Genomic DNA, 56074 nt, shown 5'->3' with positions numbered 1-56074 from the left:
CGCTTCGTCCTGCGGCGCACCCTGGGCACGGTGGATGCCTCCATCTCCATGGCCTCCGGGCCCTGGAGGATGGGGGTTTGCCGCTATCAGGACACCGAACTGGAATGGTTCAACCTCCTCTCCCTGAGCCCGGTGGCAAAGCACCGCTTCACCCGCAGCTCCCTCGAGCTGCAGGGGAGGCGCGCCCCCACCGAGGCCGAGCGCACCAAGGTGCAGGCGGACGTCGTGATCGTCGAGCTGCTCTACCTGGGCGAGAGCGTCCGATTCGCAATGGACTTCAGCGCCTACGCGGGCCTCGCCGCGTGGCTCGAGGCCGGCCCCGTGGTGGGCGTCGGCACGTGGCGCTGAACGGGCCGCCATGGACGCGATCCTCGAACTCCGGGTCGTCGACGGGCCACTCGCCGTCGCGTGCTGGGTCCTCGCCGTCGCCGGGGCCCTGTACCTCCTCTGGGCGGACCTCGCCCCCCGGCCGCGCTGGCGCGGCCTGGCATTCCTCGCGGGTGCGGCCGTCCTGGCCCCCGCAATCACCCTGCTGGTCCACTGGATCCTCGTGGACGTGGCCAGCGTCTTCCCCGAAGACCTCCCGTCCGAGGTGCTCCTCGACGTGGGCATCGGCGTCTTCGGGATCCTGCTCGCCGTCCTCTGCATCGTCCGGCTCGGCCGGGCCAGGCGCCGATGGGGCCGGCGCATCGCCGCAGTGGGCTCCGCACTCGCCGTCGTCTTCCTCGCGGGACAGCAGATCAACGCGTACTTCGGCCTCAACCTGACCGTGGGTGACCTCACGGGCTCGAGCCTGAGTCGGATCATCCCCCTGGAGCCAGCCCTCGAGCGCGGGGGAGCGACGGCGGTGCCGCTCAGCGGGTGGAGGCCTCCCGGGGACCTGCCCAGCACTGGGGAGCTGCGCAAGGTCCAGATACCCAACCCCGCCTCCGGTTTCGCGGCGCGGGACGCCTACGTGTACTTCCCGCCGGCCTACTCCGCGGCCGTGCGCCCCGAGCTGCCGGTCCTGGTCCTCATGGCGGGCCAGCCCGGAGGTCCTGCCGACTGGCTCAGCGGCGGCCAGCTCAGGGGCCGCATGGACCGCTTCGCCCGGGAGCACGATGGCGTCGCGCCCGTGGTCGTGGTGGTCGATCCCATCGGGAACCCCTCCTTCAACACGCTCTGCATGGACACGAAGATCGCCAAGGCCGAGACCTATCTCGTGCAGGATGTCGCGCCGTGGATCAAGGAACACCTGAGCGTCTCGACGGATCCCTCCCGCTGGGCCGCCGGCGGGTTCTCCTTCGGTGCCACGTGCTCCGTGCAGCTGCTGGCCAAGCACCCGGAGCTCTTCGGCTCCGCGCTCGCCTTCGCCGCCGAGAAGGAGCCGGCGCTCGCGAAGGAGCGGAGCAAGACGATCGACACGGCGTTCGACGGCGACACCGCGGCGTTCGAGGCCCAGCTGCCCGCGCACTTCTTCGCCCAGGGAGGCCACGAGGGCCAGTTCCTGTTCCTCGCGGCAGGAACGCGCGATCCTGACTTCATCGCGCAGGCGCACGTGATCGCCGACCAGGCGCGCGGCGGGGGCACTGAGGTCCATGAGGAGATCGTGCAGGGTGAGGGCCATTCGTGGGAGATGATCGCCAAGGCCATGCCGGTCGGGCTCGAGATGCTCGCCGGGCGGTGGGGGTTCCCGTGAGCTTCCTGCAGCCTCTGGGCAGCGCTGCGCGGGGCGCCCTGCGGGGCGCTCGGCGCGTTCCGTTCACCCTCGGCGTCGTCGCTGCACTCTGGGTGGCCGGCGCCGCCACCGGCAGCATCCTGTCCGGGCCGAGTCCCTCGGTGCTCGACGTCGTCGGCGGCGACGTCGGCTCGCTGCGCTCAGGCCAGTGGTGGGGCGCCCTCACATCCATCTTCTTCGTCACGAACCCGTTGGCCTATGTTGCGGCAACGGTGGTGGTCGCGGTCCTGGTCCCCGTAGCGGAAATCGCCTACGGCTCGATCCGGGCTGCCGTCCTCTTCTTCGTCGGCGACTTCGCGGCCGTGACCGTCTTCTTCATCGTGACCCAGATGGCCCGTCTGGGCGGGGACGGGTGGCTCGGGTCCATGGTCGAGGACCCCGTGCTCGGGCCGTACCCGGCGGCCCTGTTCACGGCCATGGTGGCGAGCCCGACGCTCGGAGTGCTCTGGCGCCGCCGGCTGCGCGCGGGGGTCCTCGGGATCTCGGGCATGCTCACCCTGTACGTCGGCCACTCGGAGACGGTCCTCGGGCTCATCGGTGCGCTGCTGGGGCTCGCCGCCTCGTGGTGGACGGTCAGGCGCCACGAGCCCCACCCCGTCCTGCCCAGCCCCCGCGAGCGGAGGAACCTGCTCGCGCTCCTCGTCGCCCTCGCGGCCGTGGGCCCCGTGCTCACAGCGCTCTCGCTGAGCCCCTCGGGCCCCCTCGCGCTCGTGCGCGACATGGTCCTGAACCCGCTGCCGGTCCTCAGCCAGCTGCAGGAGGACTGCGGTGGCTCGATCACCGGCTCCTGCCTGCAGTCGGCCCAGCCCCTCGCGCTCTCGCCGGAGGGCTACATCACGGCCCTCGTGCCTCCGGCGATCCTGCTCGTCTGCGCCCTCGGCCTCCGCCGCGGCCGCACCGTGGCGCTGCAGGTCGCGCTGGCCGTGCAGCTCGCCGTGGCCGTCCTCGCGGTCGGCTACGTGGCGCTCTTCCTCCGCATCCCCTTCTCACCGCAGCGCAACCGCTACAGCGTCCTCGCGTCCGGGGCCGTCCACCTCCTCCCGAGCGTGCTCACGGCCCTCGCGCTCGTCGTCGTGCTCTGGCTCAACCGGGAACTGTTCCCCGTGCAGACGGCCCGGGGCATGCGACGGCGCCTCGCCGCCGTCGGACTTGCCCTCGCGGGCGGGCTCGTGGTCGCCTACACGGTGCTCTGGGTGCGGGGCGGGGGCCTCGAGCGGCGGGAAGGACTGTGGGGACTGGCATCGGAGGTCGTCAGGCAGTACATCCCCGCCCCGATCCCGCGTTACTACCTCACGGTCTTCCGCACGCGGGACCCGGCCGAGCTGTGGCTGTTCACCTACAGCGGCCTCATCCTGTGGCTTGCGGCGTTGATGCTCGTCGCGGTCGCGATCCTGCGCGGCCGGCAGACCCTCGGGACCCGGGATGACAGCCTCGAGCTCGCCCGCAGCCTCGTGCGGAGGGGCGGCGGGTCGCTGTCCTGGATGACGCTGTGGCCGCCGAACCGATTCTGGTTCGACAGCCACGCCACGGCAGGGCTCGCGTTCCAGCAGCACGGCGGAGTCGCCCTCTCAGTCGCCGGGCCCATCGGTGCCCCGGGCAGGGGGCCCGCGGCCGTGGAGGAGTTCATCGCGTACTGCTCCAAGCATGCGCTCGTCCCGTGCTTCTACTCCCTCACCTCGGAACTGTGGCCCTTCCTGAGGTCGCGCGGCTTCCAGCGCGTCGAGGTCGCCCAGGAGACCAGGCTCCGCGTGGGCGAGTTGAGCTTCAAGGGCAAGGAGTGGCAGAACGTGCGCACCGCCGTCAACCGGGCCAGCAAGCTCGGGGTCCACGCCGCGTGGACGCGCTACCACGCGCTGACGCCGTCCCAGCGTGTCCAGCTGAGCATCCTCTCTGAGGACTGGTCAGCCCAGAAGTCGCTGCCGGACATGGGCTTCACGCTCGGCGGGATCGACGAGCTCGACGACCCGGAGGTCCTCATGTGCCTCGCCCAGGACGAGGAGGGCCGCCTGCACGGGGTCACGAGCTGGCTGCCCGTGTTCGAGAACGGCCGCGTGGTGGGGTGGACGCTCGACTTCATGCGGCGCAGTCCCGACGGCTTCCCCGGGGTCATGGAGTTCCTCATCGCCTCCGCGGTCAATCGGCTGCGCGCCGAGGTCGAGTGGATCTCCCTGTCGGGATCCCCGCTCGCGGCCGACCCTTCGGGGGAACGGGCGGAGGTCGAGTCCCGGGACGAACTGCTCTCGACCCTGCTCGACGCCGTCGGGCAGGCGCTCGAACCGGTCTACGGGTTCCGGTCGCTCGCGAAGTTCAAGTCGCGCTTCCAGCCGGAGTACCACGCCCTCTACATGTACTACCTCGACCCGCTCCAGCTGCCGGCGATCGGCCGCGCTCTCGCGCAGGCGTATCTTCCGGGCCTCACGATGCGGCACCGCATGAGGCTCCTGCGCCAGATCGTCGGATAATCCGCACCCGCGGTGATTATTTACTTTTCCGTCAAGAACGCGTGACTGCATTTCCCCGAGTCCCCGGGAGCGCAAAAAGGGGGAGGGGCCCCGGTCTGACCGGAGCCCCTCCCTGGCCTTCACGGCCGGTTGCGCGTGCTGCTCAGAGAGCGGTCACGCCCGTGGCCTGGGGGCCCTTTGCGCCCTGGCCGATTTCGAACTCGACCCGCTGGTTCTCCTCGAGCGTGCGGAAGCCGCTCGACTTGATCTCCGAGTAGTGGACGAACACGTCCGATTCGGCGTCATCCGGGGTGATGAAGCCGAAGCCCTTCTCGGCGTTGAACCACTTGACGGTTCCCTGTGCCATTCCTGCGTTCTCCTGTGGATCTGCAACGAGACGCCGCCACTTGTGTGCCGGCCGGGTTACTCCGCGGGAGGACCCGGAGGGCCGGGAACTCCACGCTCGCAACGGTCTTGCGAGCATGCATTGCATGAAAAACACTGCTACCTACATCAAGACTGCTCCTAGCCAACCACGCCGCCGATGCACGGTCAACGGCACCCGCCCATTTCGGGATCAACAGTCTGGATAAATGATGGAAAACGTCGTGCTAACGCGAGTAGTCGGCTGCAGGGGCGGGCAGGAGTTCCCCGCCGCGCACCACCGAGACGAGATTGAGCGCACCGTCCGTCGCCACGAAATCGGCCCTGAGCCCGCGGCGCAGGCTGCCGAATTCATCCGCACGGCCGAGCACCGCGGCGGGGACCGCCGTCGCGGAGAGGACTGCCTCCTCGAGGGGCACTCCGGCCGAGGCGGCCCGGCAGACCACCTCGAGGAGCGTCGCGGTCCCGCCGGCGATCGCGCCCGAGGAGTCGAGGGTGGCGATGGCGCCCGCGACCGTCACCGGTGAGGTCCCCAGCGTATAGTGGCCGTCCGTCAGCCCGGCCGCGGCCATCGAGTCCGTCACGAGCGCGATGTTGGCAGCCCCGACGAGTGCGTACACGGTCCGTACCATCGCCGGGTCGAGGTGGACGGCGTCCCCCACCAGCTCGACGACGGCACCGCCCGCCGCCGCGGCCCTCAGGGATGCCGCGACAGGCCCGGGCGAGCGATGATGCAGCGGCGGCATGGCGTTGAAGAGGTGGGTGACCGTCGGAACGCCCTCCGCGCCGTCGTACCCGGCCGCACTCAGCCCGTCCCGGGCCTGCTCGAGCGAGGCGTCCGCCGTGGCGTCGTCGCAGTCGGTGTGCCCCAGGGAGGGAGTCACCCCGTGTGTCGTGAGGAGGTCCACGAGGTCGGCGGCCCCGGGCAGCTCGGGCGCGTAGGTCATCGTCGCGAGCGCGCCCGAGGCCGCCTCGATGAGCTCCATCGCGAGATCGGTGTCCGGGTCGAGGAGGTGGGCCGGATCCTGCGCGCCGCACTGCGCGGGGGAGAGGAAGGGGCCCTCGAGGTGGATCCCGGCCACGAGGTCCTCCGCGTCGAGCTGTGCGAACACGTCGATCCCCCGCAGCAGGTCGTCGCGCGGGGCAGCGACGAGGCTGGCGAGCGGCATCGTCGTGCCGCTGCGGTGGAGGTATCCGACGCCGCGGCGCGCAGACTCCTCGTCGGCGCTGGGGAAGTCGACTCCTGCCGCGCCATGGCAGTGGAGGTCGACAAGGCCCGGCAGGAGGACGGCGTCGGGCGGAAGCTCCAGGACGGTGCCGCCGAAGGCCACCGCGTCGAAGTCCGCGGCAGGCCCGGCGTACTCGATCCGGTCGTCCTCGACGGCGACCACGGCGTCGTCGATCGAGGATCCGTCGCTTACGATCCGGCCATGGGCGATGAGCCGCGACGTGCCGGGTTCGCCAGGGCCTGGGATATCGGTGGGGCTCATGCCATGCATCTTAGGCGAGCCCGGCAGCCTTGGGCCCGCCTCCGGCGCCCTGCGGGGTCAGAAGAGGCGTGACTCCACGTCGTCGACCCCGCGCATCGCGTCGTAGTCCAGGGTCACGCAGTCGATCCCCCGGTCCTGCGCGAGCGTTCGGGCCTGGGGCTTGATCTGCTGGGCCGCGAAGATGCCCCGCACCGGGGCGAGGAGCGGGTCGCGGTTGAGGAGCTCCAGGTAGCGCGTGAGCTGCTCGACGCCGTCGATGTCGCCGCGGCGCTTGAGCTCGACGGCGACCGTGGCGCCGGAGGCGTCGCGGGCGAGGATGTCCACGGGGCCGATCGCGGTGAAGTACTCCCGGCGGATCAGGGTGAAGCCTTCCCCGAGCGTCTCGATCTGCTCCGCGAGCAGGCGCTGGAGGTCGGACTCGACGCCGTCCTTGATGAGGCCGGGGTCCAGCCCGAGCTCGTGGCTCGAGTCATGCACGACCTCGTGGATGTTGACGATGAGGCGGTCGTCGGTCTTCGCCGACTGGACCGTCCACTGCTCGAGCACCCCCTCCTCGAGCTCGGCCTCGGCCGGGGAGGCCACCCGGAGCGTGGCCGGAGGGCTCATCCAGTTGAGGGGCTTGTACGACCCGCCGTCGGAGTGCACGAGCACCGAGCCGTCGGCCTTGACCACGAGGAGACGGGTCGCCAGCGGAAGGTGGGCCTTGAGGCGGCCCACATAGTCGACGGAGCACTGGGCAATGACGAGACGCACCCGAGAACTCTACCGTGGCGAGGTCTGGGGCGGACGGCGACCCCGCGGGGGCACGGCAGAATGGAGCCATGCCGCGCTCCAACCGACCCCGTCGCCGTCCCGCTGTCCCACGGAGCGCCAAGGCTGCCGAGGAATCCCGTGAGGACCGCGACGACTTCGACCCCGAGCGCGTGCTGGCCGGATTCGCCCGCCTCGAGTCGGCGCCCGACGGCGACTGGCGCGTCAGGCAGGTGACCACGCGCAACGCCGCCAAGGAGTACACGTGCCCTGGCTGCTCCCGCACCATCCCGCCCGGGGTGGCGCACCTTGTCGTGTGGGCCGACGACCACCTCTTCGGAGAGGCGGCAGGGATCGCGGAGCGGCGCCACTGGCACACCCACTGCTGGCGCACCAGGACGTTCAGGTACCGCTGACGCCAGCGATACGCTTAGGCCCCATGAGCTTCGACCCTTCCTCGTACGCGTTCACCAGCACCGCAGGCCCCGAGCCGATCCGCGCGAACACGGTCCTGCCCGCGCGGCGGGAGAACATCGAGCTGCGGACCGACGATGGGCTGACGCTCGTGGGGGAGCTCGCCCTGCCCGCCGACCGGGACCCGCTCGCCACGCTCGTCACGCTCCACCCGCTTCCGACCCACGGCGGGTTCATGGACTCCCACGTCTACCGCAAGGCGTCCTTCCGCCTGCCCGCGCTCGCGGGCATCGCCGTCCTCCGCTTCAACACCCGCGGGACGTCGAGCCCCCGGGGGACCAGCGGGGGCCAGTTCGACGAGGGTGTCGGCGAGCGCGCCGACGTCGAGGCAGCGGTGCGGTTCGCCGTCGAGCGCGGGCTGCCGCGCCGGTGGCTCGTGGGGTGGTCGTTCGGCACCGAGCTCGCGCTCAAGTACGGCGCCGTGCCGCCGGTCGTGGACGAGATCGACGGCGCCGTCCTCCTCTCGCCGCCGCTGCACCGGGCGGGCGAGAAGGACCTGGACGCGTGGGCCGCCTCGGGCAAGCCGCTGACGGTCCTCGTCCCCGAGTTCGACGACTACCTCCGGCCCGCCGAGGCCGCCGAGCGCTTCGCACGCGTGCCGCAGGCCCGGCTCGTCGGCGTCGACGGCGGCAAGCACCTCTGGGTAGGGGAGAAGTACGTCCACCGGGTGCTCAGCGAGATCGTCGCGGACGTGCTGGGCGCGGCCGCGCCCTCGGGCCCGGCCGGGCTGCCGGGGGAGTGGGACGGGGAGCTCGCCGCGGCCCCCTAGTGCTGGTCCTGCCGCTTGATGAAGACTTCCCGGATGAGCAGCATCACGGCCGCTGCTGTCGGGATCGCGATGAGCGCACCCAGCACGCCCAAAAGGCTGCCGCCGGCGATGACGGAGATGACCGCCACGGGCCCGGGAACCGCGACGGCCTTCTGCATGATGCGCGGGGAGATGAAGTAGGCCTCGAACTGCAGGTAGGCGAAGTAGGCAATCGCGAGGATGACGGCCGTCTGCCACCCGGACGTGAGGGCCACGACCGAGATGAGGACGCCGGCCACGACCCCTCCCACGAGCGGGATGAACGCGAGGAAGCCCACGACGAAGGCGAGGAGGGCGGCGAACGGGACCCGGAGGATGGTCATGACCACGAAGGCGTAGGTCGCGTTCAGGCCGGCCACGCACACCTGGCCGATCACGTAGTTGCCCACTGAGCGTGTGATCTCCTCGCTCAGCGCCTCGACCCGCGTCCGGCGGGAGCGCGGCGCGAGCCGGTACCCCCACGTCTTCATCGCGGGCAGCGCCGAGAGGAAGTACAGGCTGAGAACCACCACGACGAGCACCCCGAAGAGCGAGTTCGCCACGGTGGTGCCGAAGCCGAGCACGCCGCCGAAGACGTTCGTGATCGCCTCCGAGTTCTGGCCGAGCTTCGTCAGCTCCTCGGTGACGCGGTTCTTGATGCCGAACTGCTCGTCGATGCTCTTGTAGAAGTCTGAGGCCAGGAAGTCCGCGATCCAGCCCGGCACGTTGTTCACGAGCTGGGTGATCTGGTCCACCATGGTCGGGATGAGCGTCCCCACGAACGCGCCGAGGACCGCGAAGAGAGCCAGGATCGTGCCTGCGATGCCGACCGCGCGGGGGACCCGCCGGGCCTCGAGCCAACGGACCACCGGGTCGAGGCCGAGCGCGATGAAGAGCGCGGCGAGGATCCACAGCAGCAGCTGCGTGGTGTGCTGCGCGATGTAGTAGATGGCCAGCGCCGCGCCGACGCCCACTGTGCCCATGAACCCCATGTACAGCGGGTGGCGCGAGGACATGCGGGGACCCGGGTGGCCGAACGGGGTCTCGTCGTCCTCGGCCGCGGGGGGCTCGGCCTCCTGCAGCGGGGGCATCTCGAAGCGCACGCGCGGCTGCGCTCCCGGAATGGGGGTCTTGAGACGGTCGGCCACTCCGTGGACGAAGGCGCCGAGACGGTGGTGGGACCGGCCGGCCGCCTCACCGAGAACTGGCGTCGCGAGCGGGGGGTTCTCGCCCGTGGACTCCGGTTCGATGGGCTGGGCCCCGCGGTTCTCTGGCACTCGACTCGCCTTCTGCTCTTCTCTCGCCGTCTGGTCGCGGGACAGCAGTGCCGGCCCCGGTCCAGTCCACCCCGACGATGCCCCTGCCCCGGCACCCTGCGCCCCGCGCAAACCCTACCAGCAGGGCCGATCTGACTGGATTGTCACGATTTGGTTACCATTGAGAGGTCTAATTCCCCGACGTGAGGTGTTTTCCGTGCGACTTAAGACCGCAGCTGCACTCCTGCTGCTCGGCCTTGTAGCCCTCGTGGCTGGCATCGGCCAGCTATCGTGGTGGGCTCCCAATGACCGTGTGACGGCAACGATTCCCGCCGACACCCAGGATGCCCCCCTCACGGTGATCGACAACCGGCTGGGCGACCTCCGCGGGGGAGAGGCAACCTTGACGATCCGCTCCGAGGGCAGCTTCGTCCTCGCAACGGGCCGTCCCGACGACGTTGCCGGCTGGGTGGGCCCGGCTGCCCACAACACGATCGCGGGCGCCTCCGATGACGGGAAGGTCCTCACGGTCCAGCACGCCGACGGCGAGGCCTCGTCGCCGAACCCGGCCGGTGCCGACGTCTTCGCCTCGACGCAGAACGCCAGCGGCGAGTACGAGTACCACTGGGACGTCCCGGACAACGGCGAGTGGCAGCTCATGCTCGCCACCGACGGCAGCGCTCCCGCGCCCCGCGACATCTCCATCACGTGGCCGAGCCACGCGACCACCCCGTGGGCCGTCCCGCTCATCGTGATCGGCGCCCTGCTGGTCGTCGCGGCCGGCGTCCTCGCCTTCCTGCATACCCGTCAGGCGGGATCGCACGGCGGCCCGGCTGGCTCGGCGACCGGGCCCTGGCCACGACGCCGCACGACGGGGTCCACCGCCACGGCAGCCATCCCGCGCACGCCGGGGAAGGCTAAGCGGATGGCCGACGGCGCCACGCGCCGCCCGGGGGCCGTCCGGCTGGGAGCCGGGCTCGCCGTGGTCGTCCTCGGGCTCAGCGCCGCCCCCGCCGCCCAGGCGACCACCGCGCCCTCGCCGAGCACCGCGCAGGCGCCCTCGGCAGGCCGCGTGCTCCTCGACGACCAGCTCACCCGCATCCTCGAGCAGACCGCCAACGCGGTCCAGGCCGGGGACGACGCGAAGGACGCCGGCAAGCTCAGCCTGCGCGTGGGCGGCAGCGCTCTGCTGGCCCGCACCCAGAACTACAAGGTGAGGGCCGCCGTCGCGAGCGCGCCCGCCCTCTCGCCGGTCCGCGCGGCCGACCTGCGCACGAGCGTCATCACCACCCAGCGCGAGTGGCCGCGCACCGTCATGGCGGTCACGCAGGGCGAGGGGAACACCACGCCCCAGCTGCTCACCCTGCGCCAGGAGTCTGCCCGGAGCAACTACAAGCTCATCGAGGCCGCGCCGCTCCTGCCCGGTGCCACCTTCCCCGCCACGCCGCGTTCCGGTGCCGAGCAGGTGCCGCTGGACAGCAAGGCCGGGCTCGCCTACACCCCGGCCGAGGCCATCGCGGGCGTCGCGGACCGCCTCACCTACCCGGACAGCGTCTGGGCGGACCGCGTGCCCGAGAACGCCTACATCAAGGACACGATCGGCTACCAGGGCGACATCGTGAAGAACGGCCCGAACGGAAACTTCACCGCCAAGCACACCCTCGTGGGCAACGAGGCCGCGGCCTTCCGCACGGCCGACGGCGGCGCCGTCATCCTCGCGCCCCTGGACTTCGTGTTCGAGGGCACCCCGAAGGCGGCGGGGGACAAGCTCACCCTCGCCGACGACGCCGCCGCGCTCGCCGGGGGCAAGGAGACCACCGCCGGGATATCGCTGACGTTCCGGGAGTCCCTCGTGATCGTCGTGCCCGCCGACGGCGGGGCCAAGGAGGTCACGCTCATCGGGGCGACCCGCAACCTGACGGGTGCCGTGCTGAAGTAGGCGAGCACGCCATTGTGGGGGGCGGGACCGCTGTGTGCGGGCCCGCCCCTCACACTATGGTGGAGCCATGAGTGTTCCCGGTTCCCGCCCTCCCCAGCCGCAGCTGAACCTCCGCGGCGCCGTCGACCTCTCGGCCCTCAAGGCACGCGCGACGGCGACCCCTCCCGCCTCCTCGTCGCACCCCGCCGCCGCGGCGGGGGCGGACGCGGGAGCGCCGGGGCCGTCCGGCGCGATCGAGGTCGACGAGCGCACCTTCGGAGACCTCGTCCAGCGCTCCGCGACCGTGCCCGTCGTCGTGCTCCTCTGGGCGTCGTACTCGCCCGAGTCGCTCACGGCGCGTGACGACCTGGCTGCGATCGTGGACAGCTACGGCGGCCGCCTGGTCTACGCGACGGCGGACGTCGAGGCGTTCCCCCAGCTCGCCCAGGCCTTCCAGGCCCAGGCGGTGCCGACCGCCGTCGCGATCCTCAAGGGCCAGCCGATCCCCCTCTTCCAGGGCGCCGCCGCGGAACCCCAGGCGCGTGCGCTCTTCGACGAGCTGCTGCGCGTCGCCGAGGCGAACGGCGTGACCGGCACGGCCGACGGCGTCCCCGCCGAGGCGTCCCCCGAGCCGCAGCTCCCGCCGCTGCACCAGGAGGCGTTCGACGCGATCGACCGCGGCGACTTCGCCGCCGCCGAGGCCGCCTACCGCAAGGCCCTCGCCGAGCAGCCCGCCGACCGCGAGGCCAAGGCCGGCCTCGCCCAGGTCCAGCTCATGGCGCGCGTCGCCGAGGTCGACCAGCCTGCCGCGGAGCGTGCGCGTGCCGCTGCCGCCGAGTCGCCCGACGACCTCCAGGCGCAGCTGGCCGTCGCCGACCTCGACCTCACGGGAGGCCACGTCGAGGACGCCTTCTCCCGGCTCGTGGGCTTCATCGCCCGCAGCGCGGGCGAAGACAGGGAAGCCGCCCGCGTCCGGCTTCTCGAGCTCTTCGAGGTCGTCGGCACCGGGGACCCGCGGGTCGGTGCTGCGCGCCAGCAGCTCGCCCGCGCCCTGTTCTGACCGCCGTGCCCCACTCAGAGGCGGAGGGAGTACCCGTGGCCGGGGGCCCTCCCTCGGCGGCGCCCGCGCCCCCTGCCGGGGCCCCTCCTGCGCTGGCACTGCGCGGCCTCGTCAAGGCGTTCGACGGGAAGCTGGCCGTGGACGGGGTGAGCCTCGACGTCCCGGTCGGCTCGTTCTACGGGCTGGTGGGCCCCAATGGCGCGGGCAAGACCACCACGCTCTCGATGGCCACCGGGCTCCTGCGGCCCGACGCCGGGACGGCGTACGTGCTGGGCACCGACGTCTGGAAGGAGCCGATCACCGCGAAGCGCCTCATGGGCGTCCTCCCGGACGGGGTGCGCCTCTTCGACAGGCTCTCCGGCGAGCAGCTCATCCTCTACTCGGGGCTCCTCCACGGACTCGACCGCCCGACCGCCTCCGCGCGGGCCCGCGACCTGCTCGCCGCGTTCGGGCTCGCCGACGCCGCATCCACCCTCGTCGTGGACTACTCGGCCGGCATGACGAAGAAGGTGGCCCTCGCCGCGGCCCTCGTGCATGCCCCGCGGCTGCTGGTCCTGGATGAGCCGTTCGAGTCCGTGGACCCGATCTCGGCCGCGAACATCCGCTCGATCCTCACCGACTTCACGGCGGGCGGGGGGACCGTCATCGTCTCGAGCCACGTCATGGACCTCGTCCAGCGCATGTGCGACCACGTCGCCGTCGTCGCCGCCGGCCGGATCCTGGCCGCGGGGACCGTCGACGAGGTCCGCGCGGGGGAATCTCTCGAGGAGCGCTTCGTCCAGCTCGTCGGCGGCCCGGGGAAGTCAGAGGGCCTGACGTGGTTGCACACCTGATCAGGCTCAAGCTCGCGCTCCTGCGCAACGGACTCCGCCGCAGTCCCCTGCAGCTCATCGGCCTCATCCTGGGCGCCCTCTACGGACTCGGCGCCGTCGCCCTCGGGATCGCAGGGCTGGGCGTCCTAAGGCTTGCCGAGGTTCCCGTGGCCGAGACCCTCGTAGTCCTCGGAGGGTCGGTGCTCGTGCTCGGCTGGGCCCTCGCGCCCATCCTCGTCGCGGGCGTGGACCTCACGCTCGATCCGGCGCGCTTCGCGCTGTTCCCGATTCCACGGCGCCAGCTCCTCCTCGGGCAGGGCCTGGCCGGGCTGATTGGCGTGCCCGGGCTGTGCACGGTGCTGCTGCTCTCGGCGACGGCGCTGACCTGGGCCCGCGGGTGGGCGCCGCTCGTGACTGCGCTGGTCTGCGCCGTCCTGGCGCTCGGCCTGTGCGTCGCCGTGAGCCGGCTCGCCGCGGCGCTCGCCTCCGAGCTCGCGGCCTCGCGGCGGTTCCGCGACGTGAGCAGTGTGCTCCTGCTCATCCCGCTCGTCCTCCTCGGCCCGATCATCGCGCTCGCCGCGCAGTCCCTCGACGCCGTCGGCGCGTCCGGTCTCGTCGCCGCCGGCGAGGTGCTGGGCTGGACGCCGCTCGGCGCGGCGTTCTCGGCACCGGCCGCCGCGGCCCAGGGCAACGGCCTCGAGGCCCTCGCCAAGATCGGCGTCGCCGCGGCGGCGCTCGCACTCGCTGCGTGGGGCTGGTCGGCGGCGCTGGCCCGTGCCCTCCTCCACCCCACCGGTGCAAGCCGCCGGCGTGCGGGGAACCGCCACCGGGGCGCAGGGCTCTTCGGCCTCCTGCCCGCCACACCGGCCGGGGCAGTGGCCGCCCGGTGCCTTGTCTACTGGCTGCGGGACCCGCGCTACGGCTCGGGCCTCGTGGTGGTGCCGCTGCTGCCGGTGGTGCTCTACATGGCCTCCGCGGGCGGCGGGGGCGATCCATTGGCCGGCCCCTTCGCGGTGAGCGGGCCGATCGTCGGCTTCGTGCTCGCGTGGAGCATCAGCGCGGACGTCTCCTATGACTCGACCGCGTTCGCGCTGCATCTCGCCGCGGGGGTCCGGGGCCGCGACGACCGCCTCGGCCGGGCGCTCGCGCTCCTGGCCTTCGGGCTGCCCGTGACCCTCGTGGCCACCGCCGTGCCGTGCGTGGTGGCGGGCCAGTGGGCGGCGTTCCCCGCCCTTCTGGGGCTCGCGCTCGGGTCCCTCCTGAGCGGCGTCGGGCTCTCCTCGGTGGTGTCGGCGAGGTACACGGTGGCGGTCCCCCTCCCGGGCGAGAGCCCCTTCAAGAAGCCCTCGGGGAACGTGGCCCAGACGATGCTGGTCCAGACGGGCGGGCTCCTGGTGCTCGGTGCCCTGATCTCACCCGAGATCGCCCTCGCGCTCCTGTGGGCCGGGACGGGGCAGGCCCACTGGGGATGGCTCGGGCTCGCTGCCGGCGCAGTCCTCGGCCCGGCCCTGGCCGCCGGCGGGGTCGTGCTCGGCGGCCGCTGGCTGGATGCGCGCGGCCCCGAGACGTACGCCTCCCTCACGCGCGCCCGCTGACGGCCCGGCCGGCGCCCTAGCGGGTCACGGCCCTAGCGGGTCGCGCCCGGGCTGGATATCCTCGGCGGGGGCGCGCGACCCGCGCCGAGAGGCCCCCGAGGGAGCGCCCGCATGGAAGTGGTCATCGTCAAGGACGCCCGCGAGGCGGGGCGGCTCGCCGCCTCGGCAGTCACGTCGCTGCTCGCCCGCACGCCGGACGCGGTCCTCGGTCTCGCGACCGGGTCCTCGCCGCTCCCGCTGTACGACGAGCTGGCCCGCGAGAGCACCGAGGAGGGACTCGACCTCTCGCGGGCCACCGCATTCGCCCTCGACGAGTACGTGGGCCTTCCGCGCGGCCATCCCGCGTCCTACGAGAGCGTGATCCGGCGCGAGTTCTCCGAGCGCGTCACGATCGACCCGGCCCGCGTCCACAGCCCCGACGGCCTGGCGGGCGACCTCGTGGCCTCGTGCGCCGCGTACGAGGACGCGATCCGCGACGCGGGCGGGATCGACCTGCAGATCCTCGGGCTCGGCGCCGACGGCCACATCGGCTTCAACGAGCCCGGCTCCTCGCTGGCCTCGCGCACCCGCATCAAGACCCTCACGGAGCAGACCCGGCGCGACAACGCACGCTTCTTCTCCTCGCTGTCCGAGGTGCCCCACCACGTCGTGACCCAGGGCGTGGGGACCATCATGGATGCCCGGCACGTGGTCCTCCTCGCCGCGGGAGCCGCGAAGGCACAGGCCGTCCACGGCCTCGTGGAAGGGCCGGTCACGGCGATGTGCGTCGGCTCCGTGCTCCAGTTCCACCCGCACACCACCGTGATCGTCGACGAGGCTGCCGCGTCGGCGCTGCTGCTCGCCGACTACTACCGTCAGGCCTACGACGGCAAGCCGGACTGGCAGGGCCTCTGACCGGCCGCCCCACCCCGGGCGCGACTACCATGAATCCATGACCACGATGCCTCCGGACCCCTTCACCTCACAGCCCGGCGACCCGTACGGCGCCGACCCGCGTGACCCCGCCCGCGGCGGATCCACCGCCACGATCGAGCGGGAGGAAGTGCGCGAGGAGCTCGAGCCGGGCGACCGCGAACGCTTCTCGCACTACGTGCGCAAGGAGAAGATCATGGAGTCCGCGCTCACCGGCGAACCCGTGATCGCACTGTGCGGCAAGGTGTGGACCCCCGGACGCGACCCCAAGAAGTTCCCCGTGTGCCCAACCTGCAAGGAGATCTACGAGGGCCTGCGTTCCGGCGGAGACGACGACAAGGCGTGACCCGGGGACGGGGATCCCCGGCGGGTGACGACGCCGACGACGGTGCCGGCGGACTCCTTTCCCCGCCGTACCGTGCGCTCGTCGTCGGGCTCCTCGCGATCGTCACGTGCGGTGCGTTCGAGGCGATGGCCGTCACCACTGCGATGCCGGTCGTGGCGGCCGAGCTCGGCGGGCAGGGCTCCTACGGCCTCGCCTTCTCGCTCTTCCTCACCGCCTCGATGGCCGCGACCGCCGCAGCGGGACCATGGTGCGACGCCAGAGGCGCGCGGCCGGCGCTCCTGACCGGCCTCGCGCTCATGTTCTCGGGCCTCGTGCTCGGCGGCGCCGCGACCGACTTCGGCCTCTTCACGCTCGGCCGGATGGTCTCCGGGCTCGGCGCCGGGTCGATGATCGTCGCCGTCTACGTCGTCATCGGGCAGGCGCTCCCGCCCGCCCTCCAGCCGGTGATGTTCGGGTGGTTCTCGGCGGCGTGGGTTGTGCCGTCGCTCGTCGGGCCGTACGTGTCGGGGCTCCTCGCGCAGCACGTCAGCTGGCGCTGGCCCTTCCTCGGCGTCGCCCCGATCGTCCTTGTCGCAGTGGCCCTCGTGTGGCCGCGCGTGCGCTCCCTCGGGCCGCCGGCCGCCCCCGAGAAAGGCGGCCATGACGGGCGACGGCGCGCCCTCCGGGGCGCGGCGCTCGCCTGCGGCGTCGGCGCGGCGCAGTGGGCACTCGTGTCCGCAGCCGACCCCGGATCGAACCTGAGGTCCGACGCGCCGGCCCTCCTCGCCGCCGTCGGTGTCGCCGGGGCCGCGCTCGCCGTGCTGTCCGTTCCCCGCCTCATCCTCGCCGGCACGTGGGTCGCCCGCAGGGGCCTGCCGGCCGTCATGGCCGTGCGCGGCCTCATCACGTTCGCCTTCTTCGGCTCGGAGGCGTTCATCCCGCTGATCCTCGTGAACCGGTACGGCCTCGAACCCTCGATCGCCGGCCTCGCGCTCACGGGCGGCGCCCTGGGCTGGACCGCGGGATCCTTCGCGCAGGCCCGCTCCTGGCTGCCGCGGCGCCTCTACCTGGTCCTCGGGCCGGCGGCCGTTGCCGCGTGCCTGGCGGCCGTCGCGCTGTCCGTCGGCACCCAGACGACCCCCTGGGCGATCGCCCTGTCCTGGTTCGTCGCCGGGGCGGGGATGGGCCTGTCGATGTCGACGACCTCCGTCCTGACCCTCGAGCTCAGCGACGCGGCCGAACGCGGCCGGAATTCGGCCAGCCTCCAGTTGGCCGATATGCTCGGTGGAGTGATTGGAACCGCCGGAGCCGGAACGCTGTACGCCCACATGCTCGATTCGGGCAGCGCCCCGGGGGCGGCGGGCTTCGCCCTCATCGCCGCGGTCCTCTCGGTTCCCGCTCTGTTCGGCGCGCTCGCAGGCCTGCGCGCCCACGCGCCGTCGTCCGCCGACCGGGGGGCGCGCCGCGCATGACGGACACCCTCTTCGGCGGCGACCCGTCGTCGCACTCCGGCGCGTCGCCCACGGCCCTGCCCCCCGCCTATCCGGAGCGGGCCGCGTGGGGCACCGCTCCCAAGCTCCGTGCCTGGCAGCAGGAGGCGCTAGACAAGTACCTCGCCCTCGCGCCGCGGGACTACCTCGCCGTCGCGACTCCCGGCGCGGGCAAGACCACGTTCGCGCTGCGGGTCGCCTCGACGCTCATCGAGCAGGGCGCCGTCAACCGCGTCACGATCGTCGCGCCGACGGACCACCTCAAGCGCCAGTGGGCCGACGCCGCCGCGCGGGTGGGCATCGCGATCGACCCCAACTTCAAGAACGCCGACGGCGCGCACGGCCGCGGCTTCATGGGCGTCGCCGTGACGTACGCCCAGGTCGCGAGCAAGCCCCTGCTGCACCGGGCGAAGACCGAGGCCGCGCGCACGCTCGTGATCCTCGACGAGATCCACCACGGCGGCGAGTCGCTCTCGTGGGGCGACGGCCTGCGCGAGGCGTTCGACCCGGCGGTCCGGCGCCTGGCCCTCACCGGCACCCCGTTCCGCTCGGACACGTCTCCCATCCCGTTCGTCGAGTACGCCGAGGACGCGGACGGCATCCGCCGCTCCAAGGCGGACTACACCTACGGCTACGGGCAGGCCCTGCGCGACCACGTGGTCCGGCCCGTGATCTTCATGGCCTACTCGGGCCAGATGCGCTGGCGCACGGGCGCCGGGGAGGAGATGGCCGCCTCGCTCGGCGAGGCTGCCGTGACGAAAGACGTCACCGCCCAGGCATGGCGTACCGCCCTCAACCCGCAGGGGGAGTGGATCCCCGCCGTCCTCGCCGGCGCCGACCGCCGCCTGACCGAGGTGCGCCGCTCCGTCCCGGACGCCGGCGGCCTCGTCATCGCCACCGACCACGACGACGCGCGCGCCTACGCCGGCCTGCTCAAGAAGGTCTCGGGGGAGTCGCCCACCGTGATCCTCTCGGACGACGCGAAGGCCTCGAACAAGATCGAGGAGTTCTCCGCCGGGGACAAGCGGTGGATGGTCGCCGTCCGCATGGTGTCCGAGGGCGTCGACGTGCCGCGCCTCGCCGTCGGCGTCTACGCGACCTCCACCTCGACCCCGCTGTTCTTCGCCCAGGCTGTGGGGCGCTTCGTGCGCGCACGACGGCGCGGGGAGACGGCTTCGGTCTTCCTGCCCTCGGTGCCGCAGCTGACCGCACTCGCGAACTCGATGGAGGCGGAGCGCGACCACGCGCTCGACCGCCCCTCGAAGGACGAGGACGGGCTCATGGACCTCGAGGAATCCCTCATGGACGAGGCCAACCGCGAGGAGAAGGCCTCCGACACGCTCGTCAAGGGCAAGTACGAGGCCCTCGAGTCGCAGGCGGCGTTCGACCGCGTCCTGTTCGACGGCGGCGAGTTCGGCATGGGCGGCGACGTCGGCTCCGACGAGGAGCTCGACTTCCTCGGCATCCCCGGCCTGCTCGACGCCGACCAGGTGGCGACCCTGCTGCGGCAGCGGCAGCAGGACCAGGTCTCGCGCCGGAGGGGACGGCCGACGCCCGCGACGTCGTCCCCCGCGGGCGTCCCGGACCACCGGCGGCTCATGGACCTGCGCAACGAGCTCGCGAAGAACGTCTCCGCGTGGAGCGCGCGCACAGGGACCCCGCACGGGGTCGTGCACAACAAGCTGCGCGAGCTGTGCGGCGGCCCAGCCGTTGCGCAGGCGAGCGAGGACCAGCTCCACGCGCGGCTGGCGAAGCTGCGGGACTGGTTCGTCGGCCGCACCTGACCCCCGCCTCCCGTCTGGGGGTCACCTCCTGAAGGTCACCTCCTGAAGGTCAGGTGCTGAAGGTCAGGTCCCGGACGGTGGGCCACAATGGAGTCATGGCCCCAGCGCGCGCACTCGTGATCGTCGACGTCCAGAACGACTTCTGTGAGGGAGGTTCCCTCGCGGTCGACGGCGGAGCCGCCGCCGCGTCGCGGATCAGCTCATTCCTCACGGACCACGCGGACGACTACGACGCCGTCGTCACCACCCAGGACTGGCACGTCGACCCTGGGAGGCACTTCTCCGACCAGCCAGACTTCGTCGATTCGTGGCCGCCGCACTGCGTCGCCGGGACGGACGGCGCAGCCTTCCACCCTGGCCTCGAGCTCGCGGGAGTAGACGCGATGTTCCGCAAGGGCCAGTATGCGGCCGCCTACTCGGGGTTCGAAGGCCATCTTGCGCAGTTCGGGGACGCCCAAGGCGACTCGGACGACTCGCCCACCCTCGACGAATGGCTTCGGGAACACGGGATCGGCGCCGTCGACGTGGTGGGCATCGCGACCGATTACTGCGTCAAGGCAACGGCGCTCGACGCCGCGGCGGCCGGCTATGAGACCCGAGTCCTCCGCGAGCTGTGCGCGGGGATCGCCGACGACCTCGGCCCGACATACCAGGACCTCCAAGCGGGGCACGTCACGCTCGCCTGAGGGACTCTGAGGGTCACCTTCTGGGGGTCACCAGGTGCGAGTTCCTGTGGACAAGCGCGGCGAGCCCGACGCGGCGTCGAACATTATGGGTCCATGACTGCACGAGCTGACCTTCCGGCGGACCTCCGCGATCGCGCCTTCACCTTCGTTGCCGCCAGACAGGCGGGGGTTTCCGTGAGCAGGCTGCGAGCACACGACCTCGAACGCTGGAGCAGGGGCATCTACGGCCCAGCTGGGCGGGACGTCACCCTCCGGGAGCGCGCCGAAGTGCATCTGGCTGCGACCGCGGACGCCTGGGTCTCGCACCGGACAGCGGCCGCTCTCCAGGGCATGTTCCTCCCGCCCTGGGTGGACGACCATGCGCAGATCCACTTGAGCAAGCCCACTCATCTCCCGCGCGCTCGCAGGAAGGGGGTTGCGGGCCACGGCTGCGGATCCGGCCCGGCGAGCTCCATCACGCCGACGGGCTGCTCATGACAACCCCCGCACGCACCTGGCTGGACCTCGCCGTGGAGCTCGGAGAAGAGTTCCGGATCGCCCTTGGCGACCAGCTCATCAGGCGTCCGAGGCCTGGACTGGAGAAAGGCCGTGAGAAGCCACTGGCCACCACCTCCGAATTGAGGGAGCTCCTGGACGCCCACGTGTGGATGAAAGGCGTCGGATTGGCGAGAGCCGCGCTCGAGCACATGCGCGTCGGAGCCGATTCGGTACCCGAGTCGCTCCTCCGCCAGGCGATTGCCGCGGCCGGTCTGCCCGAGCCAGAGCTCCAGATCTCACTGGTCCCGCTGGACCCGTACTCGCCGTCCGGTGACATGGGGTACCCCCGCATCAAGCTGGTGATCCAGTACGAGGGCGCGCACCATGACGACGAAGCCCAGAGGCTCCAGGATGCTCGACGGGACCGGGCATTCCGCGATGCAGGCCCAGACCCCGCCGCCTAACCCCCGCTCGGTCCTCACCGCCCGTGCCCCACCCGGGCTCAGTGCTCTTCGTAGACCGTCGGGATCGCCGGCTCACCGCGGTGCATCCGGTGAACCGAGGACGGCAGCTCGGCGAGCGAGGCCGCGTGCCGCTCCCGCGCCTTCGTGACCCCCTCCGCCCCGATCCAGCCGGGCTTGAGCTCGCCGTCGACGATGAAGTGCTGCAGGAGCGAGCGGTCGTTGCCGTCGTCGACCGGACGCCGCCCGATCCCGACGACCTCGTGCGACGCGACGCCGCGCTCGTCGAGCCTGCGCAGCGCGTACTTCCGCCCGCCCACGCTCGCCTTGTTCTTGGCGGCCTTCGCGACCGAGACGAACTCGCCCGAGTCGTCCGTGTGGGCCACGAGCTTGTAGACCATGGACGCTGTCGGCGCCCCGGAGCCGGTCACGAGCGCGGTCCCGACGCCGTAGGCGTCGACCGGCGCCGACTGGAGCGCGGCGATGGCGTACTCGTCGAGGTCCGAGGTGACCATGATGCGCGTGTTCTCGTTGCCGAGTTCGTCCAGGAGCTGCCGCACCCAGTGGGCCTGGTCGATGAGGTCCCCGGAGTCGAGCCGCACGGCGCCGAGCCTGTCGCCCGCGATCTCCACAGCGGTGCGCACGGCCCGCTCGACGTCGTACGTGTCCACGAGCAGCGAGGTTCCCGGCCCCATGGAGGCGACCTGCGCCTCGAATGCCTCGCGCTCCGTGTCGTGCAGGAGGGTGAAGGAGTGCGCCGCGGTGCCGACCGTGGGGATGCCGTAGCGGAGGCCCGCCGCGAGGTTGGACGTGCTGGAGAAGCCCGCGATGACGGCGGCGCGCGCCGCAGCGACCGCCGACTCGTCGTGCGTGCGCCGCGAGCCCATCTCGATGCAGGGCCGGCCGTTCGCCGCGGTCGTCATGCGCGAGGCGGCGGAGGCGATCGCGGAGTCGTGGTTGAGGACGGACAGGATGTACGTCTCGAGGATGCACGCCTCGGCGAAGGTGGACTCGACGATGAGGATGGGGGAGTTGGGGAAGTACGCCTCGCCCTCGGCGTAGCCGAACACGTTGCCGGAGAACCGGTATCCGGCGAGGAAGTCGAGCGTCTCGGCGTTGACCACGTGGGTGCGCTCGAGGAAGGACAGCTCCTCGTCCGTGAAGCGGAACTTCGTGATGCCCTCGAGGAGCCTCCCGGTGCCCCCGACCACGCCGTAGCGGCGTCCGTCGGGAAGCCTGCGGGAGAAGGCCTCGAACACGCACTGCCGGTGTGCGGCCCCGGAATGGAGCGAGGCCTGGAGCATGGTGAGCTCGTAGTGGTCCGTGAACAGCGAGGTGCGGGGCTGGTCCCAAGGGCTCGTTTCGGTCACGGAGCCACTCTATCGGGCCTGCCTAGAATGGAGCCCATGAGCATCAGCGTGGCCACCGAGCCCTCCCAGGAGGTCGCCGGGCAGACCCAGGAGAGGGAGGACGCCTCCCGGCTGACGCCGTGGAACCTCGTCGTGTGGAATGACCCGGTCAACCTCATGAGCTATGTCAGCTACGTCTTCCAGACCTACTTCGGGTTCTCGGAGTCCAAGGCGGAGGCCCTCATGATGCAGGTGCACACCGAGGGCCGCTCGATCGTGGCGCAGGGCTCGAAGGAGTCGGTCGAGCAGCACGCCGTGGCGATGCACACCTTCGGCCTGTGGGCCACCGTCGAGAGGTCCGGGCAGGATGGCTGAACCGTTCACCTACGGGCGCCGCGGGATCGCTGCCCGGTTCGAGGACGCGGAGCGCGAGCTCCTGCGGGGCCTGTTCAACGACGTCATCGGCATGCTCGAGGTCGGCCCGGCGGACGCCGATCCGCTCGAGGCCCTCGTGGGACTGACCCCCAACGCCGCCGAGCCGGAGGATCCGGCGCTTCTGCGCCTCCTCCCGAACGCGGTCAAGGACGATGCCGAGTCCTCCCTCGAGTTCCGCCGCCTCACCGAACGCTCGCTGAGGGAGAGCAAGGTGGGAGCGCTGCGGGCGGCGGCCATGGGCCTCGAGTCGGGGCACGTGCTGCTCGACGACGCCGCGTCACGGCACTGGTCCACGGCGCTCAACGATGTCCGCCTCGTCCTGGCCGAGCGGCTCGGGATCCGCAGCGAGGAGGATGCCGAGCGGATCCATGGGATCACGGACTGGGCGGAGGCGGACGACGTCGAGAAGTACCTCGCGCTCGTCTACAACTTCATCACGTGGCTGCAGACCACGCTCGTGGAGGCCATGCTCGATGCGCACCGGGTGCGCCTGAACGGGGGCGCGGATGGCTGAGCTGGCACCCTCCGAGCGGCCCATCGGCATCTTCGACTCGGGGGTCGGCGGCCTCACGGTGGCCCGCGCGGTGATCGACCAGCTGCCGAACGAGTCGGTCGTGTACGTCGGCGACACCGCCCACGGCCCCTACGGCCCGCTCCCCATCGCGGAGGTCCGCGCGTTCGCGCTCGGGGTCATGGACGAGCTCGTCGACTCCGGGGTCAAGGCCCTCACCATCGCCTGCAACTCTGCGTCCGCAGCCGTCCTGCGGGATGCCCGCGAGCGGTACACGGCCCGCTACGGCATCCCCGTGATCGAGGTCATCCAGCCCGCCGTGCGCAGGGCTGTCGTCGCGACCCGGAACGGACGGGTCGGCGTCATCGGCACGAGCGCGACCGTGGGCTCGCGGGCCTACGAGGACACCTTCGCGGCCGCGCCGGAGCTGCGGATCACCTCGGCGGCCTGCCCTGAGTTCGTCCCGTTCGTCGAGGCCGGTGTCACCACGGGCCCGGAGCTCCTGGCCGTGGCGGAGGAGTACCTCGCCCCGCTCAAGGCTGCCGAGGTGGACACGCTCGTGCTCGGGTGCACGCACTACCCGCTCCTGACGGGCGTGATCTCGTATGTGATGGGGGACGGGGTGACCCTCGTCTCGAGCGCGGAGGAGACCGCGAAGGACGTCTACCGCGCGCTCGTGACCCACGGGCTCGAGCGGACGGTGTCCACGCCTCCCGTGCACCGCTTCGTCGCGACGGGCGACCCGGCGCAGTTCGAGGTCCTGGCGCGGCGCTTCCTGGGCCCCGAGGTGCAGGGGGTGCAGCACGCGGACCACGTCTCGGCGAGGTACCCTACGGCGAGCCTGGCGCAGATCACCCCGGAGATGCTCGCAGAGGCCCGGTCCCGCGGCGGGTCGGCCCGGATCTCCCACTTCGCGGCCATCGATGAGGGCAGGATGGCACCGTGAAGCTCACCATCGTCGGCTGCTCGGGCTCCTTCCCGGGTCCGAGTTCCCCGGCATCCTGCTACCTGCTGACCGCCAACGACGGTGAGCGGGACTGGCGCATCCTCCTCGATCTCGGCTCGGGGGCGCTCGGCGTGCTTCAGCGCTACATCCACCTCTCCGACATCGACGGCGTGCTCCTGAGCCATCTCCACCCGGACCACTGCATGGACCTCACGGGCCTGCACGTGGCCGTGCACTGGGATCCGAACGGCTGGACGGCCGGCCGCGTGCGCGTGTGGGGCCCGGCGGAGACGCCCAAGCGCATCGTCACGGCGCTCGACATGGAGCCGCCGGCGGATCTCGACGAGGACTTCGAGTTCCACCGCTGGAGCGCGGGCGAGAAGATCGAGCTCGGGCCGTTCACCTTCGAGGCCTTCCCCGTGCGGCACCCGATCGCCGAGCCGTACGCGATCCGCGTCGAGGCCTCAGAGCCTAGCGCGGACGGGACCGTCCGACGCAGCATCCTGGCCTACTCGGGGGACACGGACTCGTGCCCGGAGCTCGTGGAGGCGGCGCAGGGCGCCGACCTCTTCCTGTGCGAGGCCGCGTACCACGAGGGCCGCGACGACGCGATCGACGGCGTGCACCTCACCGGGCTGCGTGCCGGCCAGGCGGCGCACGACGCGGGCGCGAAGCGCCTGCTCCTGACCCACCTTCCGGTGTGGAACGACGCGAACCGGTCAGTCGCCGAGGCGCAGGAGGCCTACGACGGGCCGATCGCGGTCGCCGTCGCGGGCGTGCACTACATCGTCTGAGCCCACCGGCCAGTGATCGCCCACCGCGCAGTCATCGGGCGCCGCGGAGCCTGTTCATCTCCCGCGCAACCTGCGCCTCAGTCGGCGTCCGCGTCCAGTAGACGTCCCACGCATGGGCGATGAGGCCGATGGCCCAGCCGCCCATCGGGAAGGCCGGCCAGAAGAACGAGGCTCCCGTCATGGCCCAGATGAGGACGAGCAGTCCGTTGACGAGCACGTACATCAGCAGGTGCGTGCGGAAGTCTGCCTTCTTCTTGAGCGATTCGAGGGCGCGCATCCGCAGCGCCGCGTCCCCTCCCGGGTGCATGCCGTCGCCGGGGCCCGCGCCCTTGCTGAGATCGACGTCCATCGCAGCCCCTCCAGAGCTCGAGCGCCTCTGACGGGTGTGCCCCGTCGAAGCCCACGATAGGGCCGCGGCCATCGCGGCCGACAGGGCCCTAGGTCACCGGTGCCCGCAGCCTAGAGCACCTCGAGCGGAACGGGGTGGAGGGGTGCCGGGAAGGCGGCGTCGAGCGCTGCGAGCTCGTCGGGATCCAGCGTCAGATCGAGGGCGGCGCGGTTGGCCAGGACGTGCTCCGCCTTCGACGCCTTGGGGATCGCGATGACGCCGGGAAGGCGGAGGACCCATGCGAGGGCGACAGCCGCCTCACCCACACCCCGCCGCCTGGCGATCGCGGCGAGGGCCGCGTGCCCGAGGAGCCGCGACTGCTCGATCGGGGAGTAGGCCATGGCCGGGATGCCCGAGCTCTGGAGCCGGGGGAGGAGATCCGCCTCGATCCCGCGGCGAGTGAGGTTGTACAGGATCTGGTCGGTCTGCAGGCCGGAGGTGCCGGCCGCCTCAGGGAGCGCCTCGAGCTCCGCGAGGTCGTCGGGGCCGAAATTGCTCACGCCCCAGGCCCGGATCTTGCCCTCGGCTTGGAGCGCGGACAGCGCCTCGACCGTCTCCGCGAGGGGCGCGCTTCCGCGCCAGTGGTAGAGGTACAGGTCGAGGTAGTCCGTGCCGAGGCGTGTGAGGCTCGCCTCGAGCGCAGCCGACGTCCCGCGCCGGGTCGCGTTCCACGGCAGGACCTTGCTCACGAGGAAGACCTCGTCGCGCCGGCCCGCGATGGCCTCTCCCACGAGCTCCTCCGCCCGGCCGTCGCCGTACATCTCCGCGGTGTCGATGAGCGTCAGGCCAGCGTCGATGCCCGTGCGGAGCGCCTTGATCTCCTCGTCGCGGCCCGAGACGGAGTCGCCCAGGTACCAGGTCCCCTGTCCGAGTGCCGGCACGGCGGTGCCATTGGGCAGGGTCACGGGGCGTATATCGTCGGCCATGCCGCTGAGTCTATAAGCTGGACGCATGACCCCGAGCACCGCTGATTCCCCTACTGTTGTGCGCGCCGACGGGCGCGCCCCCGACCAGCTGAGGCCCATCTCGATCACGCGCGGATGGTCCAAGCAGGCAGAGGGCTCGGCGCTGATCGAGTTCGGCAACACGCGCGTGCTGTGCACGGCGTCGTTCACCGAGGGCGTTCCGCGGTGGCTCAAGGGCGAGGGCCGCGGGTGGGTCACCGCCGAGTACGCGATGCTCCCGCGCGCCACCAACACCCGCTCCGACCGAGAGTCCGTCAAGGGCAGGATCGGCGGACGCACCCACGAGATCTCGCGCCTCATCGGGCGCTCGCTGCGCTCCATCATCGACACGCAGGCGCTCGGGGAGAACACCATCGTGCTCGACTGCGATGTCCTGCAGGCCGACGGCGGGACCCGCACCGCGGCCATCACCGGCGCCTTCGTGGCGCTCGCCGAGGCGATCCGGTGGGCCAAGGAGAAGGGCCTCGTCGAGCGCGGAGCGGAGCCGCTCGTGGACACCGTCTCGGCAGTGTCGGTCGGCATCATCGACGGTGTGCCGATGCTGGACCTGCCCTACGTCGAGGACGTGCGAGCGGAGACCGACATGAACGTGGTCGTGACCGGATCGGGCAAGTTCGTCGAGGTCCAGGGCACGGCGGAGGGGGCCCCGTTCGACCGTGACGAGCTCGACAGCCTCCTCGACCTCGCCCTCCTGGGCACGGCGCAGCTCGCCGACATCCAGCGGGAGACCCTCGCCGAGGCGCTCCGGTGAGCGAGGCTGGCAGCGGGCCGCGCCTCGTGCTGGCGACGCACAACCAAGGCAAGCTGCGCGAGCTGAGGGAACTGCTGCGCGGCCAGGTGCCGGGGCTCGACGTCGACAGCCAGGTCGTCGATGCGGGAGCCGTGGGCGGCCCGGACGTCGTCGAGGACGGCGTGACATTCGAGGAGAACGCGCTCAAGAAGGCCCGCGCCGTCGCCGAGGCCACCGGCCTGCCGGCGATCGCCGACGACTCCGGCCTCTCCGTGGAGGTCCTCGGGGGTGCCCCCGGCATCTTCTCGGCCCGCTGGGCCGGGCGCCATGGGGACGACCGGGCGAACCTGGAGCTCCTCCTGGCCCAGCTCCAGGACGTGAAGGACGAGCATCGGCAGGCCGCATTCGTCTGCGCCGCCGCGCTCGCCGTGCCGGGACCTGACGGGGCCCGGCACGAGACCGTCCGGCTGGGAGAGATGCCCGGATCGCTCCTGCGCGAGCCCCGCGGCGACGGCGGATTCGGCTACGACCCGATCCTGCAGCCGCAGGGGCTGCGGGTCAGCGTCGCCGAGCTCACGGGCGAGGAGAAGAACGCGATCAGCCATCGCGGCCACGCCTTCCGCGCGCTCCTGCCGGCGATCGTGGAGGCCCTGAGCCGCTGACCCAGGGCCCCTCCGGGCTACTTCCAGTCGGGGTTGGTCTTGCGCTCCTCGACGGGCTCGTGCTCCTCGATGAACTCCTCGACCACGTCGGTGCCGAAGTGCTCGGACTGCTTCTTGGCCGAGAGGCCGCGCACGAACTCGATGACGATCGGCAGGACCGAGACCAGGACGATGGCGATGAAGATCACATCGATGTTCTTCCCGACCCACTCGTACTGGCCCAGCCACGCGCCCAGGAGCGTCACGCCGCCGCCCCAGAGCACCGCGCCGATGACGTTGTAGAGGAAGAACTTGGCCCGGTTCATCCCGGCGACGCCGACGATCACGGGCACGAAGGTGCGGATGATGGGCACGAACCGCGCGAGGACGAGCGCCTTGCCGCCGTGCTTCTCGAAGAACGCATGGGCCTTCTCGACGTTCTCGCGCTTGAACAGCCTCGAGTCGGGGCGGTTGAAGATCGCCGGGCCGGCCTTGGAGCCGATGAGGTACCCGCACTGGTTCCCGATGACGGCCGCGACGACGATGAGGCCCGCCATGGCCCACAGGTTGAACTGGATGGCTCCGGTCGCCACGAGCAGGCCCGCGGTGAAGAGCATGGAGTCGCCCGGCAGGAAGAACCCGACGAGGAGGCCGGTCTCCGCGAAGACGATCCCGCACACGAGCAGCACGACCCACGGGCCGAGGGGGGAGTCCCTGAGGAAGACGTCGGGGTTGAGCCAGTCGGGCAGGAACGAGGCCGTCTTCGGCTGGACGGCCAGGGCCTGCACGGCGAGGCTGTGGAACGCCTCAGGGGCAGCGGCAAGGGAGGTCAGCGCGGAGGGAATCACCCTTCAAGGGTACCGGGCCGGCGCGAAGGGCACGGGCCCCGCGTGGCGGTGGCGGGACGCCCCGCCCGCTGCCGCTAGGCTTCTCGGCGTGGCCCTGGACTTCACCGCGATCGACTTCGAGACGGCCAACGGCTTCCGGGGCTCCCCCTGCTCGGTGGGACTCGTCAAGGTCCGCGGGGGACGCGCCGTCGAACGCGCCCACTGGCTCATGCGGCCGCCCGCCGGGCACGACCGCTTCGACCCGCGCAACGTCGCGATCCACGGGATACGCCCGCAGGACGTGGAGCACGCGCCCCGGTTCGCCGAGCTCTTCCCCGAGGTGGGCGGCTTCATCGGTGACGACGTCCTCGTGGCACACAACGCGGCGTTCGACCTCGGCGTCATCCGCTCGGCCCTCGAGGTCAGTGGCATGGGTGCCCCGGCCTACGACTACGCGTGCACAGTGATCCTCTCCCGCCGCACCTACGACCTCCCCTCCCATTCGCTCCCGTTCGCCGCGCAGGCGGCAGGCGTCCCGCTCGAGCGGCACCACGACGCGAGTGAGGACGCGGCCGCGTGCGCCGGGATCCTGGTCGACATCGCCGCACGGCACGGCGCCACCGACATCGACGGGCTGTACGCCACGCTCGGGCTCGCGCTCCCGCGGCAGCCCGCATTCGTCCCGGGCGTCGACGAGGTCTCAGCCGCGACGGCCCGGGCGCTCGGCGGGGGCAGCGCCCCCGACCGGTCGGGACGGACACGCACGACGGCGAGTGGTCCCCGCGGCGCGGGCCGCGCCTGGGCGCCGTGGCCGCAGGAGGGGGCGAACCCGCCCGCCAACGAGCGTGCCGACCCGAGCCACCCGCTCTACGGCCACCGGATCGTGTTCACGGGCGCCCTCGGGATGACGCGTGCCGAGGCCAAGTCGCGGTCCGCCGAGCTGGGCGCGCAGCCGGCGAGCTCGGTCACGCGGGCCACGACGATCCTCGTGGTGGGCGACGGCTTCGCCGCGACGGATCTGGCGGCCGGGCGCGTGACCACGAAGGCCCGGCGCGCGCTCGAGCTGCGCGCCAGGGGGCAGCGCGTGGAGGTGCTCTCCGAAGGCGAGTTCCTGCAGATGCTCGGGGGCCGCTGGCCGGCCCGGAGCGCCTGAGGCCCGGCATCCCGGTGCGGGCGTCACGCGGCGCAACACTGCTTCGGGGCCTGCTCCGGCAGTTCCTAGCATGGAGGGCATGACCCAAGGCCCTGCCCCCTCGCGCGCCGGATCCGTCGACACGCTGTTCGCCGGGCCAGAGCCGGCCCTCTTCGTCGAGGCGCCGTCGGCCAGGCCAGGAGTCCTCGGCCGCGCGTTCGCGTTCCCGAGCCCGGTCAACGAGTACGCGGCGCGTTCGACCGCCGGCATCGTCGTCTGCCTCAGCATGCTGGCCCTCGTGCTCGGGCTCGCGACGGGCGCGGACTGGCCGCTGTCGGCCATAGCGCTCGGATTCTGGCTCCGGGTGGCCGGCGGCCCCCGCTATTCGCCGGCCGGCCGGCTCGCCGTGCACGTCATTGCCCCGCGCCTGGGGGCGGCCAAGCTCGTCGCGGGACCGCCCAAGCGCTTCGCCCAGGGCATCGGAGCCGCGGTCTCGAGCGCCGCAGTGGCCTTCGCCGCCGCCGGCCTGCCCGCCGGCGCATGGATCGCGCTCGCCGTCCTCATCGTGGCCGCGTCCCTCGAGGCGTTCGCCGGATTCTGCCTCGGGTGCTGGATCTTCGGCCGTCTGCAGCTCGCAGGACTGGTCCCCGCCTCGGTCTGCGAGGCCTGCAGCGACATCGCGCAGCGCCGGTCCAGGTAGCGCGACCGGGGCGCGGCAGCAGCCCGAGGCAGCCCGCTGGGCGGTTCTAGGCGCCCGTGAGGCGCGCGAACCGGTCCGCGAGGCCATCGGCGGCCGCGACCCCCGCTGTCCTCGACGACCACGCGTCGGTCACCGAGTCCCGCCCCCACAGCGTGCCCAGGAGTGCCCCGGCGATTGCGGCCGCGTCGCTCCCGGCCGCGGCAGCAAGGCCGACACCCGTGGCGAACGCCGCATCGTGGCGGTCTCCGGACTGGACGGCGCTCTCGGCGGCGAGCACGGCGGCCGCGGCGGCCCGCAGCGCGACGGAGGCGTCGCCGTCGTGCGCGGCCGCGGCGTCGCCCGCGACGCCCTCGCGGACCGCGGCGTCGAGCGCCTCGAGGACCTTCGCGTCGGGAGAGCGGAGGCTGGCCACCTGGGCACGGGCCGACCCGAGGGCCGTGAGCGCGTCCGCGCCGAGCGCGAGGAAGTGGGTGAACGAGGCCACCGCGACCGCGGACTGCACCGCCACCGGGGCCCCATGGGTGAGTGCCGCCCCCTCGGCGCTCATCTTGAGCACCCCGGCGGCCGGGATATGGGGGACGAGGCCGAAGGGAGCCGCGTGCGCCGCGGCGCCGGCGTCGTCGAACTCGAGACCGAGCGGACGCGCCGTGCTGCCCATCTCGCCACCCGCGAGCGAGACGGCCCACGCCGGCTGGGCGGCGGCGGGCACGCGGACGCCCTCCTGCGAGTCGAGCCACCTCGGCTGGGCGGCGGGGGCCGACGGCGACAGCGGAACGCCCTGGCCCGACACCCATCTCAGCGACGCGAGCCAGACGCACGCCGCCTCGTCCGCGTGCACGCCGTCGTTCGCCCACTCGATCGCCTCGAGGAGGCCGTCGGCGGTGAACAGGGTCAGCTGCCCGGCGGGCCCCATGCCGAGAGGGCCGGGCCCGGGCTCGAGGCCGGTGCCGCGGCCGTGAGCCCCGGCGAGGCCGGCGAGGGCCGAAGCCTCGCCGACGACGGCGCCGACGAGGCACCCGTGGATGCGGGACGACGCAGAGGTGGCGCTCATGCCGCCCAATCTACCGGCTGGCCGTCCCGTCAGCCGTCGGCGTCCGGCGGACGGTATCCTTCACGGGAGCCGGCCGGCGCCGGGAGTGCGAGGACATCCAGGAGGCGACATGCGGGAACCAGCGTGGCGGAAGACGGGCTCGACGCCCGACTACCGCTTCTCGCTCGCGAACGAGCGCACGTTCCTCGCATGGCTGCGCACCTCCCTCGCCCTCCTCGCCGGTGCGGTGGCCCTGGACCAGCTCACGCCGAACATCGCGCCGGCGATCGTGCGCGGCGTGCTGTCGGTGGCCCTCGCCGGAGTCGGGGCGGCCCTGGCCGTCAACGCCTACCGCCGGTGGTCGCTCGCGGAGCAGGCCATGCGGCACGGCCGCGAGCTGCCCTTCTCGCGTGTCATGCTCGGCATGACCATCGTGGTGGCCATCGCCGCCTTCGTGTTCGCCGTACTCGTCCTGATGCGCCGGTGAGCGTTCCCGCGGCCCCCCGGGCCGGGGGAGAGGCGCGCGACCCGGGCCTGCAGCCCGAGCGCACGGCCCTCGCCTGGCGCCGGACCCTCCTTGCCCTGATGGTCCTCGACGTCCTGGTGGTGCGGGCGTGGTTCCTCGCGCTCGGGAGGGCGGGTGAGGGCAGTTCCGCGCATGCGATCGGGCTCGGCGTGTGCGTTGCCGCCGCCGCCGTCTCCACCGCCGTCCTCGCGCTGTGCGCGCACGCCCGTTCGCGTGAGCTCCATCACGGAACCACGGCGCCGCCCGCCTCCGTGCTGCGCTGGGCGACGGCGGGAGCCGTGATGCTCGCCGGGGCCACCATCGCTGTGGTCATCATCGAGCGGTAACCTTCACTTCGGGCCCCCGCGGGCCCGGTCCGGACCGTGCCCTGTGAGACTGAACCCGAACCCCACGAAAGAGGACTCCTCCATGACCACCAGCGTGGCCACCCCTGCGGCTGCCAAGGCTCCGGCCGAGTACGGCGCCGTGGCGAAGCTCGTCGCCGAGGCCTTCGGCACGTTCCTCCTGATCTTCGGCGCGCTCGGCGTTGCCCTGTTCGGCAACCCGTCCGCAGCCCCGCTGCCCACCTCGCTCGCGTTCGGCCTCAGCTTCGCCGTCGGCATCGCCGCGGTCGGCCACATCTCCGGCGGCCACTTCAACCCCGCTGTGACGGTCGGCCTCGCCGTCGCGGGACGCACGAACTGGCGCCTCGTCCCCGGCTACATCGCCGCGCAGCTCGTCGGCGGAGCCCTGGGCTCCCTCGTCCTGTGGGTCCTCGTTCGCACCCTGCCGAACCTGACCAACGTCTCGACGATCTTCACGCAGCTGTCCAACGGCGTCGACGACCACTCGCCCAACGCGTTCCCGCTCGCGGCGGGCCTGCTCGCGGAGGTCACGGCCTCGGCCGTGTTCGTCGCGATCGTCCTCTTCGCGACGAGCAGGCGCGCAGCCAAGGGCATGGCTCCCTGGGCCATCGGCTTCGGCCTCGCGATCCTCATCCAGGCGCTCGCCCCGATCACGAACGCCTCGCTCAACCCGGCCCGGTCGACCGCCACGGTCATCTTCGCCGATGCCTCGGCGATCGGCCAGCTCTGGATCTTCTGGGCAGCCCCCATCCTCGGCGCCGCCCTCACCGGTCTCATCTTCCGCGGCTTCGGGTCCTCCGAGGACCTCCACGGCGCCACGGCGGGGGCACTCGACGACGCCACGGCCCGGGCCACGCGCGCTGATCATGCGGCCGTGGCCGGTGCAGCGATCGCCGACACGGAGGCCGCCGAGGCGGAGGCCGGCGACGAGGCAACCGACGCACCCGCCGCTGCCCGCAGCGCCGGGGATGTCCCGGCCGGGTCGGCGACGGCGGAGGCGCGCCCCCAGCCTTCCGGTTCGGGCACGGCCGGGCCGGCCGAGGGCGCGTCCTCGCCCGACGACGACGCTCGGGACTTCTTCGACAAGAACCGCTGACGGCCGTGGGCTTGCGCGCGCTTCCGTGCCCGGCCCACGCGTGCAGGGCGGGGCGCGTCGAGAAATGTCGGAGCCACCCGATAGCGTCCCGTCCATGAAGATCCTGCACACCTCGGACTGGCATCTGGGCCGATCGTTCCACGGGGTCGGCATGCTCGCGGCGCAGGCAGAGTGGCTCGACGGCCTCGTGGCGACCGTCGTCCAGGAGCGCGTCGAAGCGGTGCTCGTCGCGGGCGATGTCTACGACCGCGCCCTGCCGGCGGTCGACGTCGTGGACCTCCTCGACCGTACCCTCGTGCGGCTCACGGAGGCCGGCGCCCAGGTGGTCATCAGCAGCGGCAACCATGATTCCGCGGTGCGTCTGGGCTTCGCCGCGAGCCTGCTCGAGCGGGGCGGCGTGCACCTGCGGACCCGAGTCGCGCAGATCGGCTCACCGGTCCTGCTCCCGCTTGCGGGGGGCGCCCGGGTCGCCGTCTACGCGCTGCCGTACCTCGAGCCGCGCCTCGTCGCCGAGTCCCTCGGCGTCGCATCGCCCACGCACGGGTCGGTGACCGAGGCCGCGCTCTCCCTCGTCCGCGCGGATCTCGCCGAACGGCGGGCCGCCGGCACTGTCCACTCCGTCGTCATGGCGCACACCTTCGCCGGCGGCGGGGCTGCGTCGGACAGCGAGCGGGCCCTCTCCGTCGGCGGCCTCGACGTCGTGCCGCTCGCCGCGTTCGACGGCTTCGACTACGTTGCCCTGGGCCACCTGCACGGGCGGCAGGAGCTCTCGCCCTCCATCCGGTACTCGGGTTCGCCGCTGGCCTACTCCTTCTCGGAGGCAAGGCAGGCCAAGGGCGGCTGGATGCTCGACGTCGGGCCGGCCGGGATAGAGGGCGTGGAACCGGTGGGCTGGCCCACCAGGCATCGGCTGGCGGTGCTGCGCGGTGCCCTCGACGACCTGCTCTCAGGCACCGAGCACGGCCATGCCGAGGATGCGTACTGCCACGTGACCTTGACTGACGCCGAGCGGCCCGCGCGGGCGATGGAGCGCCTGCGCGAACGGTTTCCGCTCACGGTCGGGCTGGCGTTCGAGCCGGAGGGAGGCACGCGGCGCGAGGAGGCGAGCTACAGCTCGAAGCTCGCCGCGGCGACCTCCGATCTCGGCGTCTGCTGCGGCTTCCTCGACCACGTCCGCCAGCGGGGCCCGAGCGAGGACGAAGCCGCCGCGCTCGACGAGATCCTCGAGGCTGTCCGGCTGGCCGAGGTGTCGTCGTGAGGATTCACCGCCTCGAGGTCACAGCGTTCGGGCCGTTCGCCCAGCGGGAGGCCATCGACTTCGACGCGCTCGCGGCCCAGGGCATCTTCCTGCTCAATGGGCCGACCGGCGCGGGCAAGACGAGCGTCCTCGATGCCGTGTGCTTTGCCCTGTACGGCAGCCTTCCCGGGGCCCGTCTCGGCAGCAAGGCGATCAAGAGCCACCACGCAGCAGCGGACGCCGAGCCTTCGGTCCTGCTCGAGTTCACGGCGCAGGGCCGGCGGTTCGAGGTCCGCCGGACCCCGGAGTGGTCCAAGCCCAGTGCACGCGCGTCGAGCGGATGGTCGGTCCAGAAGGCATCCACCCACCTGAGGGAGCGCGTCGACGGAGAATGGCATGCCCTGACCGCCCGAAACGACGAGGCGGGAGCGCTCCTGGGTGAGGTGCTGGGGATGGCCAGGGAACAGTTCACGCGCGTCGTGCTGCTTCCCCAGGGCGAGTTCGCCTCGTTCCTGCGGTCCAAGGCCTCGGAGCGGGTCGAACTGCTCGAGAAGCTCTTCGGCACCGGGAAGTTCGCGGACGTCGAAGCCGAGGCCGCCCTCCTCGCGCAGCAGGCACGTTCGGCGGCCGAATCGGCCGAACGGGACGCCGCCGGGATCCTCTCCCAGCTGGAGGCGGAGGCCGAGGCCGCCGGCATCGTCCAGGCGTCCGACGGCACGCCGGTTTCCGGGGGAACCGCTGGCCTCTCCTCGGCAGGATTCGCACCCGGCGCCGGAGCTGCTCTCGACACCGGGAGCGCGCTGGGGCGCTTCGCCTGGGCCCGACATGCGTTGGCGGAGCGGCGACGGGAAGCCGCGGCCGAGGCCGAGGAGGCGAAGGCTGCCCGTGAGCTCGCCCGCCGGCAGGTCGGCGAGGCCGAGAGATCGCTCGAGGACGCGGCGGAACTCGCCGTGGCGAGGCAGCGCCGGGACGAGTGGGAGGCCGACGCCGCCGGGCAGGAGGCCCGCCTCGCGGCCCACTCGGGCCACCGAGCCGCAGCGCAGCTCGCGGCCCTGTTCACCGACGCCGATGAGACCGCCGCCGAGTCGCAGCGGGCGCTCGAGGAGGCTGCCGCGGCACTTGAGGCTGCCCACGCCGCCGGATGGGCGGGTGAGGCGGCTGCGGACGCGGAGTCCAGCCCGGCCTCGACGCCGCAGACCGCCGGGTCCGGGCCAGCGTCGGCGCCCGACTATGCGGCGAAGGCGCTTCCATCCGTCGCCGCCGTGCGGGCTGCGGCCGCGGCTGCGGCGTCAGAGGCGGCAGTGCTTGCCGAGAGGGTCCCCGCCGAAGGGGAGCTGGCCGGACTCGAGGTCCGCCTCGCCCGCGCCGGGACAGAACGATCGGGGCTGGACGCCGAGGCAGGTCGGGCGCAGGCTGCCCTCGCGCGGCTGGCGGCCGAGCTCGACGAGCTGGAGGCGGAGCGTACCCGGCTCGAGCCGCTCGCGGCCGGCCTCGCCGTCGCCAGATTCGAGGAAGAGGCCGCGCGCGCCGTCGTGCGCGCTGTCGAAGAGCACGCGGAGGCGACGAGGCGCCTCGGCGCCGCCGAGGGAGAGCACGGGCGTGCGCGTTCTGCGGCGCTCGACGCGAAGGAGGAGTGGCTCGCACTGCGCGAGAGGCGGCTCAACCACACGGCGGCCGAGCTGGCCGCCCAGCTGGATGACGGCGGTGCGTGTCCCGTGTGCGGGTCCACCGACCACCCGGCGCCCGCGAGAGGCGCCGAGGACCCCCTCAAGCTCGTCGACGCCGAGCGGTCGGCGGCCGATGCCGCGGAACTCGCGGCCGAGGATGAACGGCGTGCCCGTGAGGCACTCGCCGAAGCCCGCGCACTGCTCGCGGGGGTGGACGCTAGGGGAGGGGCCACCGACCCCGACAAGGCGGCACGGGTCCTCGGGGAGTGCATCGGAAGGGTCGAGGCCGCGGCCGAGGCCGAGGCAGCGCGCGCCACGGCCGAAGCACGTCTCGCCGACCTTGCCGTCCGGCGTGCCGCGGCCCACGACGCGCTTGACGGCGCGCGGACCCAGCACGCCCGTGCGGAGGAGGCGATGGAACTCCTCGGGGCCCAGGTGCGCCGGCTCCGCGCCGACGTGCAGGAATGGCGAGGAGGCCATGCGACGCTTGCGGCGCGGCAGGCCGACGTCGCCGCCAGGGCCAGGACGCTCGATGCGCTCGAACACTCGCTGGTCCGCCATGAGCAGGCCGAGCAGGCGAGGGGCCGTGCACTCGAGCGGCTCCACTCCGCACTCGCCGATTCCTCCTTCCCCGACGAGGCGGCGGCCCGCGCCGCGCTGCTGCCCGCCGCGCACGCCCGAGCGCTCGAAGAGGCCATCCGCGCGCACGAGGCCGAACACGACCACCTCGCGGGCCTCTTCGCCTCGGCCGCGGTGAACCGTGCGGTCCGCGAGGAGTCCGAGGGCCGCGCCGCCACCCGCGAGCAGCTTGATGCCTGCCGGGCTGCGGCGGCCGCTGCCGAGGCCCGCTTCGAGGCAGCGACCCGCGCCGCCGACCGTGCCGAGGCGTCTGGAGACCGGTGCGCGAGGCTCCTCGCAGCGTTCGAGGACCTCGTTCCGGCCCTCGCACGGCACAGGGACCGCGCCGACATGCTCGGCGGTCTGGCCCGCACGCTCCGCGGGCAGGGCGAGAACACTCTGCGGATGTCCCTGCACACCTACGTCCTGGCCGCGCGGCTCGAACAGGTGGCAGCGGCAGCCACCGAGCGGCTGGCCACCATGAGCGACGGGCGCTTCAGCCTCGAGCACAGTGACGCGCTCGCGGCGCGCGGCGCCGCGTCGGGCCTCGGGCTCGAGGTCGTCGACGGGTGGACGGGGCAGCGGCGGGACCCGTCGACCCTGTCCGGAGGGGAGTCCTTCATGGCGTCCCTCGCCCTCGCCCTGGGGCTCGCAGACGTCGTCCAGCAGGAGGCCGGCGGCATAGACATCGAGACGCTCTTCGTCGACGAGGGGTTCGGAAGCCTCGACGAGCAGGCTCTCGAGCAGGTCATGGATTCCATCGAGGGGCTCAGGGCGGGCGGCCGAGTCGTCGGGCTCGTGAGCCACGTCCCCGAGCTCAAGCAGCGGATCGCCGCCCAGATCCGCGTTGCCAAGGGCCGGAGCGGGTCGAGCCTCTCGGTCGTGGGGACGGCGGAGGAGCTCTGACGAGCCAGCCGTCGGGCCGCGGGGCCCGCGCTAGGATGTGAGGGCTACCGGGTCAGGCGCGGCGGGTGGCGGGGACGCCGCGCACGTCCAACAGGTGTGCTCCATGCCGATCCGTGTCTCGATCCTTGCCCGCTATGCCGCCCTGCCGGCTCTGGCCGGCCCTGCCTTCATCCCGGTGGCGCTGATGGCGCGGCTGCCACTCGCCATGCTGACCATCGGCGCCCTGACGCTCGCATCGGTGGCCTCGGGCTCGTACGCGCTCGGCGGACTTGCCGCCGGGGCCGTCGGCCTCGGCTCCGCCGTCGGGGCGCCCGCAGTCGGCTGGCTCGCCGACAGGAGCGGGCAGCGCCGGGTGGTCCTCGTCGCGGGCCTGCTCAACGCCGCTGCCATGCTCGCCCTCGTTGGGGCGAGCTACCCGCACGGGGGCCTCCGGGAGAGCGCTCCCTGGGGCGTCCTGGCGGCCTCGCTCGCCGCGGGGCTCACGACGCCGCAGGTCGGGCCGCTCGCCCGCGCGCGGTGGATGGCGCTCACTGAGGGCCGGCCGCGCCGGGCGCTCGAGCTGGATGCGGCCCTGTCCTACGAGGGCACGGCCGACGAGCTGACGTTCGTGCTCGGTCCCGCCGTCGTAGGAGCACTCGCCGCACTCGTGGCCCCGTGGGTGCCGCTCGTCGTGGGGGCCGCCCTCACGCTCGGATTCGTGACCGCGTTCGCCCTCCATCCCACAGCCCGCGCCGCCCATCCGCAGCCGCACGCCGCGGCGTCGCCCGTGTCGGCGCGCTCCTGGCTCCTCGTCCTGGTGCCCGTGGCCGCCATGGTGGCGATGGGCACGTTCTTCGGAAGCACCCAGGCGGGGCTGACCGCCTTCGCGGGCGAGCGCGGGGCCGCCGAGGTCGGCGGGCTGCTCTATGCCGCGGTGGGGCTGACCTCGGCGGTCGCCGCCCTGAGCGTCGCTGCGTGGCCGGCCAGGCTGGGCCTGCCGATGCGGTGGGTCGCGGCCGCGGGCGCAATGCTCGCGTTCTCGTTGCTGCTCTTCGCCCCGGAGACCTTCGGCTCGATGACGGCGGCGCTCCTTCTCCTGGGCGTGCCCGTGGGCCCGATCATGGTCACCGTCTTCGGGATCGGCGGCAGGGTGGCCCCTGCGGGGCGGGTCGGGACGGTCATGACGGCGCTCGCCAGCGGGATCGTCGCAGGGACCGCGCTCGGAGCGGCGCTCGCGGGCGCCCTGGCCGAGAGCGGCGGGGCGGCGTCGGCGTTCGCGGTGCCCGTGGCGTCCGCAGGCGCGCTGCTGGCCCTCGGCGTCGTCGTCCTCGTGGCCCGGCGAGCGGGCGGCGGCTCCTGAGGAGCGCGCCGAGCCGGCGGCGAGCCAGGACCCGGGGCCGTCACCGCTCAGCCGACGGCGCGCGCGATCCTCTCAGCCGCGGCGTTCAGTGCCGCGCCGATCGGCTCAGGATCGATCCCGGTGCCCAGGTACACGACGGCAAGGGCCGCGGGCCGGTGGTGCGGCAGGATCAGCGGGACGGCCACCGAGGACAGCCCCGGGATCACCTCGTCGTGGCTCAGCGCATACCCCCGCGCGCGCGACTCGTCCGCCTCCGGCCGGTACGGGACCCCGGGGACCCGCTGCTCCCAGTCCGTCCGTCCGATGGCCGACTGGATCGCGATCCCAGGCCCTCCCCGGTCCAAGGGGTGGCGGGTTCCGGGATGCTGCGCAAGCGTCGCCCCGTTGTGCTGCGGCTCCACCGTGGCGAGTGTGATGCAGTCGGTCCGGTCCCAGACCGCGACGAACGCCGTCATGCGCAGGTCCGCCGCGAGGGTCCCCAGCTCGGGGAGCGACGCCGTCTGGAGGTCCCGCGACACCGCCCGTGCCAGGACGGCGAGGCCCGCCCCGGGCTGGAGTCGGCCCGAGTCGTCCCGCGTGACGAGCGCGTGGTCCTCGAGCGTCCGCACGATCCGGTACGCGATGGAGCGATGCACGTCGAGGGCCGTGGAGAGCTCGGCGATCGTCAGGGGACTCCGCGCGTCCGCGAGGATCTCGAGGGCGCGGATCCCGCGGGAGAGCGTCTGCGAGTGCGGGCCGGTCTCCGCGGCGGTGCGAGGCATTGGACCATCCTAGTTTCCTGTGTCCCAGCACGAAGCTGGGGGTACTTGTGTCCTGGGACACCACTGTCCTACAGTGACACTGTTCGATATGAGCACGATCAGTTCGATTATCGAACGTTTCGCCCCGATCGGCAAGGATCCCCACAGACGGGCGCGGCGACCGCGGCGGGACGACGGAGGTTTCGACCATGAGCACCAGGCACTCGCGCTCGCACCATTTCCGGGGAAGCCTCGGCCGGTTCGCAACCGGCGTCGCGATCGTGACCTTCGACGGCCCCACCAAGCGCCATGGCATCACCGTCAACTCGTTCACCTCGGTGTCGCTCGAGCCTCCCCTCGTTCTCGTGAGCATCGCCCGGCGTGCGAAGGCGCACGACGAACTCGCCGGCCGCCCCTTCACGGTCAACATCCTCGGCGCCGAGCAGGAGGCCCTCGCGCGCCACTTCGCCGGGAGGCCCGGCGTCGAGCCCGTATGGGTGGAGGGACCGACGGCGCCGCGGCTCTCGAGGCCGCTCGCGTACTTCGAGTGCACGCCGTGGGCCGCCTACGACGGCGGCGACCACACCCTCTATGTCGGCGAGGTCGTCGACTTCGGGTACCGCTCCGGGGACGCGCTCGCCTTCCAGGGCGGCCGCTTCACCACCCTCCCCGAGAGCCAGCTGGGCGTCGAGGACCTGCTGTAGGCCGACCGACCCCAGCGCGCCACACCTCTCGGGAGGGCCGCCCTCCGGTCTCCCGGGCCACCACCAGCACAGACGGGAGCACTTGCCATGGGAATCCGCACGGGAGCGCAGTTCCTGGACAAGCTGAATGGGATGCGGCCGCACCTGACGATCGACGGGGAGGTGGTCTCGGAGAACCTCACGGAGCATCCGGCCTTCCACGGGGTTGCCCGGACCTACGCGAAGCTCTTCGACATGCAGCACGACCCGCGCTACGAGGAGCAGCTCACCTACACGTCGCCCAGCACCGGCGACCGGGTGAACGCCTCGTTTCTCGTGCCCCGCACGAAGGAGGACCTCGCGAGGCGGCGCGCCGCCATGCAGGTCTGGGCCGAGTACTCCAACGGCTTCCTGGGACGCACGGGCGACTACATGAACTCCTCGCTCACGGCCCTCGCGGCGGCCAAGGCCTTCTTCTCCCAGGCCGACCCCGTATTCGGAGAGCGTATCCAGTCCTACTACGAGATGTGCCGGGAGCGTGACCTGCTCGCCACCCACACGCTCATTCCGCCGCAGGCCAACCGCTCCGTCTCGGGCTCTGAGCAACTGGGCGGCCAGCTCGCCGCGAGGGTGGTCGAGGAGCGCGACGACGGGGTGGTTATCCGGGGGGCCCGCATGCTCGCGACCATCGCCCCGCTCGCGGACGAGCTGCTCGTATTCCCCTCCACGGTCCTGCGCGGCACCCCCGAGGACGCCCCGTACTCCTTCGCGTTCGCCGTCCCGAACGACGCGCCCGGCCTGCGCTACCTGTGCCGCACCTCGCTCCACAACGGTGGCAGCCACCACGACGAGCCGCTCGCGAGCCGGTTCGAGGAGATGGATGCGGTGGTGGTGTTCGACGACGTGTTCGTGCCCGACGAGCGGGTCTTCATGCTGGGCCGGCCCGAGCTGTGCAACCAGTGGTACTCCGACACGGGTGCGGCGGCCCTCATGACCCACCAGGTGGTGACCCGCACGCTCGCCAAGAGCGAGTTCTTCCTTGGGCTCGCCTCCGAGATTGCGGCGACGATCGGCATCGAGGGGTTCCAGCACATCCAGGAGGACCTCGCCGAGCTCATCCGCAACGTGGAGATCGGCAAGGCCCTCATCGTCGCGTCCGAGGCCCAGGCCGAGCCCTCCGTGGACGGTGTGATGCTGCCCCACTGGCCCACGCTCAACGCCGCCCGCAACTGGTACCCCAAGGCCTCCCAGCGCTACCCCGAGATCATCCGCACGTTCTGCGCCTCGGGCCTCATGGCACTGCCCGGCGAGGCTGACCTGGAGGTGGCGCGCGAGGACATCGAGATGTACCTCCAGGGCAAGTCGCTGACGGGGCCGGAGCGCATGCGCCTCTTCAAGCTCGCCTACGACGCCTCGATCACCGGCTTCGCCGGCCGGCAGGCGCTGTACGAGTACTTCTTCTTCGGCGACCCGGTGCGGATGGCTGGCGCCCTCGTGAACAGCTACGACCGCGCGCCCCTGCGCGAACGCGTCCGGGAGCTCCTGCACCGGGACGATTGAGAGGCGACTGGCCGGGACGACCGAGCGCGCCGGCGCCGTCCGGCGCACGAAGACCACCGTTCGTCGCTGCCCGCCTGCTCGGGCCCCAAGGGGGTGTGCTGCACCTCACAGATCATGTATGCTCATCTTTATTGACCGACCAATCGGTAAGTAAATCGGGGCGGAGGCTCCAGTCTCCGATGCCGGGTCGGTCGGTACCCCCGGCCCGCGAGGGCCCCGCACCCAGAACGACGGAGTTCGAATGTCCCAGGCAGTCAACGCCGCCCAGCCCGGCTCGCGGATGACCCGCGAAGAGCGCAGGGTCCTGGCCGGTACCTTGGTCGGCACCACCATCGAGTGGTACGACTTCTTCATCTACGCCCAGGCGGCCGGCGTCGTGCTCGGCCCGCTGTTCCTCGCGCCCGTGGCGAAGGAGAACCCGGGTCTCTCCCAGGTGATCGCCTTCGCAACCATCGGCATCTCCTTCCTGTTCCGCCCCCTCGGCGCGGTCGTGGCCGGCCACCTCGGCGACCGGCTGGGCCGCAAGAGGATGCTCGTCTTCACCCTCATCCTCATGGGCATCTCCACCTCGCTCATCGGCGTCCTGCCGACGTACGCGCAGGTGGGCATCCTCGCCCCGGTCCTCCTCATCCTGCTGCGCGTCCTCCAGGGCTTCTCCGCAGGTGGCGAGTGGGGCGGTGCCGCGCTCATGTCGGTCGAGCACGCACCCGTGAACAAGCGCGGCTACTTCGGCGCCTACCCGCAGATCGGCGTTCCGATCGGCATGATCCTCGCGACGTTCACCCTGTGGATCCTCACCTCGGTCATGGGGCCCGCGTTCAACGAGTGGGGCTGGCGCATCCCGTTCCTGCTCTCGATCGTCCTCATCGTGGTCGGCTACATGATCCGCCGCGCCGTCGAGGAGAGCCCGGTCTTCAAGCAGCTCCAGGAGCGCCAGAAGGAGTCCTCCGCGCCGCTCGGACAGCTCTTCCGCTACAACTTCAAGGAAGTCGCCCTCACAGCGCTCATCTTCATCGCCAACAACGCGGCCGGCTACCTGCTCATCGCCTACTTCTCGACCTACGCGGTGAGCGCCCTCAAGATGGACCGGCCGACGGTCCTGCTGGCCACGACGCTCGCGTCCTTCGGCTGGCTGGTCTTCACGCTGTGGGGCGGCATGCTCTCTGACCGCCTCGGCCGCGTCCGCACCTTCCAGATCGGCTACGCGTTCCTGGCCCTGTGGGCGATCCCGATGTGGTTCCTCATCGACACCAAGGACATTGTCTGGTACTTCGTGGCCCTGTTCGTCATGACGCTCGGCCTGGGCCTCTCCTACGGCCCGCAGTCGGCCCTCTACGCGGAGATGTTCCCCGCGAAGGTCCGCTACTCGGGCGTCTCGATCGGCTACGCGCTCGGCGCGATCCTCGGCGGCGCGTTCGCCCCGATGATCGCCGAGATGCTCATGAACGAGTTCAAGGCGTCCTGGACGATCGGCCTCTACATCGCCATCGCCGCGGTCATCTCGCTGGTGGCGGTCTCGATGGTCAAGGAGACCAAGGGCGTCGACCTTCACGTTGCCGAAGCCCACGCCGAGTACGTGCGCGAGCACCCGGAGGCCGCGCGCTGACCGTGCGCCGGCGCGCGCTGACCGTGCGCCGGCCTGACGGCCGCGGACGGTGTGCCTGAGCGCACCCGCAACGCACGACGGCGGTCCTCCCCTTGCCGGGGAGGGCCGCCGTCCGCTGTGGTAGCTCCTGCCGGCGGCGCCGCCGGCGCTGTCACCTGAGACGGCCGCCACAGTCCGCCGCCGCCCCGCGCTGCCGGGCGGTAGGGTGTCCCGGTGACGACCGCCCTGAATCCCGACGACGGCACCGCGATCTCGTACGACGCCGCGGGGGAGGGGCCGCCGTCGTCCTCCTCCACGGCTCGGCCCTCTCGCGCGCCATCTGGCGCGGGCTCGGCTACGTCAGGGCCCTCGAGGGCTTCCGCGTGGTCCGCGTCGACCTCCGGGGGCACGGCCGCAGCGACAAGCCCGACGAGGCGGGTGCCTACCGCATGTCCCGCCACGTCGGGGACGTCCTCGCCGTGCTCGACGCCGAGCGCATCGAGCGAGCCCACGTGGTCGGCTACTCCCTGGGTTCGCGCGTGGCCTTCTCGCTCGCGGTGGCCGCGCCGGCACGGGTCGCCTCGCTCACGGTGCTCGGCGGCACCTACCGCCCCCAGCGCGGCGAAGTGGCCAAGGTCTTCTTCCCGGGCTACCTCGAGGCGCTGCAGACCGGACGGATCGAGGCCTTCGTCGACGGCCTCGAGTCCGCGGGGAAGGCCCTCGACCCCTCCACGCGCCAGGCGTTCCTCGCCAACGATCCCGCCGCGCTCGCCGCCTGCTTCACCGGCACCGAGGACGATCCGGGGCTCCCGGAAGCCGTGGTCGCCCAGCTGGCCGTCCCGGCTCTGCTGATGGCCGGGACCCGGGACCCGCAGCGGCTCGCCGACTCGCGGCGCGCCGCCGCGCTCATGCCGAACGCCCGGTTCGTGGAGCTGGAGGGCAGGACGCACGCCGGGACGCTCGCGCCTGCGGGCCCCGTCCTGGAGGAGCTCGTCCCGTTCCTGCGGGCGGTGCCGGCCTAGAGCCCGTCCACGCGCTCGGCCCATGCCTCCGGCCCGCCGAGCCGCAGCGCTCCCGCCGTCCACGCCGCCATGCGGGCGTAGGCGCGGCGCCGGACCTCGGCGGGGGAGAGGAAGACGTCGTGCAGCGCACCGCGGATCCTCACCACCGTGACGTTCTCGCCGAGGGAGAGCGCGCGGTGCGCCACGGCGTCGACATTGATCGCGACATCCGCGGCCGCCGCGTCCGGCGACCACTGCGGGAGCAGGTAGCTGCGGTCGGAGAGCAGCACGAGCACGGGGAGCCCGAGCCCCAGCCCGCGTGCAATGCGCTCCTGGCCCGCGAACACCGCGCCCAGGAAGGCCGGCGGCAGGGCGAAGGCCTTCTCCGGACGCCAGGCCGCGTTGTACACCCACTCGCCGTCGTGCTCGGCGGAGACGGTCCGCGCGTAGTGCCCCGGGTCGATCCCGGGCAGCGGCACGTGGGGGAAGAAGCGCGCCCTGGCCCCGAGGAGCGGTGCCATGGCCCGGCGCGCCATCTCCGAGGCCTGGAACTCGAGCCACGGGCTGTTGAGCACCACCGCGTCGACACGGGACGCGTTCCTCGCTGCCCAGAGGCTCAGGATGAGCCCGCCCGTCGAATGGCCCAGCACCAGGAGGCGGCGGCGCTCGTCCGCGGCGTCGCGGCCGTGCCCCATCACGGCCAGGGCCGCCTCGATGTCCGGGTCGTACTCATTGAGGCTTGCCACCTCGCCCGGCACCTGGCCCGGTGCGAGGCTCCGGCCGAACCCGTGGAGGTCCAGGGCGTGGAACCGGGCTCCCGCACGGTGCCAGAACTCGGCGAGCGGGCGCTGGAAGAAGTAGTCGCTCCACCCGTGCACGTAGAGCACGTCGGTCCCCACGGCGGGCCTGCGCCACCAGCGCCTTGACGAGCCCCGGTAGCGCACGAGGGTCGACGGCGGGGCCCCGTCCGGGGCGAGGACGCGCTGCTCGAAGCCCGATCCCAGCACGTCCGGCGACCACTCCGCCGTCGTGCCCCGCCCGCTCTCCGCAGCCATGTGACGATGCTAGCCCGGAAGATGCGACGACAGAGAAGCCCCGACCCGGGGCTGCGCGCGGGTGCCGTCACGTCCTACGGTGGATGCGACGACACACGCGTGATGGGAGGCAGGCCGTGGCGAGCAGACGCGACGAGGAGCTGCGGCGCCGGCTCGAGCGCGCGGCCGAGATCCGGGCGGGGGGAGTCGCACAGTCCCCCGAGGAGGCCGAGGAGCTCGCGCGCGAGGAGGAGCTCAACCGGAAGCGGCGCGAGGTCGATTCTGCGCGCCGCGCCGACTACCTGGTCCGCGACGCCATCGCGCGCGGAGAGTTCGACCACCTGAAGTACGCCGGCAAGCCCATCCCGAACCTGGACAACGTGAACGACCCCGACTGGTGGCTCAAGGGCCTCATCGAGCGCGAGCAGCTCACCGGGATCGGGCCCGAGGCGCTCGTCCTGCGGGTCGAGGACGAACGCCTGGACGACACCCTCGACGCCCTGCACACCGAGCAGCAGGTCCGCGACGCCGTCGACTCCTTCAACCGCCGCATCATCGAGGCACGCCGCCAGCTCTTGGGAGGGCCGCCGGTCATCACGAAGACCCGCGACACCGAGGGCGAGGTCCGCCGGTGGCACGCGCGGCGTGCCGAGGCGGCGGCGAGGGCGGCCAGGGACGCCGAGGCCGCCGCCCCGGTGGAGCGGCGGCCGTGGTGGAGGCGCCGGGGTGAGCGGGGCGACCGCCCGCATCAGTAGCTGGCCGGCCGACCGCCGTCGTCCGCCTGCGCCGCGGACGGTGCCGCGAACCGGGCGGAGAGCTCCTCACTCGAGCGGGCGAGGATCGCCACATCCGCACCCACGAGCACGAACCGCGCACCGTGCTCGATGTAGTGCCGGGCGGTCGCCTCGACGAACGCGTTCACCCCCGCCGGCTTGCCCGCGGCGGACGCCGCCGCGAGGCAGCGTTCGACGGCGGCGCGCACCTCGGGGTGCTCCTGCTGGCCGAGGTGCCCCATCGAGGCGGCGAGGTCGGAGGGCCCGATGAAGATCGCGTCGACCCCGTCGACCGCGAGGATCTCCTCCACGTTCGCCACGGCCTCGGCCGTCTCGATCTGGACGGCGAGGGAGATGGTCTCGTCCGCTCGGGCAAGGTAGTCCGGGATCCGGTTCCACCGTGCGGCGCGGGCGAGCGCCGAACCCACGCCCCGCACGCCGTGCGGCGGGTACCGCACGGCCGCCACTGCGGCCTGGGCCTGCTCGGCGTCGTTCACCATGGGGATCAGCAGGTTCTGGGCCCCGAGGTCGAGGTACTGCTTGATGAGCACCACGTCGTTCCACGGCAGGCGCACCATGGGGAGCACGGGGTAGCCGTGCACGGCGTGGAGCTGGGCGAGGACGGACTCGAGCGAGTTCGGGCTGTGCTCGGTGTCGATCAGGAGCCAGTCTGCCCCCGAGCCAGCCATGATCTCGGCCACGAGCGGGCTGCCCGAGCACACCCACAGTCCGATCTTGGCGCCCCCGCCGGATTCGGCCCCACCCTTGGCCCCATCCTCGGCGCCGGCGGCGAGGGCGTGGCGGAACGTCCGCTCGGGCTCTAGACGAAACGGCATGTCACCGTCCCCAGAGGCCCGTAGTCGGCATAGACCGTGTCGCCCTCGTAGACCCACATGGGCCGCGTGAACGACCCCGCGAGGATGAGATCGCCTGCGCGCAGGTCCTGCCCATGCTGAGCGAGCTTGTCCGCGAGCCATGCGACGCCGGTTGCGGGGTGGTTGAGGACGCCGGCGGCGACGCCCGTCTCCACGATCTCCTGGTTGCGGTACAGGAGGGAGGACACCCAGCGCAGGTCCACGTCGTGCGGCCGCACCGGGCGGCCGCCCACGACCATGGCGCCCAGCGCAGCGTTGTCCGAGATGGTGTCCACGATGGTTCGGCCTTCCATCTCGATCCGCGAGTCGAGGATCTCGAGGGCCGGGATCACGTAGTCCGTCGCGTCGAGCACGTCGAACAGCGTCACCCCCGGCCCCTTGAGATCCCGGCCCAGGCGGAACGCGAGCTCGACCTCGATGCGCGGGTGGGTGTAGCGCTTCCACTCGACCACCGCACCGTTCTCGAGGACCTGGTCGTCGAAGATGACGCCGTAGTCCGGCTCGGTGATGCCTGTGGCCGCCTGCATGGCCTTGGACGTCAGGCCGATCTTGCGACCGGCGACCCGCCGCCCCTCGGCCTCGAGGCGGCTGGCCCAGAGCTTCTGGACGGCGTACGAGTCCTCGACGTCCATGCCCTCGTAGCGCGTGTGGAGGAGGGGCACCGGCGTGCGTGTGCGCCCAGCCTCCACCAGCTCGTCGGCAATTGCCGCAATCGTCTCCTCGTTCAGCATGGCTTAGAGCTGGTTGCCGATCTTGAAGCCCTTCGAGGCCTGCCCGCGGTAGGAGCCGGCCTCGTCGTCGGCGCGCGTGTAGGAGAAGCCGTCCGCGCCGATCGTCACCTCCATCTCGGAGGAGTCGGTGCGCTCGACGACGGGCTGCGGGTTCCCGTCGAGGTCGAGCACGAGCGACGCCTCGGTGTACCAGGACGGCACGACCGGGTTGCCCCACCAGTCGCGGCGCTGGTTGTCGTGGACGTCCCAGGTGACCACGGGGTTGTCCGGGTCGCCCGTGTAGTAGTCCTGCGTGTAGATCTCCACGCGGTGGCCGTCCGGGTCGCGAAGGTACAGGTAGAACGCGTTGGAGACGCCGTGGCGGCCGGGGCCGCGCTCGATCGCGTCGGACATGCGCAGGGCGCCGAGCTTGTCGCAGATCGCGAGGATGTTGTGCTTCTCGTGGGTCGAGAAGGCGACGTGGTGCATGCGCGGGCCGTTGCCGCCCGTCATGGCGGTGTCGTGGACCGTCGGCTTGCGGCGCATCCAGGCGGCGTAGACGGTGCCGTCCTGGTCCTGGATGTCCTCCGTGACGCGGAAGCCGAGGTCCTGCATGAACTTGGTGGCGCGCGGGACGTCTGGAGTGACCTGGTTGAAGTGGTCGAGGCGGACGAGGGCGCCGGGGGTGTACAGGTCGTAGCGCCACGCGAGCCGCTCGACATGCTCGACGTCGTGGAAGAACTCGTACGGGAAGCCCAGCGGGTCCGTCACGCGCACGGAGTCGCCGATGCCCTTGGTGAAGCCCTCCGCACGGCGCTCCACACGGCAGCCGAGCTCGCTGTAGAACGCCACAGCGCGGTCCAGGTCCTCCGGGGTGCGCACGCGGTAGGAGAAGGCGGCCACGGCGGCGACAGGGCCCTGGCGCAGCACGAGGTTGTGGTGGATGAACTCCTCGAGCGAGCGCAGGTAGACGGCGTCCCCGTCCTCCTCCGTGACGGTCAGTCCGAGCACCTCGACGTAGAAGTCACGGGACCGCTTCAGGTCGGTCACGACGAGCTCCATGTACGCGCAGCGCAGGATGTCCGGCGCCGGGACCGAGGGTGTCGGGACGGGGTTGTCGGCGCGGATCGGAGCTTCCTGGGAGACGTAGAAGCCCGAGGAGGTGAGGGTCATGTCGTCACGGTTGGTCATGGCAGCGTCCTTGCTTTCCTTCAGGGTGGGTCGGTGGCTGGTGGTGGTCAGCGGGGATCGGGGTCATCGAGGTCGGTCTCGGTGTTGACCTCCGGGTTCGCGTCCGCGGCAGGGTCCTGCTTGCCGAAGGTCGGGTTGTGCACCTTCCCGAGGGTGATGTGCACCGCCTGCTGGTCGGTGTAGAAGTCGATCGAGCGGTAGCCGCCCTCGTGGCCGAGGCCCGATGCCTTCACGCCGCCGAACGGGGTGCGCAGGTCGCGCACGTTGTTCGAGTTGAGCCAGACCATGCCGGCCTCGATGTTCTGCGCGAAGTTGTGGGCCCGCTTGAGGTCGTTCGTCCACACGTACGCGGCCAGGCCGTACTTGGTGTTGTTGGCCAGCGAGAGCGCCTCCTCGTCCGAGTCGAATGGCGTGATCGCCACGACGGGGCCGAAGATCTCCTCCTGGAAGATGCGGGCGTCCGGCTTGACGTCGGCGAACACGGTCGGGGCGACGAAGTTGCCGAACTCGAAGCCCTCCGGCCGGCCGCCGCCGGCGACGAGGCGGCCCTCCTCCTTGCCGATCTCGACGTAGGACATGACCTTCTCGAAGTGCTCGGGGTGCACGAGCGCCCCAACCTCCGTGGCGGCGTCGTGCGGGTAGCCGACCTTGACGCGCTTGGCCTGCGCGGCGTACCGCTCGACGAACTCGTCGTAGACGTCGCGCTGGACGAGGATGCGGGAGCCCGCCGTGCAGCGCTCGCCGTTGAGGGAGAACACGCCGAAGATGGTTGCGTCGATCGCGGCGTCCAGATCGGCGTCGGCGAACACGATCGCCGGGCTCTTGCCGCCGAGCTCCATGGACAGGCCCTTGAGGAACGGTGCGGCGTTGCCGAAGATGATCTGGCCCGTCCGGCTCTCGCCGGTGAACGAGATGAGGGGAACGTCGGGGTGCTTCACGAGGGCGTCGCCGGCGTCCTCGCCGAGGCCGTTGACGAGGTTGAACACGCCCTTCGGCAGGCCCGCCTCCTCGAAGATCCCGGCCCACAGGGACGCCGAGAGGGGGGTGAACTCGGCGGGCTTGAGCACCACGGTGTTGCCGGTGGCCAGCGCCGGGCCGAGCTTCCACGACTCGAGCATGAACGGGGTGTTCCATGGCGTGATGAGGCCCGCAACGCCGATCGGCTTGCGGTTGACGTAGTTGATCTGGCGGCCGGGGACCTTGAAGGTGTCGTCGGCCTGGGCCACGATCAGGTCCGCGAAGAAGCGGAAGTTCTCGGCGGCCCGGCGGGCCTGGCCCAGCGCCTGCGTGATCGGCAGGCCCGAGTCGAAGGACTCGAGCTCGGCGAGGCGTGCGTCGCGGGACTCGACGATGTCCGCGATCCGGTGCAGCACCCGGGAGCGCTCGCGGGGGAGCATCTTCGGCCAGGGGCCCTCGTCGAAGGCGCGCTTGGCGGCGGCGACGGCGAGCTCGATGTCCGCCTTCTTGCCCGCGGCGGCCTTGACGTAGACCTCGTTGGAGACGGGCTCGAGGACGTCGAAGGTGTCGCCGTCCACGGAGTCGACGAACTGGCCGTCGATGTAGTGCTGGATGCGCTCGGGGAGGTTGTCGGGGACGTGGCGATCGTTCATGGTGCAGATCCTTCGCTGTGTCTGTGGTCGCTGGGTCTGGAGAGTCTGGAGGTCTAGAGCGTGGGGAAGCCGGGGTTCTCGCCGGTGCGGGCGAGGTACGCGGTCAGGGTCGCGGAGCGGTGCCGGCGCGCCGCGAGCTCGATCTCGGCGGTCGGCGCGTGGTTCTCGATGAGCTTCAGGAGTTCCTCGTGCTCCTCGACCGATTCGGCGGCGCGCTCGGGGACGTAGCTGAACGTGGACCCGCGCAGTGCCTTGAGGCGGTTCCACCCGCGGTGGACGAGGTCGAGGATGTGCGGGTTCGGGCAGTGCTCGAACAGGACCGAGTGGAAGTCCCGGTTCAGGGCCGTGAACGCGACGGGGTCGAAGTGCAGCGGGTCCTGGGCGAGGAACTCGCGCATCCGGCTGTTGACCTCACGCGCCGCGGCGAGGTCTTCGGCCGTGACCGACGGCGCCGAGAGCGCGGTGGCCGCTCCCTCGACGAGGCTCAGCGTCTGCATGGTGTACAGGTACTCCGTCGGGTCGATCCCGGCCACCGTGGCCCCGACGTTCTTCTCGAACGTCACGAGCCCCTCGGCCTCGAGCCGGCGCACGGCTTCCCGGACAGGCACCACCGACACGTCGAGCTTCTCGGCGACCTGGGACAGCACGAGCCGGGCGCCGGGGGCGAGGTCCCCGGCGACGATCTGCTCGTGGAGCCAGTCGTAGGCGAGCTCGGACTTGCTCGCAGGCGCCGGTGCGACGCTCACGGCTGATCCTCGGGCCCGGCGGCGAGGGACTCCTCGTACTTGGCGCGCCAGACGGCGTTCATCGGGAACAGCCCGTCGACGGCGTTTCCCTCGGCGACCCGCTCCGCGACCCACGCCTCCTCGCGCTCCTGGGCGACGGCGTCGTCCGCGACCTCCTCGGCGAGGTTGGCCGGGATGACCACGAGGCCGTCCTCGTCGCCCACGATCACGTCGCCGGGCACGACGGCGGCGCCGCCGCACGCGACCGTCTCGTCGACCGACCACGGAACGTGCCTGCGGCCGAGGACGGCGGGGTGGGCGTTCGCGCCCCAGGCCGGGATGTCCATCGCCGAGACGGGCCCGAAGTCGCGGATGCCGCCGTCGGTGATGACGGCCGCCGCACCGAGCACCTGGGCGCGCAGGGCGAGGACGTCCCCGAGCGTCCCGGAGCCCTTCTCGCCGCGCGCGTCCATGACGAGGATGTCGCCGGGGCGCAGGGAGTCGACCGCACGCTTCTGCGCGTTGTAGCCGCCGCCGAACTCCTTGAAGAGGTCCTCGCGGGCGGGGATGTAGCGCAGGGTGCGGGCCGTGCCGACCACCTTCGCGCCGGGCTTGGTGGGGATGAGCCCCTCGATGTGGCAGTTCTGCATGCCGCGCCTGCGCAGCTGGACGCTCAGCGTCGCCGTGCCCACGCTCTTCAGCTTCTCGGTCAGCTCCGGCGTGAGGATGCTCGCGGGGCGGGAGTCGGCGGGCGTGATCCCCGCGGCTTCGGCCGAGCCCCACGCGTCGATCCGGTCCGCGTCGGTCAGCTTCGGGAGCGCGCCGACGGGGGAGAGCACGAGGCTGGACTGGACGACCTTGTTGGCGAGCCGGCCGGTGGTGAGGTGGCCGCCGTCGTGCGTCGCGCCGTCGACCTCGACCTCGACGAGATCACCCGGCTGGGCGACCGTCGCGCCGGCCGGGGTCCCCGTGAGGATGATGTCCCCGGGCTCGAGGGTCATGAGGCGGGAGAGGTCGGCGACGAGCTGGGCGAACGGGAAGATGAGGGTGGACGTCGTGTCGTCCTGCGTGAGCTCGCCGTTGATCCACATCCGCACGCGGAGGTTGGCCGGATCGACCTCCTGCGCCGGGAGGAGCGCGGGGCCGATCGGCGCGATCCCGTCCGCGCCCTTGGAGCGGAGGTTGGAGCCCTTGTCCGCCCAGCGGAGGTCGGCGAACCCGGCGTCGTTCGCGGCGGTCACCGAGCCGACGTGCGCCCATGCGTCCTCGAGGGCGACGTTGCGGGCCCGCGAGCCGATCACGAGGGCCACCTCGCCCTCGACCGTGAGCGCCTCGACGCCCTGGGGGCGCGCGAGCTCCGCGCCGTCGAGCCCGAGCGACGTGGCCGGCTTGAGGAAGTAGGAGGGGTTGGCAGGAGTGCGCCCCCGCTGGGCCGCGCGGCTCGGGTAGTTGAGGTGGACGGCGATGACCTTGCCTGCGGCGTCGATGATGTCCTGGCCAAGCTGCTCTTGGTGGTGCACGTGGTCCTCTTCTTCGAGTCGTCGGGCCAGCCCTCCCCGAGGGCCGAGCTGGATCGTATACGATCATCGTATACGATCCAGTGTGCCGCGCGACACGGTGCCCGTCAACCCCTTCCGGTCCGTCGCAGAACGAAGTCCCCGGACGTGACTCCCAGGACGTGACTCCCAGACGGCCGCACGGAGCCGAGGACGCCGTCAGCGGTTCAGGAACTCGAGCGCAGCCTCCTTGAACGCACGCGCGGTCACGACGTTGACGTGGTTCCGCCCCGGGACGATGACGACCTCTGCGCCGGGGGCGAGGCCACGAAGGACCTCGAGGGCGCCGACGCGCTCGTCCTTCTCGCCGGCGACCATGAGCACCGGCTGCCGCGGGACGGCCTCCGCCGCATCGAAGGGCTCCTCCTTGATGCCCTCCACAAGGGAGAGCAGCGCGTACATGTCGGCGCCGGGCGAGGCCTGGGCCATCGTCACGAGGGCGGCGGTCGACTCGTCGTCGATCGAGGTGCCGTCCGCGAGGAAGCGCTGGGCGGCAGGCAGGTCGAACTCCGCGAGCGGGTCGCGGCTGCTCGGGCCGCCGAGGACGAGGCGCCGGACGAGCGACGGCTGGGTCGCGCCGAACTCCCACGCCAGCCGTGATCCCAGCGAGTAGCCCACGACGTCGAGCCCGCTCTCGGGGTGGCCGTCGGCGATCGGCCGGGCGCCAGCGTCGGTCACGATCTGCAGGAGGTCCGCGCGGATGCGGCTCGGCGTGTACGAGTCGACGTCCTCCGGTGCGGCGCTGCGGCCGTGGCCGGGCAGGTCGACGGCGATCACGCGTCGGCCCGATTCGAGCAGTGTCGAGACCCAGCCACTCTGCTCCCAGTTGAGCGCCACCGAGGAGGCGAAACCGTGGATGAGCAGGACGGGCGGGACGCCGGCGGGTGTCTCGGGCTCCGCCACGAGCACGTTGAGGCCGGGGTCCGTCCCCTCGACGGTGTGCTGCGGGGCCGCTCCCGCATGCTGTCCTGCCATCATGGGCACCATCTCCTCGTCAGGCCCCGGCGTCGGGGCGCCGGCGGTCGCCGGCTCGGTCGTCATCACGGTCCGCGCTCAGCTGTACCTGCCGCTTCGGCGCCCCCCGGACCGCACAGTCCCGACGATACCCGCCCCCCGGTCGGGACGGAGATGGCCCGAGCCGCTGTTCTGGTCGAAGGGCACGACGGCGGGGCGGAGACGCCGCACAGGCGGTCGAAAGCCCAGGCAGCCTGCGCAGGGCGACCGGGTGGATCCCGGGGGCCGCTGCACGGACTGCCTGGGCTCACAGACTGCCTGGCGGGCGCGCGGAGGCGGGACGGATCAGTCCGTCGTGACGGCGCTCCTGCGGCGCTGCGCGAGGGCGAGGGCGCCCGCGACCGCGGCCACGAGGGCAAACGTGCTCAGGAGCTGGATGCGGCTGTCCTCGCCGACCAGCCCGACCGCGAAGATCGCGGCGAGCAGCGCCAGGCCCAGCCCCGTGAGCCACGGGAAGCCCCGCATGCGCAGCGGGAGCGCCTCGCCGGCGGCGTCGGCGCGCCGGCGCAGGACGAGCTGGGACACGAGGGCCGAGCCCCAGACGATGAGGCACGTCGAGCCCACGAAGTTGAGCAGTACGGGCAGGACTGCGTCCGGGAACGCGAGCTCGAGCACGGTTGCGGCGAAGCCGAACACCACCGAGGCGACGACGGCGACCGCCGGGACGCGCGTGCGCGTGAGCTTCGCCAGGATGCGGGGGGCGTCCTGGCGCTCGGCGAGCGAGAAGACCATGCGCGAGGCGCCGTAGAGGTTGGCGTTGAGCGCGGACAGGAGGGCGACGACGGCCACGAGCGTGATGACGGTTGCGGCGCCCGGAAGGCCCGCGGCGTCCAGGACCGCGGCAAAGGGGCTCTTGAGGCCGTCGGACGTCCACGGCAGGACGGCCGCGATGACGAAGATGGAGCCGATGTAGAAGACCAGGATCCGCCACACGACGGTCCGCACCGCGCGCCCCACGCTGCGGGCGGGGTCCCGCGTCTCCGCGGCGGCGACCGAGACGATCTCCGTGCCGCCGAAGGCGAACACGACGACGAACAGGCCGGTGGCGATGCCGGCCATGCCCTGCGGGGCGAAGCCACCGTGGTCCGTGAAGTTGCTCAGGCCCGGCGAGGCGACCGAGGGGATCCAGCCGAACAGGAGTGCGGCCCCGACGAGGAGGAAGGCGACGATGGCGGCGACCTTCAGCAGGGCGAACCAGAACTCGAACTCACCGAAGTTGCGCACGCCCGTGAGGTTGACGGCGGTGAAGACGGCCATGAAGGCCAAGGCCATGAGCCAGACCGGCAGCACCGGGAAGACCGTCGCGAGGAGGCCCGCGGCGCCGAGGGCCTCGGCCGCGATCACCACGACGAGCTGGCACCACCAGAGCCAGCCCACGGTCGCGCCGGCCACGCCGCCGAGCGCCTTGCCGGTGTACACGGAGAAGGCGCCGCTGTTCGGATTGGCAGCGGCCATCTCGCCGAGGGCCCACATCACGATGATGATGAGGGTTCCCGCGACGAGGTACGAGATGAGGATGGCGGGGCCGGCCGCCTTGATGCCGGCTCCCGAGCCGATGAAGAGGCCTGCCCCGATCGCGCTGCCGAGCCCCATCATCGTGAGCTGGCGCGGTGACATCGAGTGTCCGAGCCTCGGCGCGGGCGTCGTCGTCGACGCGGTGCCGCGGCTGTCTGCAGTGTGCGTAGCTGTCATTTCCGTCTTTCGGATCTGCGATGGCCGGTGCCGCCGGGTAGGCTGGCCGGCCAGAGGACGCACTGACCATAGCGCCTTTCGCCGTCGCGTGTGTGGTGCACCTCACGCCCCTGTGCAGGGTGTGCAGAATCGGCGCCCGCCTCGCGGGATCGTTGGACATAATGCGCAGTGCATGCAGGGGGGTGCATCAATCTGTAGCATCGTGGCAGCGGCACGGTGGGGTGCCGACCAGGGAGGCAGAGATGAAGGTGGACGAGCTCGACGCGAAGATCGTGCGGCTGTTCAGCGACGAGCAGAGGATGAGCGTCCTGGAGGCCTCCCGCAT

General features: G+C 72.1%; 54 protein-coding genes (2 of these 54 cut by a window edge). 35 read left to right on the top strand and 19 right to left on the bottom strand.

Going from position 1 to position 56074, the window contains the following annotated elements:
* The 3 genes in view from CGQ25_RS09635 to CGQ25_RS09625 are tightly spaced (at most 10 nt apart) and all read left to right on the top strand, a layout consistent with a single transcriptional unit that may run on beyond the window.
* Positions 1-348, top strand: partial view of a DUF2550 domain-containing protein gene (locus CGQ25_RS09635; RefSeq protein WP_208709183.1) — the 3' portion only. It extends 84 nt beyond the left edge of the window; only the last 348 of its 432 coding nucleotides appear in the window; the start codon falls outside the window, past its left edge; it ends in the stop codon at positions 346-348.
* A gap of 10 nt (positions 349-358) precedes the next feature.
* Positions 359-1678, top strand: coding sequence for an esterase family protein (locus CGQ25_RS09630; protein ID WP_208709181.1), 1320 nt, complete (start codon positions 359-361; stop codon positions 1676-1678).
* Entirely contained in the window at positions 1675-4179 is a 2505-nt protein-coding gene (locus CGQ25_RS09625; RefSeq protein WP_208709179.1) for a bifunctional lysylphosphatidylglycerol flippase/synthetase MprF, read from the top strand. The genes CGQ25_RS09630 and CGQ25_RS09625 overlap by 4 nt, the downstream gene beginning before the upstream one ends.
* A gap of 142 nt (positions 4180-4321) precedes the next feature.
* On the opposite strand, the gene CGQ25_RS09620 is transcribed toward CGQ25_RS09625, so the two are convergent.
* The 3 genes from CGQ25_RS09620 to nucS all read right to left on the bottom strand — a co-directional run bounded on the left by CGQ25_RS09620 (position 4322) and on the right by nucS (position 6785).
* Positions 4322-4525 carry a cold-shock protein gene (locus tag CGQ25_RS09620; protein ID WP_208709177.1) on the bottom strand — a complete coding sequence of 68 codons (204 nt, stop codon included), beginning with the start codon at positions 4523-4525 and terminating at the stop codon, positions 4322-4324.
* A gap of 244 nt (positions 4526-4769) precedes the next feature.
* Positions 4770-6032, bottom strand: coding sequence for an N-acetylglucosamine-6-phosphate deacetylase (locus CGQ25_RS09615; protein ID WP_208709175.1), 1263 nt, complete (start codon positions 6030-6032; stop codon positions 4770-4772).
* Positions 6033-6089: 57 nt separating this feature from the next.
* Positions 6090-6785, bottom strand: coding sequence for an endonuclease NucS (gene nucS / locus CGQ25_RS09610; protein ID WP_208709173.1), 696 nt, complete (start codon positions 6783-6785; stop codon positions 6090-6092).
* Positions 6786-6853: 68 nt separating this feature from the next.
* On the opposite strand from nucS, the gene CGQ25_RS09605 reads away from it, so the two are divergent.
* The gene (locus CGQ25_RS09605) at positions 6854-7198 is read left to right on the top strand and encodes an ATP/GTP-binding protein (protein ID WP_208709171.1); all 345 of its coding nucleotides are present in this window, start codon (positions 6854-6856) and stop codon (positions 7196-7198) included.
* Between the two features lie 23 nt (positions 7199-7221).
* On the top strand, positions 7222-8025 hold the full coding sequence (locus CGQ25_RS09600) for an alpha/beta hydrolase (protein ID WP_208709169.1): 804 nt from the start codon (positions 7222-7224) through the stop codon (positions 8023-8025).
* Here CGQ25_RS09600 and CGQ25_RS09595 read toward each other — a convergent pair.
* Positions 8022-9320, bottom strand: coding sequence for an AI-2E family transporter (locus CGQ25_RS09595; protein WP_369802212.1), 1299 nt, complete (start codon positions 9318-9320; stop codon positions 8022-8024). The genes CGQ25_RS09600 and CGQ25_RS09595 overlap by 4 nt on opposite strands.
* A gap of 196 nt (positions 9321-9516) precedes the next feature.
* Here CGQ25_RS09595 and CGQ25_RS09590 point away from each other — a divergent pair, with 196 nt between their 5' ends.
* From CGQ25_RS09590 to CGQ25_RS09545, 10 genes are all read left to right on the top strand, one after another.
* Positions 9517-11238, top strand: coding sequence for a hypothetical protein (locus CGQ25_RS09590; protein ID WP_255405225.1), 1722 nt, complete (start codon positions 9517-9519; stop codon positions 11236-11238).
* 67 nt (positions 11239-11305) lie between these two features.
* The gene (locus tag CGQ25_RS09585) at positions 11306-12277 is read left to right on the top strand and encodes a co-chaperone YbbN (protein WP_208709167.1); all 972 of its coding nucleotides are present in this window, start codon (positions 11306-11308) and stop codon (positions 12275-12277) included.
* Positions 12278-12312: 35 nt separating this feature from the next.
* Entirely contained in the window at positions 12313-13110 is a 798-nt protein-coding gene (locus CGQ25_RS09580) for an ABC transporter ATP-binding protein (protein ID WP_255405224.1), read from the top strand.
* The gene (locus CGQ25_RS09575; RefSeq protein WP_208709165.1) at positions 13095-14684 is read left to right on the top strand and encodes a transporter; all 1590 of its coding nucleotides are present in this window, start codon (positions 13095-13097) and stop codon (positions 14682-14684) included. The genes CGQ25_RS09580 and CGQ25_RS09575 overlap by 16 nt, the downstream gene beginning before the upstream one ends.
* A gap of 111 nt (positions 14685-14795) precedes the next feature.
* Positions 14796-15578 carry a glucosamine-6-phosphate deaminase gene (gene nagB, locus CGQ25_RS09570; RefSeq protein WP_208709163.1) on the top strand — a complete coding sequence of 261 codons (783 nt, stop codon included), beginning with the start codon at positions 14796-14798 and terminating at the stop codon, positions 15576-15578.
* Positions 15579-15615: 37 nt separating this feature from the next.
* Complete coding sequence (locus CGQ25_RS09565) at positions 15616-15942, top strand: DUF3039 domain-containing protein (RefSeq protein ID WP_208709161.1); 327 nt, start codon at positions 15616-15618, stop codon at positions 15940-15942.
* Positions 15939-17393, top strand: coding sequence for an MFS transporter (locus CGQ25_RS09560; protein ID WP_208709160.1), 1455 nt, complete (start codon positions 15939-15941; stop codon positions 17391-17393). The genes CGQ25_RS09565 and CGQ25_RS09560 overlap by 4 nt, the downstream gene beginning before the upstream one ends.
* Complete coding sequence (locus CGQ25_RS09555; RefSeq protein ID WP_208709158.1) at positions 17390-19195, top strand: DEAD/DEAH box helicase; 1806 nt, start codon at positions 17390-17392, stop codon at positions 19193-19195. Before CGQ25_RS09560 ends, CGQ25_RS09555 begins: the two co-directional genes overlap by 4 nt.
* A gap of 95 nt (positions 19196-19290) precedes the next feature.
* Positions 19291-19881, top strand: a complete 591-nt coding sequence (locus CGQ25_RS09550) for an isochorismatase family protein (RefSeq protein ID WP_208709156.1) — start codon at positions 19291-19293, stop codon at positions 19879-19881.
* 473 nt (positions 19882-20354) lie between these two features.
* Entirely contained in the window at positions 20355-20822 is a 468-nt protein-coding gene (locus tag CGQ25_RS09545) for a hypothetical protein (protein WP_208709154.1), read from the top strand.
* A 38-nt stretch (positions 20823-20860) separates the two neighbouring features.
* On the opposite strand, the gene CGQ25_RS09540 is transcribed toward CGQ25_RS09545, so the two are convergent.
* Positions 20861-22189 carry a nicotinate phosphoribosyltransferase gene (locus CGQ25_RS09540; RefSeq protein ID WP_208709152.1) on the bottom strand — a complete coding sequence of 443 codons (1329 nt, stop codon included), beginning with the start codon at positions 22187-22189 and terminating at the stop codon, positions 20861-20863.
* A gap of 36 nt (positions 22190-22225) precedes the next feature.
* Between CGQ25_RS09540 and clpS the strand changes: the two genes are divergently transcribed.
* From clpS to CGQ25_RS09520, 4 genes are read left to right on the top strand one after another with little or no spacing between them, the layout of a single operon-like run.
* Positions 22226-22543 carry an ATP-dependent Clp protease adapter ClpS gene (clpS, locus tag CGQ25_RS09535; protein ID WP_255405223.1) on the top strand — a complete coding sequence of 106 codons (318 nt, stop codon included), beginning with the start codon at positions 22226-22228 and terminating at the stop codon, positions 22541-22543.
* Positions 22536-23117, top strand: a complete 582-nt coding sequence (locus CGQ25_RS09530; RefSeq protein ID WP_208709149.1) for a DUF2017 domain-containing protein — start codon at positions 22536-22538, stop codon at positions 23115-23117. Before clpS ends, CGQ25_RS09530 begins: the two co-directional genes overlap by 8 nt.
* Complete coding sequence (gene murI, locus CGQ25_RS09525; RefSeq protein WP_208709147.1) at positions 23110-24060, top strand: glutamate racemase; 951 nt, start codon at positions 23110-23112, stop codon at positions 24058-24060. The genes CGQ25_RS09530 and murI overlap by 8 nt, the downstream gene beginning before the upstream one ends.
* The gene (locus CGQ25_RS09520; RefSeq protein WP_208709145.1) at positions 24057-24854 is read left to right on the top strand and encodes an MBL fold metallo-hydrolase; all 798 of its coding nucleotides are present in this window, start codon (positions 24057-24059) and stop codon (positions 24852-24854) included. The genes murI and CGQ25_RS09520 overlap by 4 nt, the downstream gene beginning before the upstream one ends.
* 31 nt (positions 24855-24885) lie before the next feature.
* Here CGQ25_RS09520 and CGQ25_RS09515 read toward each other — a convergent pair whose 3' ends face one another.
* Complete coding sequence (locus CGQ25_RS09515; RefSeq protein WP_208709143.1) at positions 24886-25203, bottom strand: 2TM domain-containing protein; 318 nt, start codon at positions 25201-25203, stop codon at positions 24886-24888.
* Between the two features lie 110 nt (positions 25204-25313).
* Positions 25314-26168, bottom strand: coding sequence for an aldo/keto reductase (locus CGQ25_RS09510; RefSeq protein ID WP_208709141.1), 855 nt, complete (start codon positions 26166-26168; stop codon positions 25314-25316).
* A gap of 25 nt (positions 26169-26193) precedes the next feature.
* Here CGQ25_RS09510 and rph point away from each other — a divergent pair, with 25 nt between their 5' ends.
* Together rph and rdgB are read left to right on the top strand one after the other, a co-directional pair.
* Positions 26194-26958 (top strand): ribonuclease PH, encoded by a 765-nt coding sequence (gene rph / locus CGQ25_RS09505; RefSeq protein WP_208709139.1) that lies wholly within the window; start codon positions 26194-26196, stop codon positions 26956-26958.
* On the top strand, positions 26955-27599 hold the full coding sequence (rdgB, locus tag CGQ25_RS09500) for an RdgB/HAM1 family non-canonical purine NTP pyrophosphatase (protein WP_208709137.1): 645 nt from the start codon (positions 26955-26957) through the stop codon (positions 27597-27599). The genes rph and rdgB overlap by 4 nt, the downstream gene beginning before the upstream one ends.
* Positions 27600-27616: 17 nt before the next feature.
* Here the strand turns inward: rdgB and CGQ25_RS09495 are convergent, their stop codons facing one another.
* Positions 27617-28366 (bottom strand): DedA family protein, encoded by a 750-nt coding sequence (locus CGQ25_RS09495; RefSeq protein ID WP_208713013.1) that lies wholly within the window; start codon positions 28364-28366, stop codon positions 27617-27619.
* A gap of 148 nt (positions 28367-28514) precedes the next feature.
* On the opposite strand from CGQ25_RS09495, the gene CGQ25_RS09490 reads away from it, so the two are divergent.
* Entirely contained in the window at positions 28515-29558 is a 1044-nt protein-coding gene (locus tag CGQ25_RS09490) for an exonuclease domain-containing protein (protein ID WP_208709135.1), read from the top strand.
* 79 nt (positions 29559-29637) lie between these two features.
* On the top strand, positions 29638-30237 hold the full coding sequence (locus tag CGQ25_RS09485; protein WP_208709133.1) for a DUF4395 domain-containing protein: 600 nt from the start codon (positions 29638-29640) through the stop codon (positions 30235-30237).
* Positions 30238-30283: 46 nt separating this feature from the next.
* On the opposite strand, the gene CGQ25_RS09480 is transcribed toward CGQ25_RS09485, so the two are convergent.
* Complete coding sequence (locus CGQ25_RS09480; protein WP_208709131.1) at positions 30284-31288, bottom strand: ADP-ribosylglycohydrolase family protein; 1005 nt, start codon at positions 31286-31288, stop codon at positions 30284-30286.
* Positions 31289-31397: 109 nt separating this feature from the next.
* On the opposite strand from CGQ25_RS09480, the gene CGQ25_RS09475 reads away from it, so the two are divergent.
* The 6 genes from CGQ25_RS09475 to CGQ25_RS09450 all read left to right on the top strand — a co-directional run bounded on the left by CGQ25_RS09475 (position 31398) and on the right by CGQ25_RS09450 (position 39000).
* On the top strand, positions 31398-31754 hold the full coding sequence (locus tag CGQ25_RS09475) for a YidH family protein (RefSeq protein ID WP_208709129.1): 357 nt from the start codon (positions 31398-31400) through the stop codon (positions 31752-31754).
* Positions 31751-32119 carry a DUF202 domain-containing protein gene (locus CGQ25_RS09470; RefSeq protein ID WP_208709127.1) on the top strand — a complete coding sequence of 123 codons (369 nt, stop codon included), beginning with the start codon at positions 31751-31753 and terminating at the stop codon, positions 32117-32119. The genes CGQ25_RS09475 and CGQ25_RS09470 overlap by 4 nt, the downstream gene beginning before the upstream one ends.
* Before the next feature lie 82 nt (positions 32120-32201).
* Positions 32202-33233, top strand: coding sequence for an aquaporin (locus CGQ25_RS09465; protein ID WP_208709125.1), 1032 nt, complete (start codon positions 32202-32204; stop codon positions 33231-33233).
* Between the two features lie 94 nt (positions 33234-33327).
* Positions 33328-34491, top strand: coding sequence for an exonuclease SbcCD subunit D (locus CGQ25_RS09460; RefSeq protein ID WP_208709123.1), 1164 nt, complete (start codon positions 33328-33330; stop codon positions 34489-34491).
* The gene (locus tag CGQ25_RS09455; protein WP_208709121.1) at positions 34488-37661 is read left to right on the top strand and encodes an AAA family ATPase; all 3174 of its coding nucleotides are present in this window, start codon (positions 34488-34490) and stop codon (positions 37659-37661) included. The genes CGQ25_RS09460 and CGQ25_RS09455 overlap by 4 nt, the downstream gene beginning before the upstream one ends.
* 103 nt (positions 37662-37764) lie before the next feature.
* The gene (locus CGQ25_RS09450; protein ID WP_208709119.1) at positions 37765-39000 is read left to right on the top strand and encodes an MFS transporter; all 1236 of its coding nucleotides are present in this window, start codon (positions 37765-37767) and stop codon (positions 38998-39000) included.
* Between the two features lie 47 nt (positions 39001-39047).
* Here CGQ25_RS09450 and CGQ25_RS09445 read toward each other — a convergent pair whose 3' ends face one another.
* Positions 39048-39761, bottom strand: coding sequence for an IclR family transcriptional regulator (locus CGQ25_RS09445; protein WP_208709117.1), 714 nt, complete (start codon positions 39759-39761; stop codon positions 39048-39050).
* A gap of 188 nt (positions 39762-39949) precedes the next feature.
* On the opposite strand from CGQ25_RS09445, the gene CGQ25_RS09440 reads away from it, so the two are divergent.
* From CGQ25_RS09440 to CGQ25_RS09425, 4 genes are all read left to right on the top strand, one after another.
* Complete coding sequence (locus CGQ25_RS09440; protein WP_208709115.1) at positions 39950-40444, top strand: flavin reductase family protein; 495 nt, start codon at positions 39950-39952, stop codon at positions 40442-40444.
* An 87-nt stretch (positions 40445-40531) separates the two neighbouring features.
* Positions 40532-41983 (top strand): 4-hydroxyphenylacetate 3-monooxygenase, oxygenase component, encoded by a 1452-nt coding sequence (hpaB, locus tag CGQ25_RS09435; RefSeq protein ID WP_208709113.1) that lies wholly within the window; start codon positions 40532-40534, stop codon positions 41981-41983.
* Between the two features lie 241 nt (positions 41984-42224).
* Positions 42225-43589, top strand: coding sequence for an MFS transporter (locus tag CGQ25_RS09430; protein WP_208709111.1), 1365 nt, complete (start codon positions 42225-42227; stop codon positions 43587-43589).
* Positions 43590-43681: 92 nt separating this feature from the next.
* Positions 43682-44590, top strand: a complete 909-nt coding sequence (locus CGQ25_RS09425; RefSeq protein WP_369802209.1) for an alpha/beta fold hydrolase — start codon at positions 43682-43684, stop codon at positions 44588-44590.
* Here the strand turns inward: CGQ25_RS09425 and CGQ25_RS09420 are convergent.
* A complete protein-coding gene (locus tag CGQ25_RS09420; protein ID WP_208709109.1) occupies positions 44587-45624 on the bottom strand; it encodes an alpha/beta hydrolase in 1038 nt (345 codons plus the stop codon). The genes CGQ25_RS09425 and CGQ25_RS09420 overlap by 4 nt on opposite strands.
* An 83-nt stretch (positions 45625-45707) precedes the next feature.
* Here CGQ25_RS09420 and CGQ25_RS09415 point away from each other — a divergent pair, with 83 nt between their 5' ends.
* Entirely contained in the window at positions 45708-46358 is a 651-nt protein-coding gene (locus CGQ25_RS09415) for a DUF1992 domain-containing protein (RefSeq protein ID WP_208709107.1), read from the top strand.
* Here the strand turns inward: CGQ25_RS09415 and CGQ25_RS09410 are convergent.
* The 8 genes from CGQ25_RS09410 to CGQ25_RS09375 form a co-directional block, all read right to left on the bottom strand.
* A complete protein-coding gene (locus tag CGQ25_RS09410) occupies positions 46352-47212 on the bottom strand; it encodes an HpcH/HpaI aldolase/citrate lyase family protein (protein WP_208709105.1) in 861 nt (286 codons plus the stop codon). The genes CGQ25_RS09415 and CGQ25_RS09410 overlap by 7 nt on opposite strands.
* Positions 47197-47982, bottom strand: a complete 786-nt coding sequence (gene hpaH, locus CGQ25_RS09405) for a 2-oxo-hept-4-ene-1,7-dioate hydratase (protein WP_208709103.1) — start codon at positions 47980-47982, stop codon at positions 47197-47199. Before hpaH ends, CGQ25_RS09410 begins: the two co-directional genes overlap by 16 nt.
* A 3-nt stretch (positions 47983-47985) precedes the next feature.
* Positions 47986-49152: a 3,4-dihydroxyphenylacetate 2,3-dioxygenase gene (hpaD, locus tag CGQ25_RS09400; RefSeq protein ID WP_208709101.1), complete on the bottom strand. Its 1167-nt coding sequence runs from the start codon at positions 49150-49152 to the stop codon at positions 47986-47988.
* Between the two features lie 47 nt (positions 49153-49199).
* Entirely contained in the window at positions 49200-50762 is a 1563-nt protein-coding gene (gene hpaE / locus CGQ25_RS09395; protein WP_208709099.1) for a 5-carboxymethyl-2-hydroxymuconate semialdehyde dehydrogenase, read from the bottom strand.
* 53 nt (positions 50763-50815) lie between these two features.
* Positions 50816-51508 (bottom strand): GntR family transcriptional regulator, encoded by a 693-nt coding sequence (locus CGQ25_RS09390; protein WP_208709097.1) that lies wholly within the window; start codon positions 51506-51508, stop codon positions 50816-50818.
* A complete protein-coding gene (locus CGQ25_RS09385) occupies positions 51505-53007 on the bottom strand; it encodes a fumarylacetoacetate hydrolase family protein (protein ID WP_208709096.1) in 1503 nt (500 codons plus the stop codon). Before CGQ25_RS09385 ends, CGQ25_RS09390 begins: the two co-directional genes overlap by 4 nt.
* A gap of 195 nt (positions 53008-53202) precedes the next feature.
* Positions 53203-54018, bottom strand: coding sequence for an alpha/beta fold hydrolase (locus CGQ25_RS09380; protein ID WP_208713012.1), 816 nt, complete (start codon positions 54016-54018; stop codon positions 53203-53205).
* A gap of 324 nt (positions 54019-54342) precedes the next feature.
* Complete coding sequence (locus CGQ25_RS09375; protein ID WP_255405221.1) at positions 54343-55674, bottom strand: amino acid permease; 1332 nt, start codon at positions 55672-55674, stop codon at positions 54343-54345.
* A 317-nt stretch (positions 55675-55991) separates the two neighbouring features.
* On the opposite strand from CGQ25_RS09375, the gene CGQ25_RS09370 reads away from it, so the two are divergent.
* On the top strand, positions 55992-56074 hold the beginning of the coding sequence (locus tag CGQ25_RS09370) for an Lrp/AsnC family transcriptional regulator (protein WP_208709092.1). Its footprint extends 388 nt past the window's final position; 83 of the gene's 471 nt are visible here — the first part of the coding sequence; its start codon is at positions 55992-55994; the stop codon falls past the right edge of the window.

This window comes from Sinomonas sp. R1AF57, from assembly GCF_002224485.1.
Lineage (GTDB): Bacteria > Actinomycetota > Actinomycetes > Actinomycetales > Micrococcaceae > Sinomonas > Sinomonas flava.
Note: the sequence above shows the minus strand (reverse complement) of the source record. Positions and strands in the feature narration are given on the sequence as shown.

Coding starts and splice junctions, on each gene's coding strand:
- CGQ25_RS09630 (WP_208709181.1), top strand. CDS start 359: ATGGACGCGATCCTCGAACTCCGGGTCGTCGACGGGCCACTCGCCGTC.
- CGQ25_RS09620 (WP_208709177.1), bottom strand. CDS start 4,525: ATGGCACAGGGAACCGTCAAGTGGTTCAACGCCGAGAAGGGCTTCGGC.
- CGQ25_RS09615 (WP_208709175.1), bottom strand. CDS start 6,032: ATGAGCCCCACCGATATCCCAGGCCCTGGCGAACCCGGCACGTCGCGG.
- CGQ25_RS09605 (WP_208709171.1), top strand. CDS start 6,854: ATGCCGCGCTCCAACCGACCCCGTCGCCGTCCCGCTGTCCCACGGAGC.
- CGQ25_RS09600 (WP_208709169.1), top strand. CDS start 7,222: ATGAGCTTCGACCCTTCCTCGTACGCGTTCACCAGCACCGCAGGCCCC.
- CGQ25_RS09585 (WP_208709167.1), top strand. CDS start 11,306: ATGAGTGTTCCCGGTTCCCGCCCTCCCCAGCCGCAGCTGAACCTCCGC.
- nagB (WP_208709163.1), top strand. CDS start 14,796: ATGGAAGTGGTCATCGTCAAGGACGCCCGCGAGGCGGGGCGGCTCGCC.
- CGQ25_RS09565 (WP_208709161.1), top strand. CDS start 15,616: ATGACCACGATGCCTCCGGACCCCTTCACCTCACAGCCCGGCGACCCG.
- CGQ25_RS09555 (WP_208709158.1), top strand. CDS start 17,390: ATGACGGACACCCTCTTCGGCGGCGACCCGTCGTCGCACTCCGGCGCG.
- CGQ25_RS09550 (WP_208709156.1), top strand. CDS start 19,291: ATGGCCCCAGCGCGCGCACTCGTGATCGTCGACGTCCAGAACGACTTC.
- CGQ25_RS09545 (WP_208709154.1), top strand. CDS start 20,355: ATGACAACCCCCGCACGCACCTGGCTGGACCTCGCCGTGGAGCTCGGA.
- clpS (WP_255405223.1), top strand. CDS start 22,226: ATGAGCATCAGCGTGGCCACCGAGCCCTCCCAGGAGGTCGCCGGGCAG.
- CGQ25_RS09530 (WP_208709149.1), top strand. CDS start 22,536: ATGGCTGAACCGTTCACCTACGGGCGCCGCGGGATCGCTGCCCGGTTC.
- murI (WP_208709147.1), top strand. CDS start 23,110: ATGGCTGAGCTGGCACCCTCCGAGCGGCCCATCGGCATCTTCGACTCG.
- CGQ25_RS09515 (WP_208709143.1), bottom strand. CDS start 25,203: ATGGACGTCGATCTCAGCAAGGGCGCGGGCCCCGGCGACGGCATGCAC.
- CGQ25_RS09510 (WP_208709141.1), bottom strand. CDS start 26,168: ATGGCCGACGATATACGCCCCGTGACCCTGCCCAATGGCACCGCCGTG.
- rph (WP_208709139.1), top strand. CDS start 26,194: ATGACCCCGAGCACCGCTGATTCCCCTACTGTTGTGCGCGCCGACGGG.
- CGQ25_RS09485 (WP_208709133.1), top strand. CDS start 29,638: ATGACCCAAGGCCCTGCCCCCTCGCGCGCCGGATCCGTCGACACGCTG.
- CGQ25_RS09480 (WP_208709131.1), bottom strand. CDS start 31,288: ATGAGCGCCACCTCTGCGTCGTCCCGCATCCACGGGTGCCTCGTCGGC.
- CGQ25_RS09475 (WP_208709129.1), top strand. CDS start 31,398: ATGCGGGAACCAGCGTGGCGGAAGACGGGCTCGACGCCCGACTACCGC.
- CGQ25_RS09465 (WP_208709125.1), top strand. CDS start 32,202: ATGACCACCAGCGTGGCCACCCCTGCGGCTGCCAAGGCTCCGGCCGAG.
- CGQ25_RS09460 (WP_208709123.1), top strand. CDS start 33,328: ATGAAGATCCTGCACACCTCGGACTGGCATCTGGGCCGATCGTTCCAC.
- CGQ25_RS09450 (WP_208709119.1), top strand. CDS start 37,765: ATGCCGATCCGTGTCTCGATCCTTGCCCGCTATGCCGCCCTGCCGGCT.
- CGQ25_RS09445 (WP_208709117.1), bottom strand. CDS start 39,761: ATGCCTCGCACCGCCGCGGAGACCGGCCCGCACTCGCAGACGCTCTCC.
- CGQ25_RS09440 (WP_208709115.1), top strand. CDS start 39,950: ATGAGCACCAGGCACTCGCGCTCGCACCATTTCCGGGGAAGCCTCGGC.
- hpaB (WP_208709113.1), top strand. CDS start 40,532: ATGGGAATCCGCACGGGAGCGCAGTTCCTGGACAAGCTGAATGGGATG.
- CGQ25_RS09430 (WP_208709111.1), top strand. CDS start 42,225: ATGTCCCAGGCAGTCAACGCCGCCCAGCCCGGCTCGCGGATGACCCGC.
- CGQ25_RS09420 (WP_208709109.1), bottom strand. CDS start 45,624: ATGGCTGCGGAGAGCGGGCGGGGCACGACGGCGGAGTGGTCGCCGGAC.
- CGQ25_RS09415 (WP_208709107.1), top strand. CDS start 45,708: ATGCGACGACACACGCGTGATGGGAGGCAGGCCGTGGCGAGCAGACGC.
- CGQ25_RS09410 (WP_208709105.1), bottom strand. CDS start 47,212: ATGCCGTTTCGTCTAGAGCCCGAGCGGACGTTCCGCCACGCCCTCGCC.
- hpaH (WP_208709103.1), bottom strand. CDS start 47,982: ATGCTGAACGAGGAGACGATTGCGGCAATTGCCGACGAGCTGGTGGAG.
- hpaD (WP_208709101.1), bottom strand. CDS start 49,152: ATGACCAACCGTGACGACATGACCCTCACCTCCTCGGGCTTCTACGTC.
- hpaE (WP_208709099.1), bottom strand. CDS start 50,762: ATGAACGATCGCCACGTCCCCGACAACCTCCCCGAGCGCATCCAGCAC.
- CGQ25_RS09380 (WP_208713012.1), bottom strand. CDS start 54,018: ATGGCAGGACAGCATGCGGGAGCGGCCCCGCAGCACACCGTCGAGGGG.
- CGQ25_RS09375 (WP_255405221.1), bottom strand. CDS start 55,674: ATGTCACCGCGCCAGCTCACGATGATGGGGCTCGGCAGCGCGATCGGG.